The organism is Imperialibacter sp. (assembly GCF_040222385.1).
Lineage (GTDB): Bacteria > Bacteroidota > Bacteroidia > Cytophagales > Cyclobacteriaceae > Imperialibacter.
In genome coordinates this window covers 1-57,671 of the sequence record NZ_JAVKDF010000010.1, presented here as the reverse complement: position 1 = coordinate 57,671, position 57,671 = coordinate 1, and the positions used below count along the sequence as shown (strand labels likewise).

Genomic DNA, 57,671 nt, shown 5'->3' with positions numbered 1-57,671 from the left:
TTGCGTTGATTGACGAAGAAATGCCGGTCGTATTTATTGCCACCAGGGATTCTTCTTATGAGAAAGTTGTTTCCAACATACAAGAGGTCAAGGCAAGAAAAGGGAAAGTAATTGCCATAGTTACCGAAGGAGAGGAAACCATCAAAGAGATAGCAGATTTTGTCATTGAAGTGCCTCACACTTCTGAAGCGCTGATGCCATTGGTATCTGTTATTCCACTGCAGTTGCTTTCGTACCACATTGCTGTGATGAGGGGATGCAATGTCGACCAGCCACGAAACCTTGCCAAGTCAGTAACTGTTGAATAAGCATGAAGAAAATAGTCTATACTAAAAACGCCCCGGCCCCTATCGGGCCTTACAGCCAGGCGGTAAGATATGGCAACCTTGTGCTGGTATCAGGTCAGGTGGCTATCAACCCTGCTACGGGTCAGTTTGAGTCAGGTGATATCAAATCACAAACCAAATTGGTCATGGAAAATCTTAAGGCCATCCTTTTAGAGGAAGGCCTTTCATTTGCAGAGGTGCTAAAGTGTTCCATCTTTATCAAAGATATGAACGACTTCCCGGTGATAAATGAGATTTACGGAGGATACTTCAAGAGTGAGCCCCCGGCACGAGAAACCGTTGAGGTGGCCAGGCTGCCCAAAGACGCCCTGGTTGAAATTTCCCTGATTGCCGGCATTGATGCATGAGGTTAGTACCTTTTGAAAGAGAGACGATTGTTTCATCGGCCAAGGCCGCCAGCATCATCGCTCTTTTAAAAACGGAGACTAAATCAGAAGCAAGCGCAGGAAAAGACTTTTCATTTACTGGCCTTGTCTACGAAAAATCGTTCCGGGTTTCAGTGAACGTAGCCAAGCCTCAAAATTTCATTCCACTGGCGGAGGGTGTTGTCGATCAGACTTCGACAGGCTCACTGATTCAGGTAAAGTACCGCCTTTTTCCCAGCACCCGTTTCTTTCTGGTTTTCTGGTGCCTATTGACTTTTCTGCTCACGCTTATTTTCTTGGGGCCAGGCAAAAATTACCTCTACGGTTGTCTTTCTTTGGCAGGCTGCATTGCCAATTATCTGATAGCATTGGCTAACTTTGACGTCCATTTGAAACAAACACAAAAAGCACTTTACCAGGTACTTGATAAGTTAACATGAACAATTCAGAAGTTAGGGTTCGTTTCGCTCCAAGCCCCACCGGAGCCCTCCACATCGGAGGCGTTAGAACCGCTCTTTATAACTACCTCTTCGCCAGAAAAAACAACGGCACGATGCTTTTGCGCATAGAAGACACCGACCAGTCGAGGTTTGTGCCAGGCGCCGAAGCATATATTTTAGAATCGCTAAAGTGGGTGGGTATAGAGATAGACGAAGGCCCACTAACCGGAGGCCCCCACGCCCCCTACAGGCAATCTGAAAGGAAAGATATCTATGCGCAATATGCCCAGCAGCTGATCGACGAGGGAAAGGCTTACTATGCCTTCGACACCTCGGAGGAACTCGACGCTATGCGTGAAAAGCTGAAAGCTGCCAAGGTAGCTAATCAGCAGTACAATGCTGTGACCCGCAACACCATGCAGAACTCCCTCACCCTGCCAGAGGCTGAGGTAAAAGCAAGGCTTGCAAACGGTGATCCGTATGTAGTTCGTTTGATGGTGCCTCGCAAAGAAGACATAAGGTTTCATGACCTCATAAGAGGTTGGGTGGTTGTGCATTCATCTGTGCTGGATGATAAAATATTGCTGAAGTCGGACGGCATGCCCACTTACCACCTGGCCAATATCGTCGACGATCATCTCATGAAGATTACTCATGTCATCAGAGGAGAAGAATGGCTGCCGTCGGCACCACTGCATGTGCTGATGTACAGGTACTTTGGCTGGGAGGACACCATGCCTCAGTTTGCTCACCTGCCTTTGCTGCTGAAACCAGACGGCAACGGCAAACTAAGCAAGAGAGATGCCGACAAAGCCGGCTTCCCGATTTTTCCACTCAACTGGGTAGACCCCGTTTCAGGAGAGCTGTCGCAAGGGTTCAGGGAAAAAGGCTATCTGCCTGAAACAATGATCAACTTTTTGGCTTTGCTAGGCTGGAGCCCCGGCACCGAAAAGGAAATATTCAGTATGGAGGAGCTTATCAGTGAGTTTTCCATAGAGCGGATCAGTAAGGCTGGAGCCAAATTCGACATCGACAAGGCCAACTGGTTCAACCAGCATTATATAAAAAGCAAATCAGCAGAGGAGTTGGCTGTTTATCTTCAAAAAGATCTCGACAAAGAAGGTGTGAAGGCTTCACCGGCGAAGGTCATAAAGGTTGCAGAGGTTTTAAGAGAGCGTATTTCATTTCCACACGAGCTCTGGGAGCAAAATAAATTCTTCTTTGAAGTACCAATTGCCTATGACCAGCAGGTTGTTGAAAAGAAGTGGAACTCAGATGTGGCAGCTGTACTTCAGGATTTATCAAAGGGCATTTCCCAACTTGAAGACACCGTTAGCGCCACAACCGCTCATGACACGATAGAAAATTTCTTTGCTACCAAAGAGTTGAAAATGGGCAAATATATGCAGCCTCTAAGGCTGTCAATTACCGGACAAGGCGGCGGACCCGATCTCATGGCCATCATAGAAATACTTGGCGCCAAAGAAACTGCTAAACGAATTGACTCGGCTATCGTTATATTAGGAGGACAAAGCACACAAGCATGAGCAAGAAAGAAACCGAAAAAAAGAAACCGAAAGTAGCCAAAGACCTGAGCGGCTTTGAAATAAGCATAGATACGTTTGGCGAAATCTCCTCCAACCTTCAGATTGATAAGATTAACGAGTTTCTTAACAAAAACGTAGATGACAAGAAGCTGCGTGACAGAGAAGACATCGAAGAAATAAAAAAGAAAACAAGCAAAGACGAAGAGTAACTATGGCGATACGGTCACACGAAATTGATTATAAGATTTTTGGTGAAAGCATTCAAACAGTTGAAGTAGAGCTTGATCCACGAGAAACTGTCATAGCCGAAGCTGGGGCGATGCTGTACATGGAAGATGGCATCATCTTCGAAACCAAAATGGGAGATGGTTCCGAGCCCGATCAGGGTTTCCTGGGCAAGCTACTTTCAGCCGGCGCCCGGGCGTTAACGGGTGAGTCTGTTTTTATGACGCATTTCACCAATCACGGCGTTGGCAAAAAGAAAGTAGCCTTTTCTGCGCCATATCCCGGCACCATCATCCCTATTGACCTGGCTACGCAGCAGGGCAACCAATTAATTGTACAGAAAGATGGGTTTCTATGTGCGGCACTTGGCACCAAAGTATCCATCACTTTCAATAAGAAAATTGGTTCCGGACTTGTCGGTGGAGAGGGCTTCATTCTTCAAAAGCTCCAGGGAGATGGAAAAGCATTTGTTCACGCTGGTGGCACGGTGATTGAAAAGCAACTGAACAACGAAACGCTAAGGATTGATACTGGCTGCGTGGTAGCCTTCGAGCACACACTTGACTTTGATGTGCAGAGCTCAGGAGGACTAAAGTCGATGCTTTTTGGCGGAGAAGGCCTTTTTCTTGCCACATTGCGAGGCACCGGAAAGGTATGGCTACAATCGATGCCAATCAGAAAACTAATCCAGGTATTGGCGCCCTACGGCAAAAACAGCGGCAAGGAGAGCAGCTCCATTCTTGGAAGCATCCTTGAATCATAAGTCTAGAATAGGGCACCCTTGAAAATGATAATCTATTGATTATCAATGGCTAATATTAAGGGGGTGAAGAAATAAAACCCCGAAATAGGCTGTTTGCAGCTTTTTTCGGGGTTTTTGATTTGTTATTTTGTAGTGTCTAAATACAAATAACGAATCAATTTACGATGCAGTCTCAGCTTTTCCAACCCGATGTTTACGTCACCCCCAAATGGTACATTTTTAAGGAAACCGAGCTAGGCAAAGTCCATAGCAGCCTTCCCTGGGATGAGTTAGCCAAATGCCTACCGAAAGAGAATATAGGCCCGGGAGCACCTCGTTGGTTTGATGCCAGAGGAATGTTCGCTCTGATGTTTTTGAAGTCTTATCTCAATATCAGCGATGAGAAGCTGATTGAGCGGTTCAATACAGACTGGGCTCTCCAGCTATTCTGTGGTAAGCTACTGGCCGATAATGAAAAGGTAAAAGATAAGAGCATCCTTACCAGAATACGGACTTATATGGCGGAGAATACTGACCTGGAAGCTGTGCAGGGAGTGTTAATTGATCACTGGAAAAGAGATATGAGCAATACCCATGTGCTGCAAATGGATGCTACCTGTTATGAGTCCTATATTCGCTTCCCTACCGATGTGAAGTTACTCTGGGAGAGCTGTGAATGGGTCTTCGAAAAGCAACTCTACAGATGGTGTAGGATATTGGGCTTCAAAAGGCCCCGCTCCAAGTATATCCATCAGAAGCGCAGACAGATGGATTACGAGCGTAAAAGGAAAAAGACTCACAAAGAGGGCACTCGTCGCAAGAAAGCCCTTCTGTACCTTTTAGACAAAGGGATTAAGCAGCTACAGCAAGTGTTAGATGCATCTTCTTCACCACTTCTCACAGAACAAGAGCGAGTCTACCTGAAAACGGTCAGAAAAGTGCTTAAGCAGCAGAAGTTTCTGATGACACATCCGGCCAATGAGCTAAAGAACAGGATTGTTTCCCTGCCAAAGCCCTATGTACGTCCAATTGTCAGAGGCAAGGAGAACAAAAGGGTAGAGTTCGGCATGAAGGTACACATGCTTCAGGTAGATGGTATTTGCCTGATCGATAAAATGAGTTTCAATGCCTTCAATGAATCTACCAGATTGAAAACCAGTGTGTTAAAGCACAAAAATAGATTCAATCAGTTACATCAGCTCGGAGCTGATCGCATTTATGCTACTAATGCCAACCGCACGTTTTGTACTTCTAAAAAGATATTCACCTGCTTCCCCAAGAAAGGCCCCAAACCACACAGCAAACAAGAACACCAACTAAGCAGCTTGATTGCTAACCAAAGAGCCACAGTGATGGAAGGTAGCTTTGGTACACACAAAACTGCTTATGGGTTGACCAAAGTCAAGGTGAAGGGAGAGAAAAGGGAAAAGCTCTATGTTTTCTTTGCCGTGATGACTGCTAATGCAGTGAAGATTAGCAAGCGAAGGCAGCAAGATGAAGCCCCTCCTTTACTAGTAGCAGCTTAAAACTACTTCGTTAGTCAAAATCAGTTAAAGCCCAGGGGAAAGCTATGTCCTTTCCAATACCCCAATAGCTTTTCATCTCAGATTTATAGCCCAATTGTACTCTTCCAAGGCCAAAGATGATACGATACACTACAAAATCGAAATAGGAAGGCTCAAATAGATCTTCCCATTTCCACTTTTTGCCCTCATTTAATCAATTTTCAAGGGAGCCCGAGGTAAATACCCCATCTCCCTCAAATGCTCCACCCAAATTTCATAGCCCTTGCGGTTGAGGTGCAGCCCGTCTTTTGTGAGATTGGCATCCAGCCGCTGGCGGTCGTCGAGAAACAGCGGAAACAGGTTCACGAACGTCACTTTGGTGTCGAGCGCTACTTTATGCAATAACTGATTGGTCATCAACACATGGTACTGCTTGTCGTAGTGCTGAGGAAACCTGGGGTACTCAGGATTGACGGGCAGAATGCTTTGGATGTAAATCTCCGTAGCGGGGCTTTCAGCTTTTAGCCTGGTAACGATCTTCCTGACATTGTCAGCAATGACGGCATCCGGGATGTCGTTACCGATATCATTCACGCCGATCAAAAGAAAGAGCTTCGATGGCTTGCGTTGAATGATCTCGTCTAACCGGTTGAGAATACCGTAGCTAAAGTCGCCGCCAATACCCCGGTTAACTACAGTCGGGTCGCCGAGCAGTTCGGCCCAGGGGCCGCCTTCGGTGATGCTATTGCCAAGGAAAAGAATCTTGCCTGTGCTCATGGGTTCTTTTGAAAACTTCTCCAGCCTCCGCTTGTGGTGATCCATGATAAACGGGATGGTATCGAACACATTCTGGTGGGTGACACTCTGCTGAGCCGTGGCGGGCAAGTATAGCGTGAGTATCGATAAAAGGACTATGGACAGGAGTAGGTGTTTTTTCATAGAGGTTTTCTAAAATAGTAGCTACAGTCGTTTGAGATAAAACTAGTTAAGAGGACTTCAAAAGTAAAGGACAAATATGTCGTGCCACCAGCTAAGGCTGTGGGCACCACCGTCGTGCCCACAGCCTTAGCTGGTGGCATCACCTCACCTGATCCCAAAAGTATTCCGAGCAAAAAAAGGCACAATACTTGCTGCATTATTTCAAAATCCTGCGCCATGAAGACTTATACTACTCTCCTATTGCTGCTGGTTGGCTCAAAGGCCTTTGGTCAGCGCCTTGTACCCATCAATTTTTCAAAAGCTTATCAGGATCCATACTATATGGTGCTGGAAGCAGATAGCATCACAGCGGTGCTTGAGCATGTGGAGACAGAAAACAGGTTGGTGATCTTTGACCTGGAGATAGTGAACAAGAGTGGCCTGCCGCTCAAGGTTGACCCCAAGCTATTTCATTACTACGCAGGGAGCAGCCCCTTTCCTGAGCTTTCTGATATGGCAGACAATATCCATCAGGTATCATTTCCATATAGTCAAGTGCCTGGTTATCTTAGAAAGTCTCTGACCAAAAACGTGGTGGAAGACCACTACGAAACGCAAATTAAGCAGCAGCAAACACTGGCCATTATCTTCGGCGTGCTCTCGGTAGGCATGGTGGTAGCTGACGTAGCCAGCGACGTACGAGATTCAAAGAAAGAGTTTTATACCCAAAAGGACTGGAACAAGTCCCAAACCAGGGACGTGCTAACAGCCACCACCCTGATGACAACAGATGCAGTCATCCGCTCCTCGCAGGAAAGAAACTACTATACCAGAGAAGACCTCCATTACCTCGACCAGGAAATCATGCAGCCGATGGACTTACCCGACACTTCAGCCCTTAGAGGGAAGGTCTACTTCCCGAAAAATGGTTATTACAGGTATTACCGTGTGGTGGTGCCAGTGGATGGTTACAACTTCGTGTTTGATTTTAGAAAGGCAAGGGTTAGTGACTATTAGGCATCATTTTTTTCAGTACTGGTGGTGGCTGATATAGTCACGAACCATATACAGGCCTGAAAATTGGCTCGTGAGGGCACGAGCCAGGGCGATAGGTTTATCTATGACAGCTTCTCTCCTACCTTCTCCAGCAATGCCTTGGTTAGCTTAATGCCTTCCTCCTCAGCTGGATAGTTGCCTTCCATACCCATCATTTTCACGAAGGCCCCCTCGGCTTCGATGCCCACAAACCCCTTAAAGCCAGATTCTTTCACCATGGTGAACACTTTGAGAAAGTCGGTGGCTGTGTCGTCGCCGTTTGCGTCGAAAATATAGGTTTTGGCACTTACACCCTTGGCGTATGGCATCATCAACTTCACGCCTTCGTATTTGTCATATTCCTTGATGACTTTGGCGTTTTTGAAAGCTTCAATGGTCATTTCTTCTACCCGCTCCCGGCGTGTGAAATTACCAAAGTCCGGCAATAGTCCGGCATAAGGGTTGTTGACCTGCTTGATTACATCTACCAGCCATTTGGGGTCGGTCGATGGCCCGAAGTGGTTTTCCACAATGATGTTGATACCGGCTTGCTGTCCGTATTCCAGCAGTGTGCCATACCCGTCGACACATGCGTCCGCTACCTCCTCATCGGTGCCCGGCCCGTCCAGGTTGACCCTGATGCCATGGCAGCCAAGCTCCTTTGCAGCGTCCACCCACTTGTAGTGGTTTTCGGCAGCCTGCTTCCGGGTGGCAGCATCGGGATGGCCCAGCTCACCTTCACCGTCTACCATGATGAGCACATTGCGGACACCCAAATCGCCGGTGCGGTCTTTCAATTCCTTGATATAGGCCTTGTCGCCACCCTTGCCATTCCAGAAAGTCGACACGTACTCCACATTGGAAACCCCATAGGTGTTTTTCGCCAGGGCCGGAAACTCGATATTGGTCAGCTTCTGGGAAAAAAAGGAGCCTGCCAGAGAAAACTGAGCAAGGGAAATATCGAAGAACAGTTTTTTGGCTGGAGCTTCTGCGAAAAGGTCAAATGGTAAGGTGGCAGCAAGGCCTAAACCTGCGGCTCCTGCCCCTGTCATTTTTAGGAAATCTCTTCTGTTGTTCATGGTGTCTAGAGAAAATTGGAAATTGTGTCTAATCCATCAGCATCACTTTCGGGGGATACCATGGAATCCGGAGATGACTAGGTAGACACCCACGGGAGTCAAGCTAAGCTAAAGAATGTCTTGTCTTTGTCAAAGCGTTTTAGTGTCTTTTAAACACAATGAATTGACAAGAACCTTACTTCAATCTACCAGTCTTCATCTCCTCTATAGCGTGATTGGCTGCCCTTGCTGCCAACGCCATGAAAGTAAGTGAAGGATTTTGGGAACCGGTTGAAGTCATGGCTGCCCCGTCTGTCACGTACACATTCCTAACTGAATGAAGCTGATTGTGTTTATTCAGCAGGGAGGTTTCAGGGTCATGGCCCATCCGTACTCCCCCCATCTCATGGATATCCAAACCGGGTGCCTGTTTGGTATCATAGGCGTTGATATTAACGCATCCCGCAACTTCCAGCATTTCCTTACCTTGCTCCAGAAAGTCCTGCAGCATCTTCTCGTCATTCGCATCGTAACCGATAGAGGTGACTAGCTGAGGGATTCCCCAGGCGTCTTTTTGCGTATCGCTTAGCCTCACATGGTTGCCGTACTTCGGAATAGTCTCGCCCTGTAGCATCATAAAAACATTCCAGATACCGGGCTTTTGCAGTCTCTCCTTCAACTCTGCTCCAACAGCTTCTTCTCCTCTGTCCCAACCCGACCGTCCGGCGCTGAAGGCTGTCACATAGCGGCCTTTGAAGGCGGGGAATCGCTCCAGCGTGTTTCGAAACGAGGGCATAAAAATACTTGTGGGTCGCCGACCATAGTAATAACCATCCTCAAATCCATCATACTGTGCGGAAATGTTGCCTCTGTAATTGTGGAACGCCACGTACCGTCCCAGCAGGCCGTTGTCATTGCCCAGCCCATTCGGGAACCGGTTAGACTTGGAGTTGAGTAAAATAAGGTTGGAATTGAGGCAAGCTGCATTGACAAAAACCACTTTGGCGAAATACTCTGTTACTTCCTGGCTGTTGGCATCGATCACCCTCACACCTGTCACTTTGTTTTGTTGGTCATCGTAAATGATGGACTCTACCACCGCATGTGTACGTAGCGTGAGGTTTCCTGTTTTATCTGCCCACGGCAAGGTAGCAGAATTGGAACTGAAGTAGCCCCCGAAAGGGCAGCCACGGTAGCAGAGATGACGGGCCTGGCACTGGCCTCTGCCCTGCTCGTTATGGATGTCTTGTGGCTCGGTGAGGTGGGCACACCGCCCCATGATCACGGGCCTGTCAGCGTACTTCTCGGTGATTTTTTTCTTTATCTCCTCTTCTACGCAGTTAAATTCAAATGCTTTCTGCACTTCACTGTCGGGAAAATGCGGAATGCCGTCTCTGTTGCCGCTGATGCCTGTAAACTTTTCGACATGAGAATACCAGGGGGCCAGGTCTTTGTAGCGGATGGGCCAATCTACTGCATATCCTTCCTTCAAGGGACCCTCAAATTCAAAATCGCTCCACCGCTGTACTTGCCGTGCCCATATCAGCGATTTTCCGCCTTCCTGGTAGCCCCGGATCCAATCGAACGGTTTTTCCTGCACATAGGGGTGTTCTTCATCCTTTACAAAAAATTGCTTTGTGGCATCTTCATAGGCATAGCACCTATTAACCACAGGATTTTTCTCCTCGTCTTCCACCGGGAGTCTACCCCGGTAATCGAAGTCCCAGGGGTCTTTCATGGCTGTGGGGTAGTCTTCAATGTGTTTGACCGGCCGCCCTCTTTCCAGCACCAGGGTCTTAGCTCCTTTCTCACAAAGCTCTTTGGCAGCCCATCCCCCGCTGATGCCTGAGCCGATCACGATGGCATCAAATTCATTTTGTTTCCTGCTCATAGTAGCAATTTATTAAATGTTCTAAGACCAAAGCCCCCCATCTATCGAATCGCATTGGCAGCGGAGAGCGCTCAACCTCATTTGATCAGCTTCTTTTCCCCAATCTCAAAAACATGATACCTGCTTTTAAGCTCATCGTCAATCCATATTTTCACTTCTTCGGGGTAGCCTTTTGCCCAGAAGCGATTACCCTCATTCACTTTTACTGTGCTATGGTGTTGGGGAAAGATGTAATCAGGCTGCAGTGTATTAATGAGAATGGTTGAGCGATCGATATACATATTGTGCTCAGTCGGCGAAAAGAAAAGGACGTCAATGTCTCTGGGAAACAAATGGTCTTCGAGGAGGTAGCTGTCGCCCGGCTGAAGGAATCGCTTTCCCCCAATACTGAGCACGTACCCACAGTCCTGAAGATTGGCGTCGAAGTAAATGGCAAAATTTGCATTGCCATGAATAGCCCGGATAGGTTCAATCTTTATTCCTTTTACTTCAAAAGGCTCCCTCGGCTTGGCTATGACTATCCGCTGATCAGGAATACCCAGCTTTTTGGCGACGGCCAGACAGCTTTCAGGCATCACAAAAATACAAGTCGATTTCTCCAGGAGTATCTTTGACGTATACTCGTTAAAATGATCACCATGGGCATGGGTGACGAAGGAAACATCAATTACTGCTGCCATCTCCTCAGGTGTAATCGGAGCATCGGCGATGCGGCTACCATTTTCCAACCAAAGATCGGTTGTCACGACGAGGTCTCCCGTTTTGATGATCCAGCTATTGTGGCCTGCCCACCAAACAGCCATACCATCGTGGTGGGATCGAATCTCGTCAATCATTCTGCTATTTTGGGCAAAACCAAATGACGCAGGTAAGAGGCATGCCAAGAATAATAAGATGCGTTTTTTCATAGGCTACTGGTGGTGTTTGAGCAAAATAATCATATCAATTGAAACAAGCGTCGAAATATGGAGGAACGGGAATAGCTGTTTATCAAAAGTCGGTTCTGTTATTTCAGATTTCTATTTATCTTCCATTTTGTACCTAGCCCATGACTAACACCCATTGCTTTATCGGCAACTACATATTTGGTGAGCCCCGTCTGATTTTCGTCAGCCTCTTGCTATTGGCCTGGGTAATGTGCGCCTGTAGCAATGGGGATCTGGAAAGAGAGACCTGGCAGGTGTACAAGGGAGATGCCGCCAGCAGCAGCTATTCCAGTCTCACTCAAATCACCAAAGACAACGTAAGTGAGCTGGAAGTGAGCTGGGTTTTCGAGCCCACCGACGCTCCCGAAGGTGCCAGAGCGGTCAAGTATGAGTGTAATCCAATCATTGTTGACAGTGTCATGTACCTCACCTCGGCGAGACATGTAGTATATGCACTTGATGCAGCCACGGGCGAAGTCATCTGGTCGTTCGATCCATTTGATGGAAAAGGGGGCGCTATTAAAAGAGGGGTGTCCCACTGGGAAGGTAATGGTGAAAAGCAAATTCTGTTTACCGCTGGGAATCATCTCTTTGCACTGAATGCCACAAATGGAAAGCAAATCCAGGATTTTGGCGACAATGGAAAAGTAAACCTGAATATCGAAAATTTTTCAGGTGAAGAAGCCTGGGTGGTGCCCACTTCACCCGGTATCATTCACAACGATCTGATTATCCTTGGCTCGGAGGTTTCAGAGTCGTACGGAGCAGCCCCTGGCTATATCAGGGCTTACAATGTGCTGACAGGCAAGCTGGAGTGGACTTTCCACACCATTCCCCAACCCGGTGAGGTCGGTTACGATACCTGGCCTGCGGATGCATGGAAAACGGTGGGCGGTGCCAACAACTGGGGAGGCATGAGCCTCGATGAAAAGCGGGGTATTGTGTATATACCACTAGGCTCACCTACTTACGATTATTACGGGTCGGATCGGAAGGGCATGAACTTGTTTGGCAACAGCCTGGTGGCGCTGGATGCAGCTACCGGCAAACTGGTATGGTACTTTCAAACTACCCACCACGACCTGTGGGACTACGACCTGCCTGCTCCTCCCAACCTGGTCACGGTATCGAAAGATGGACGAGCGGTCGATGCAGTGGCGCAAACCACCAAGACAGGATTCTTGTTTATATTAGACAGAGAAACCGGCGAGCCAATTTTCCCCGTAGAAGAAAGGCCTGTCCCAGCCAGCCATATCCCCGGTGAGGAAGCCTGGCCCATGCAGCCATTCCCTACCAAGCCTTTGCCTTATTCAAAACAATATATTTCCGAAGGTGACCTATCGGACTTTTCTCCAGAAGTAAAAAAAGAGGTGCTTGATGCCTTCAGAAGCTTCCGATATGAAGGGATTTATACCCCACCCGACACGAGTGGCACACTGCTGACACCCGGCAGCCGTGGCGGCTCAGAATGGGGTGGTGCCGCCTGGGATCAGGAAACAGGCTTGCTTTACCTCAACGCCAACGAGTCGCCCGAAATTGCCAAAGTAAGCCGGGGTGTGGCGTGGAAGAGCCCGAGAGACCAAAGCATGTTCAATGTGGGCCGGTCTTTCTACAACACTTACTGTGCTTCATGCCATGGCAAAAACAAACAGTCCGAAGACCCATCCATTCCATCGCTTACGACAGTAGGCAGCAAGCTGAGCAAATCCGACATCCTTGACCGGATAAAATATGGCAAAGGGAAAATGCCTGCCTTTGGTCAGGTGGCGGCTGGAAATGAAGACGAGATCATCTCCTATTTACTAGAAATTAATAAAGACAAGATTGCCGAAAAGCCAACGGAAGAATCGGATACGGGCATGGTGTATCTTAATCTCACAGCCTATGGTTATTTCAGAGACAACGAAGGACGACCAGCCATCAAGCCACCCTGGGGTACATTGAACGCCATCAACCTGAATACAGGAGAGTATTCCTGGCGGGTGCCGCTGGGCAATATTCCCGAACTTCAGCAGCCTGGCGACCCTCCGACGGGTATTGAGAACTATGGTGGGCCGGTGGTAACAGCTGGTGGATTGGTGTTTATAGCAGCTACCGGTGACCAAAAGATTCGGGCGTTTGACAAAGAGACAGGTGATGAGATATGGACGGCAGACTTGCCAGGAAACGGGTATGCCAGTCCGGCGGTATACGAAGCAAATGGCAAGCAGCATCTAGCAATTGCCGTCACCGGTAACAGAGAGAAGCCGGGCGGTTGGATGGTGGTCTTTTCCCTGCCCTGATCGAACCCAAAGCCGTCAATATTTTTGAAACACCACCGACAAACACCGGTAAGACGCTGTTCCTACTATTTGGTTTTCTATTCACCCTTTATCGTTGTAACTTCTTTGCCATGAAAACCATCGTCCTGATTACACTCCTCACCTCTTTCCTTTTTATTAATTGGCAGCCTGCTTCGGTAGCTGACAAGACCATGGCTGATGAGTTTGTTATTGAGCCTCCCACATTGTTGTGCGCTGGCTTTGAATGGAAAATTTTTGGCGATGACAACAGGAATGCCACCGTGGCGGTCGACTATCGAAAGAAGGGAGATACACAATGGAAACACGGACATCCGCTGCTGAGAATTGGCGATGAAAAGGTGTATGGTCACGATCAGCGCTGGGTTTACACCGTGCCCGACATGTTTGCTGGCAGCATTTTTAACCTGGAACCAGGCACCAGCTACGAGGGGCGTTTCATCCTGACAGATCCAGATGGAGTTTCGGGTATCGCAGAGAAAATAGTAACATTTCAAACCAGGCCTGAGCCGAAGCCCTATGTCGGCGGGCAAACCTACCATGTGTATCCCATGGGCTACGACGGCCCAAAGGAAAGCCCGGCTTTTACTGGTTTGAATGCTGCCTACTATGGAGAAGGTAACCAGGGCGATTGGTGGATGGTACCCGAGCCCCGTGTGCAGCCAGGAGACGTAATTCTCGTACACGCCGGCCTTTATAAAGGGGACAGAAGAAAGTACGCCCATGAGCTGGCGCTTGATTTTCATGGTGCTTACGTGCTCACGCAAAAAGGAACGCCGGAAAAGCCCATCACTATTAAATCGGCCGGCGATGGTGAGGTGATCTTTGATGGTGACGGTGCCTACCGTTTGTTCGATGTAATGGCTGCCGACTATCATTACTTCGAAGGGCTCACCATCAGGAATACCGACGTGGCTTTCTATGCCGGTCTCAAACGAGTGATGGGTGCCAGTGGGCTGACTGTGAAACACTGCAAAATGGAAGACATTGGCATGGCCGTGATGACACACAGCGCCGACTCCAAAGACTTTTATATTGCCGACAACACCCTCATTGGTCGGCATGAACCCGATACACTTATTGGTTGGTATGGTTTTGAAGAGCCTGCTCCGCTTACCTCCTATGTCGCTATAAAGGTTTACGGCCAGGGCCACGTGGTGTGCCACAATACTATTTCCTTTTTTCATGACGGCATCAGCGTCGATACCCATGGTCTGCCGGAAGAAGGCAAACCAAAATGTGTTTCCATCGATTTTTACAGAAACGATATTTTTAACATGGCTGACGACTTTATTGAAGCCGATGGTGGTGTGCACAATATTCGAGTGTTTGAAAACAGAGGCTTTAATTCCTATCATGCCTCTCTAAGTGCTCAGCCTATGTTTGGTGGACCTGTCTACTTTATTCGGAATATCTGTTACAATACACCGGGCACTGCGCTGAAGTACATGATCAGACCAGCAGGGATTTATACCTACAACAACACGTTCATTACCGAGGCGGCCATCAGCGTGTTTTCCAATGGCCACTTTCGTAACAACCTCTTTATGGGGCCCTCCGACAGTCGGTCGGCATTGAGTGCAACCACCCTTACAGCTTATTCGACCATGGACTACAATGGGTACCGGAAAAAGTCAGGAGCTGAGAAAAGCTACCGGCTACGCTACCCAACGACTGACGCTCAAAATCATGCCGATGAAAAAGAACTAACATGGGTGGAAGCATCGTCAATCAAAGAGCTAAGCAAGCTGACTAGTTTTGAAACACACAGCATTGAAGTTGATTTCGACGTTTTCGAAAACGTGCCCATTCCCGACAAAAGGGGGCACGTTTACCCAGTTGAGGGTGTCAATTTTAGCCTAAAGAAAGGCAGCAAAGCAATCGACGCCGGGGTATCAATTCCAAACATCACCGATGGATTCACGGGGAAAGCACCTGATTTGGGAGCATTGGAGGCTGGAGCGGCGTTGCCGGTTTATGGGCCGAGGAATTGAGAGGCCTGTGCGTTGCTCAGAGCAAGGCTATTTTAAGGACATTTTGTAAGAACTCCTCCAAGGGTTCACAATCATATAGTCGCACTATGACCTTCTATTGCGCTCACTACAACAAACTCTTGGAGGGTAAGTGAAAGCGATTACCTCAGGGTTATGTAAACTAGATAGTCCTGAAACCCAACAATTGACTAATTTGGAGGCTTGGTATTCCTCGCACCCAACCAATGGCACCAAACGATTTATTTTCCAGCAAGCAATTCGCTCCCTACAACACCCTGGTGTTGTCAGGGCTTTTTGGCTTTGTATGGGCCAGAGAGGCATGGACTGATGGGTTAATCGTCGACAATATCCTTTTTTGGCCTGGCGGCTACTTCCTTTCCCTTTGGATACTAAGCCCCTTAGCACTGTATTTCTTCAAATCGCTGGAAACAACTGGGCGGCGGGCTTTCATCAAACAACATTTGACAATAAGCGCAGGCTTTGGGATGCTGCATTTTATCTTAACCGGTCTATTAATTATCTTATTAGAACGGTTTTTCCGTCTCCCCGAACATTACAATTTCTATCAATCTGGCAGCTACTTCAGGCAGTCCTGGCCCTATGCGGTTGATGGCATGCTCTGGTATTGGAGCTATATTTTTATTTTTTTGTACCTACAGACAAGAGAAAGACTGGCCTTTGAAAAACAGCGATCAGAAGTCATCCAAAAAGAGCTTGCAGCGTCCGACCTCAGTGTACTGCGAACCGAACTCAATCCACATTTTCTGTTCAATGCCATGAACAGCATTGCCATGAAAGTCAGGCTCAAGGAGAACAAACTTGCTGTAGCAATGATCGCCTCCCTTAATGACCTACTGAGGTCTGTGTTGTCGAGGCAGCGGGAGAAAACGGTTCCCCTATCTGAAGAAATTGACCTCCTGAACAAATACCTAATGATTGAAAGTGTGAGGTTTGGCGAGCAGGTAGAAGTAACACAGGACTTCAGCGAAGACTTGCTCCCAGCCGAGGTGCCACAAATGATATTACAACCACTTGTTGAAAACGCCTTCAAACATGGGGTGAAAGATAGCCTGCGGCAGCAAAAGATCAACATCACAGGAGCAAAAGAGAACGACGCTCTGGTACTCACCGTCTTCAACACTACAGAACAAATGCGACGGTTCGATACGGTCAACGGATCAGAAGGCGTGGGTTTGCCCAATGTCATTCATCGGCTCAGGCGTCACTATGGCACTGACTTTCGCTTCCAAAGCATGAGCACTGGCGCTGGCATTGCGTTCAGAATTACTTTACCTTTTAGGTTGATATGAAGATTAAGTGCCTTGTGATAGACGATGAGGAAACCGCCCGTAGAGGACTGGCAGTGCTGCTGGAGGATTATGAAGAGGTGCAGCTTATCGGACTCTGTGTCAATGGTGTGGAAGCCATCGACCAGATCAGGGCATTGAAACCCGACCTGATTTTTCTGGATGTACAGATGCCCGGCGTGAATGGGTTTGAAGTACTGGCGAGCCTTCCGAAGCCCTGGCCGCAAGTAGTTTTTATTACTGCTCACGATCAGTTTGCATTGAAGGCATTTGAGGTCAATGCAGTGGATTACCTGCTTAAACCCTTCAGCGACGAAAGGTTTGATCAGGCGCTTCAGCGAGCGAAAACAAAACTAAAGGCCCAGGAAGTAGAAAATGGGGCAGTCAAAACCCTGATAGATCAAACTAAAGCCAGTTTGAAAGGGACGACGTCACTTGTTCGAAATGATGGCGATCAGGGGAGACTGGTGATCAAAGTAGACGGCAGCATTCATTTGCTGGAACTTCCCGACATCCGGTATGTGGAAGCATTCGACTACTATGTAAAAATTCACGTGGCAGATCGTTTCTTCCTGCTAAGGGAAACCATGAAAAAAATGGAGGAGCGCTTGCCCGACAGCGGCTTTACAAGAATACACAAGTCATACATTGTTAATCATGCGTTTGTCAAGGCCCTCCACAAACAGGAAAACAATGAATACGAAATTGAATTGGTCGATAGCTCCCAGCTAAAGGTCAGCCGAAACTTTCGGGTGAAATTACTGGAAAGACTAGGTATTTAACCTGTTCCTGCACTCAGTCTACCTCTTGCTGCAAGCTTCAGTGGTGGAAGGCCTCCATTCGTTATTTTTGATGTAACATTCAAAATACAACCTCATGCTTCGCAACCACCTCATCTTTGCCCTCAGGTTATTTCTAAAAGACAGCGTTTACTCTGTGCTCAACATCCTCGGGCTGGCACTGGGTATCACCGTGGGCATCATACTCCTGCTATTCCTGCAGGGAGAGCTCACCTACGACCAACACTTTGCCAAACACAAGCAAATTTATCGCTTCACGAACCACCTGAAAGCTGACGGTGCCGATTTCAACACGGCAAATACTGCCAGAGAGTTGGCTCCGATACTCAAAGCTGACCTCCCCGAAGTGCTGGAGTATGTGCGCTTTCTGGGATATAATGAGTCGATGGTAGAGTACAAGGAGCAAGATGGGGTGCATAAGCAATTTTACGAGGATAAGATTTGGAGGGCTGATAGCAATATGTTCTCCTTGTTTGATCATACTTTTTTGGAAGGCGACCCAAAATCATGCCTGGAAGGACCCGGAAAGGTCGTTATCACAAAGAGCATTGCTCAAAAGTATTTTGGAGACGAAGAGGCTGTTGGCAAACTGCTGATTTTCCCGGAAGGAGACACACGTAAAGTTACTGCTGTTATTTCTGACCTTCCCGACAATTCGCACCTGAAATACGAGATTCTCTTATCACATATTGCTCCACGAAATTGGATAGAAGAAGGTGATGCTACCCGCAAATCGGAAGGGTTTTGGAACCCCAATGGGTACACCTACCTTCTGATGCCCCTTGACTATGACCCCAACACATTCTACGACAAATTCCCGGCTATATTTGAGAAAACCTTTGGCCTTTTTGCCAAGCGAATCAACGGAACGGTTACTCCCAAATTACAGCCTATTGCCGATATCCACTTCAATTCTGACCTTTCCGGCGATGAGCCGGTAGGCAACATCAACTATGTTTACACCTTCGCCATAGTGGGCATTTTTATTATCCTTTTGGCCTGCATTAACTATATGAACATGGCCACTGCCCGCTCGGTGGTAAGAACAGGCGAAATGGGCATCCGAAAAGTGCTTGGGTTTTCAAAAGCTGAGCTTTTCCGCAATGTCATGCTGGAGGCAATTCTGATAGCTTTCATTGCTATGTTGATAGCTATAGCGCTTTCGTATGTGGTGTTGGAACTCACACCTTTCAACTCCTGGATTGACAAAAACCTGTCGCTCAACTTCTTTTCCAACCCATTCCTCACCTTCGGAATGCTTATTATCACCCTGTTGGTAGGTGTTCTTTCCGGGGTCTACCCCGCTCTATACATCCCCTCCGTACCAGTCGTGCAGGCACTCAAAGGAACCTTCACTGGCGACAAGTCCGGCACTCTGCTAAGAAAAGGGCTCATTGTCTTTCAGTTTGTGGTATCGCTGTTTGTTATCATTTGCACTGTGCTTATGGACAAGCAAATTGAGTATATGCAAAACAAGGAGCTCGGTTTTGCAAAGGACAACGTGCTGGTGATAGAAGTAAAAGACACCGTTACAGCCAACCACATGGATGCCATTAGAACTGAGCTCAGGAAAAACCCCAATATTATCAGCGCCGCTACTTCCTATGGCACGCCAGGCATGGGGTTTGGAGGTCAGGTGGTATGGGTGGAAAAGGACACGGCCATGGCACAGCAAAGCATGACGATGATTTGGTCGGGGCCCGACTACCTGGAAACCATGGGCATAGAAGTAGTCGACGGTCGTGATTTTAATCCAGATTCTGAGGCAGAGTACGTAATGAAGTTCATCGTGAACGAAACAGGCGCCAGAGAATTGGGTTGGGGAGACAATGCAGTGGGCAAAAAGGTGAAGTACTTTCACGGCGAGGACCTCGGGCAGGTGATTGGCGTGGTTAAGGACTTTAATTTCGAATCGCTGCACAACAAAATTGAGCCTCTGTTCATTGTGTTGGACGAGAGCAATGGTGGTCGCATTCACATACGCATGAAGGGCGAAGACATGAAGGCAACAATTGCCGATATTGAGGAGATTTGGACTGGCTTTGATCCCAACCATCCTTTTGAGTACACTTTTCTGGATCAGGAGTTTGCCAAGCAATACCGGGCCGATCAAATTCAACTAAAACTCATTTCAACGTTGTCCTACATCTGCATTATTGTGTCAATCCTGGGCCTTATCGGTTTGTCGGCCTTCACCGCCAGTCGCAAAGCCAAAGAGATCAGCATAAGAAAAGTGCTGGGGGCGAGCTCAGCCACCATAGTGTTGTTGTTTTCAAAGGACTATGTTAAGCTGATACTTATCGCCTTTGTCATCTCGGTACCCCTTGCTAACTACATCATTGTGGAATGGACGTCCAAGTTTGCCTACCAGATGTCCATCCATTGGTTCTATTTTGTGCTACCAGGCGTGCTGGTGCTTGCACTTGGTCTTTTGACTGTGGGAGCCCAATCATTGCGGTCGGCCAGGGCTAACCCTGTTGAGGGGCTAAGGCGAGAGTAGGGTTCTCGGTATTTGTGCAGGCTGAAAGCCACCTTTGCGTTGTTCTGTGCCTTCACATATTACTGCTGGAAAGGCAGGCATGGTACTCCAGGGCGTTAGGCGCAGAAATCCCCACATCTAAACTATTTTCGACTGCTAGCCGTTGTCAATAGTATAATTTAAACCACAAAATCATGGATATAGCAACGAAAGCGAAGGAAGAAATTGAGAGCAGGCTCAAAAGCATTGAGCATTTTATTGAAGAAAAGGGGCTTGGATCTTCCTATCTAACGAAAGCAAGACGCACCCAGCGCAACGTTAATCTCGCCATTGCTGTGGGTAGCCTTATCACCGTGGCGGGCATCAGTATCTGGCTATTCAGTAGCTCTCGTAAAGATTAAATCTTCTGCTTGTGTCGGTTAAGATCGTTGTGTTAGTCGGCTAGCTTTACGATTGTGGCTGTCTTTACCAAGCTGTTCCAGCGAATCCACTTATCGGATGGTGAAGTCCAAGTAATAGGTGGAATGTGATCCCAAGTAATTTTTACCGTACCTGACACCGTTGTGAAGTGAGGTTTTTTTAGGCAGCACATAATGTCACTTGTCTTACAGTAAACGTACAAGATCAGTGGCTAGTATCATCTTTTCTGGATTACATCTCGCAGATTTTTCTTTCTTTGCATCATGAAGAAAGTATATCACCTCTCCACCTGTTCCACCTGCCAGCGCATTATCAAAGAGCTGGGTATTGGCAAAGAGTTTATTTATCAGGATATCAAAAAGGAGGCTATTACTCCCCAACAAATCGATGAGATGAAAGCGATGGCGGGTTCATACGAGGCGCTATTCTCAAGAGTGGCCATGAAATACAAAGCCCTTGGCCTGAAAGACAAAAACCTTGGTGAGCAGGACTACAGAAATTACATTCTTGAAGAGTATACTTTTCTAAAACGACCCGTCTTTGTCATTGACGGAAAAATCTTCATTGGCAATTCGCCAAAAAATGTGGCTGCGGTAAAAGAAGCCATTTCCTAAGGATTATTACTGGCAGGGTCATAATCGTTCGGCAGCATCATGGCGATCCATCCCTGACTCATGGCGCCCGACACAAGTAGCTGATCGGGCTGCTGGTTAAGCCCTGTTTTGGTCACATCTACATAGCCTTCCTTCACCTCCAGCCACGACACCTCCACCAATGTGTCATTGTAAATCGTGTTTTTGGGCACCCCCAGCTCCCTATTGTAATGCACCTCCACTTTGCCATTGAGCAATATTCGGTAAAGCCCTGTCCGATATGAAGCTCCCACCAAGTTCTCCTTGGGGTAGTCAATCAGGATTTCCTTTTTTGTTTTTGCAAGATCGGGATGCCGCACAATAGGCCCCTCCCTTGGAAACTTCTCCTGAAACAAAGCAAATCCTTCCTGTTGCAATTGTCCCTGTTGAATATACTCATAAAGTATGGCCAAAAAGAGATGCCTGGTCGACCCTTTAAAGGCGATGACTCTATTTTTGATCCACTGGCTCTTTTGCTGCTCATCTGCGGGGATCATTTCTTCGAACCTGGTTTCCCCTGTAAAAAAGAAATAGGCCGAGTTGGCATTGAAAAGCCGTAAATGATAGAACACTTTGTAGCCCAGTGCGTGGTTCTCGATTTCCACCGGAGTGTTTGCTGTAGCTACAAGTCCCTTGTCTTTGTCTTCGGCAAACTCAAGCACCCAGGGGTTCAGAATTTTGCAGCGCCTTGAAAATTCCGTATCACCGAGAAACACTTTGGTAAACTTCGATAGATTTCTTTCCCATTTTTTGTCCTTCTTCGAAGCAACCTCAATGGCGGATAGCTTTTCTAAAGCTGGCTCGAGTGCTATGGCAGTGCTCAGGTTGGAGCTTTCTGTAAAATCAAAATTGAATTTTTGGTGCTTATAGCCCACGTATGAAACAACCAGTTGCACCGATCCGAAAGGAACTCTCTCAATCAGGAACGAGCCATCCAGCGCTGTGGTGGAGCCCAAAGTCGTGCTACTGATAAAAACATTGGCAAACGGCAACGGCTCTTCGGTACTCGCATCGACCACCCTCCCAGACAACGATCCTGTTTGAGCCTTAACTGTTAATGAGCACGCCAGAAAAAAAACGGCAAAAAGAAATCGTTTTGATAATAATGCAGGGATCAGTTGCATACAAATACTACTTTTGTGTGTTTTGCAGGCCGAAATAGGTATAACAACCAACAGGCTGTCTTCGCTTAATTTACACTAAAATATCAACTAACATCATGCAAATAGCCGAAATACACACCAAGAAAGGCGTTATGAAGATCAAGTTCTTCGAAAAAGACGCTCCAAAAGCAGTAGCCAACTTTAAAGAACTGGCCAATCATAACTTCTACGACGGGCTTACCTTCCACAGAGTAATTCCTGATTTCGTTATTCAAGGCGGCTGTCCTAAAGGCACTGGCGCTGGTGGACCTGGCTACACCATCCCTTGCGAGCTGGACGGCGAAAACCAATACCACGACCGTGGTGTACTCAGCATGGCGCACGCTGGCAGAAACACTGGCGGGTCACAATTCTTCATTTGCCATAGCCGCAAAAACACTGCCCACCTCGACAGAAACCACACCGTTTTCGGCAAAGTATACGAAGGCCTTGATGTGATTGATGCGATCAGAGAGGGTGAAGTGATGGAGAAGGTGGTGATTGTGGAGCAAGAGTAGGGAGAAATAAGACGGAAGTTGGAAGACGGGAGACCGAAGCAGCGTCGGTACGATAGCGCTGGCATTAGTGTTGGCAATCGTCAGACGCCGGAAAGGTTGGAAGGCAGTCGGAGGTAGACAAGTTCTCAAATCTCATTTCTTTCTGTGACAGGTGGTCAATGTTTTTTTGTGACTGAATTGTAAATTTGGTCTGAACGAAGAATCACTGACCACCAGTTTCATTTTTAGCCTACCAAGCACTATGAAATTCAAGATTTTCCTCCTTTTTGTATTAACAGCCGCTCCTTCCCTATTATTCAGCCAAAAAGGCAAAGCGCCTAAGCCTTACTTCCCTCCGGCAGGTAGCTGGGAGGAACGTACTCCGGCGGCGATGGGTGTGGATGCAGCGCTGCTACAAGAAGCGGTTGACTTTGCCATTGCCAGTGAGTCAAAAGCTTCAAAAAATCTAAAAGAAGCCCACTACCTCAGCTTTGGGAAGGAACCCTTTGGCGACGCCATTGGCCCACTGAAAGAAAGAGGCCCGGCTACTGGCATGGTGATCAAAAATGGCTACATCATCGCTAAATGGGGCGATCCTGATCGGGTGGACCAAACGTTTAGCGTGGCCAAGAGCTTTTTGTCGACGACCGTAGGTCTCGCTTACGACAAAGGCATGATCAGAGACGTGAACGACAAGGTTTATCCCTACATCGGGCCTGTGATTCCTTATGAACCTGCCCGGATGTCGCTCAACAAAGCGGAGTCGTTTGAAGAGCCGGACGTGCTGGAGCTGTTTGCCTCTGAGCACAACCGCAAAATCACCTGGGACCACATGCTGCGCCAAACCAGCGACTGGGAAGGCACCCTCTGGGGCAAACCCGACTGGGCCGACAGGCCACCCCGTGACACTGAGGGATGGATTGGCAGAGAAAGAAACGAGCCAGGGAGCTTTTACAAATACAACGACACAAGAGTGAACCTACTGGCATTGTGCATCCTCAATGTTTGGAGAAAGCCGCTACCAGAAGTACTCAGAGAAAACATCATGGATCCCATTGGGGCCTCTCCTACCTGGCGCTGGCTGGGCTACGAAAACTCGTGGATTGTGCTTGATGGCAAGCCCGTGCAGTCCGTCAGCGGTGGCTCGCACTGGGGTGGTGGTATGTTCATCAACGCCTATGACCAGGCCCGCTTTGGCTACCTCACTTTGCGCAATGGAAACTGGAATGACCAGCAATTGATCTCCGAAAAATGGTTACGAATGGCCAGAACGCCTACGCCCGTGCAGACCACGTACGGCTTTATGAATTTCTTCCTGAATACCGAGCAAAAGCCTTTGCCAAGTGCTCCAGCCACTGCCTTTTATCACTTAGGCGCTGGTGCCAACATGGTGTATGTAGATCAGGAAAACGACCTCGTTATCGTTGCCCGCTGGATAAACAGCAGTAGCATGGATGGGATTGTGGCGAGGGTGTTGAAGAGTATGGGGAAGTGAGTAGCCAAAATCAGAGATGGGCGATCTACAGATCAAGCCCTTCACTCACACCTAAGCGCTTCCACCGGATTTACCCTTGTGGCCTTCATCGGCTGGATGCTGATAACCGCTGCACAAATTCCCGCAAGCGCAACCAACGGTAACGTCAGCATCCACCAGCCTACCTCAATGCGATAGGCGAAGCTGCCAAGCCACTCGGTCAGGAGGTAGTTCGCAACAGGAATCGACAGCAACGCCCAGGCTATAAGCGCTATGTAAGACGGTGAGAAAAAGACGAGAATACCTGAAGCGGTGGCTCCGAGTATCTTTCTGATGCAGATTTCCCTGTTTCTCCGTCTTACCTTGCAGGGTGTATCACTCAGCACTAATTTCCAGAACACCGACGAGCAACTGTTCCAGTAATGCAGGGCCCGGTTAAAACCTTCTTTTCTGTCATAAAAACAATAAAAGTGCTAGCTTGTAGTTCAGGTCGTTCCTGAAATTAATTTGCTTTGGTCAAGTGATGAACAGTCGATTAAAGAAAGAAAGAGCCCAGGGAATTACCGGAATGTGGCTTATATTTCTTTAGCAAGCCAGACGAACACGCCACAATAAAACAGATCTTAAACAAACACTTAACATGAAACACATTTTCTCCATTCTCGCTGTGTCACTTATTTTCTGCGCTGGCAGCTTTGCCCAGTCCGCTCAGAAGTTGCCACCCCTGTCGTTCGATCATTATGCCCTTTACGTCAAAGACATGAACGTTAGTGCTGAATTTTATATGAAGGCCCTTGGTCTGAAAGAAATGGATTGTCCTATCAAGGATGGCAGACACCGTTGGTTCTACCTGGGCAATAGGCAAGAGCTTCACATCATTCAAGGCGATAACAGCAAAATACAGATGGAAAAAAACATGCACATCTGTCTGCATACAACAGATATAAAGCCCTATATGAAGCATTTGAACGAAGTGGGCATCCCATTTGAGAGCTGGCAGGGAAAGCCTGGCGAGTCTAATGTTCGCATTGATGGCGCCAGTCAAATATACATCGTAGACCCCGATGGGTATTGGGTAGAGATTAACGATGCGAATACGAAATAGTTAATAATTGGCGACTCCTGACCCCAACTGGCAAGCTATTTGTCCGAGTTGTTGCTTGGACTGATCATCAAACCAGGCATGAAAATTTTACTTTTATGGGTAGAATGACGCAACAACAAGTTAAACATCTTTATTGGAGAGCTGGCTTTGGTATTTCCAACAGGGAACTAAAAAGAGCTACTAAACGGGGAAGAGCCCGCCTCGTCAAGCAACTGCTAAAACCAAGAGAGGTGACTCAATTGCAGCTGCGCAGTGAGGAATTCGTTAAGGATGAAATACCTCCGAAAAAAATCAGCCCCTCCAGAATTAAGCAACAACAGAAACAGTACCTAAACTTTGACTGGCTCACTGAGATCATCTCTTCAGACTATGTTCTGAATGAGAAAATGTCACTCTTTTGGCACGGACATTTTGCTTGCAATATTGGAAACACACATTACCTGAAAGACCTGGTTAATACCATACGAAAGAATGCAGTTGGGAACTTTGACACCCTTCTGAGGGAGGTTTCCAAGTCGCCGGCGATGATGCAGTTTCTTAATACTAATCGAAACAAAAAGGAAAATCCCAATGAAAATTTTGCCAGAGAACTCTTAGAGTTGTTTACTCTTGGTATAGGCAATTACACGGAGGAGGACATCAAAGAAGTAGCAAAGGCTTTTACTGGCTGGAAGACCAATAAAGATGGTGACTTTTTTATCAACACAAAACAACATGACAATTCTCAAAAAACCTTCAAGGGGGTTACCGGCAACCTTGATGGAGATGGCATAATTGATATAATCCTTGAACAAAAGGAAACGAGTATCTTCATTTGCCAAAAGATTTATAAGTCATTTGTTAATGAGCAAGTGGACGATAAGCTTGTGGAACTAATGGCCGATGTATTCCGGCGGGACTACAATATTTCGGAGCTTATGGAGTTCGTTTTTATGTCAGATTGGTTTTACTCCCAAAATAACATCGGCTGCAATATCAAATCACCTATCGACTTAATAGTAGGGCTAAGCAGATCCTTTAAAGTTAGCTACACCAGGAAAGACGGCCTTCTAAGGGCTCAAAAAGCTTTAAATCAAACACTATTCTATCCACCAAATGTAGCAGGATGGCCTGGAGGGAGAACCTGGATTGACAACTCCACTCTTGCTCACCGACTTAGACTCCCATCATTGATATTGAACGATGGCAGTCTGGATTGGGAAGATACTGATGGCGACGAAGACACTTTCTTAGAAAGCGACCCTTCCAAACGAAACCTCTTTTCCTCTGTAGATTGGGATTTCTTTAAAAAAGATGTGAAAAAGCTTCCTCATGTTGAAATTCTAAGCCTTTTATTGCAAAGCAACCCTTTGACACTTCAGAACTATGAATACTCCTTTAACGAGACCGACTCAATTGAGGAATTTACGCTGGCTGTTCTAAGTCTACCCGAATACCAAACTTATTAGAAAGCATGAAAAGAAGACAGTTTATAAAGAGGACATCATTTGCGACATCAGCTGCATTCGTCCCGCTTTTCCTTAAACCCTTCGAAAGTAGTGGGTCAATTACGTTCGAAGGCCGAAACCTTGTTATTATTCAGCTATCAGGAGGAAATGACGGCCTCAACACCCTCGTGCCGTTCAATAATGACTTGTACTATCAAAACCGGGCAAAGATAGGCTTGCCAAAAAGTGACCTTATTCTTCTAAATGATGAAATTGGATTAAATCGTGGCCTCATGCCATTTAAGCGACTTTATGACCAGGGCCATCTGGCGATAATCAACTCTGTTGGCTACCCCAATCCAAACAGGTCACACTTTCGGTCGATGGACATCTGGCATTCCGCCTCTGACTCGGATCAATATCTGTCGTCAGGATGGATAGGCAGGTATCTTGACGCTCAGTGCTACCCTCCCCACGGTGCCGTAGAGGCAACCTCAAGCCTTTCATTTGCATTAAAAGGAGAGAAGGTAAATGGATTTGCCACCGGGAGTTCACTCGGATCAATGAATAGTCAAATCTATAATTCATTGTCAAAGAATTTTGCAGGAGATGGTAAAGAAATGTTGTCTGAAGGCAACCTTGGCTACCTGTATAAGACAATTGCAGACACCCACTCTTCTATAGCTTACCTCAAAGGAAAGATGGATCAATCTCCAAGCGGCAGGGAGTATCCCGGCACTAGTTTGGGACGAGATCTAAAACTGATTGCCGATTTAATTATTGGGGGATCCGAAACGTCGATCTATTATGCTTCATTGGGTGGTTTCGATTCTCACCAAAATCAGAGCAAAACTCAAGAGACTCGTCTAAGTATTTACGCCGATGCCGTCGAATCATTCGTAAATGATTTAACTAAAAACGGCAAATTCAAGGAGACCGTGATTTTCACGTTTTCTGAGTTTGGCAGGCGAGTGCAAGAAAATGCCAGTGAGGGGACGGATCATGGCACTGCAAATGTGGCCTTTGTCATTGGAGACAATCTTAAACGACAAGGCCTGGTCAATACCATGCCCGACCTTTCAAATCTCGACGAGAATGGGGATTTAATTTATGAGATTGATTTCAGAGCTATCTACTCTACCCTGCTGAGCAAGCATTTGAATGTGAAACATGAATCAATTATTGGTAGCTCATTTGATCCTTTGTATTTTTTGTGATTACTGTCCAAGTGACGGCATGATAATGTAGAATTTGAACGGCAACGGAAACTTTGGCTACCAGGGTAAATATTGCTAAAGATATGCAACCAGCCTGTGTCATACGTTGTCACAACATTTATTGATAAAAAAAGGTACTTTATCGAACGATTCAAATTTCTCACCAAGCACACAGGTTTGTAAAGGTTACTTTGCTTCGTCTCACAAGATTCAATATACTATGTTCAAACGCACACGCTGGCTACTGGTTTTCTTGCTTCCGTTGCTCAGCTGTAGCAAGGAAGACACTATCATTACACCTCATGAACTACTTTCCGCTCACACCTGGGTGTCAAACAAATACGTGTTTGAGGGAGAGGAGACTACCATTTTCAATTGGGATTGTTTATTCAATCAGGATATACCGGAGTTCAACTACAGCGCAGGTGACTCCGGCCGGCTGGAGGTAAACTTTGAGCTGACCTTTTCGAAAGACAGCTTATACGAAAGAACCATTCTTGTATCCCGCTATTTGAAATGCAGGGGTTGCAGCAAGTATGAGTTTCAGGAACAAACTACAGATGTATTGCAAGCCATTTTTACAGCAGAGTCAGACAGGCTGTGGTTTGGAAGTAGGAATAACAGACTTCAATACTTCTTCCCTATTGAATACAGAAGCAAAAAGGAAATTGTTATTGAAGGGTTCTTTGAGGTCTCCAATGTGAGTGGCAACTCACAGTGCACCTTCAATGGTTTTGTGCTTAGAAGCGACCGGAATTATGAGGTTGACTTTATTTTTCGCCCGAAATAACAGCAAAAACAGGGTCAAAAAAATAATTAGGTAAATAACACTACGCCAGGGGTACATCCAGTATCCGCTTATTCTTCGTAGATAGTCTAAAACGGGGTATACCGAATTTCAGAGCCATTTTTCAAAATCCCTAAATAGTCCAAGTATGTTATAATTTATAACATTGGAAAGGGGTTATTTTGTATGAAATTATGTGCATCTCGTAATTTTATCAGACCAGCTCTATTAAAATATCACAATTTCGGTTACATTGAAATAGTTTTCTGTACCAACCTTTGAGCTTATGTACCGTTTTAGTCACTATTTGGGCCTCGCCGGGCTCATTGTTATAGCCCTGTCTACCGACGCATTTTCCCAGGGCAATTCTGTTGGCATCAATACGGCCACTCCCAATCCAAACGCAGTCCTTCAGCTCGTTTCACCCGACAATAACCAGGGCCTTCTCATCCCCCGCCTTACCACCTCCCAGCGACTAGCTATGCAATTGCAAGCCTCGGAAAAAGGGCTAATGGTGTTTGACGACACCGAAGGGTTGTTCTACTACTGGAACGGATCGGCATGGAATAAATTGCTCGTATCGCAAAATCTTCAGACACTTTCTCTTGATGGAAGCTTACTTAAAGTGTCGGGTGCCAATGAAGTTGACCTGGTGGGTATTGACACTGATAAACAGAACCTTACCTTTGAGGGCACCAACCTGTCCATCGACCGTGGCAACACAGTTGATTTAAGCACCCTTATCAACACCAACGACGCCGACCCTGAAAATGAACTTCAATCGCTGGAATTCAGCGGCGGGGAGCTCAAACTAACAAACGACCCCACATCAGCCGTGGTTGACTTATCTAACTATGATACTGATGTGACAGACGATTTTGATGGCGATTACAAAAGCCTAACGAACCTTCCAACGCTTTTTAGTGGTGATTTTGGTGATCTTGGGAATGTGCCGGTGAATCTGGACACCGACGCCACCGACGATTTTGATGGCGACTACAACAGCCTGACGAACCTACCTGCACTTTTTAGCGGTGATTTTGGTGATCTTGGGAATGTGCCTGGAGATTTGGCAGACGGAGATGATGTGGACGATGCTGATAATAGTATCACCAATGAGTTGCAAACGTTGTCACTCTCTGGAAGCGACATCACACTATCTAACAGCGGTGGTACTGTGTCGATCAATGATGCAGACTTCAGCACAACCAATGAAATCCAGGATGTATCCATTTCAGGCAATGCTGTGGCTATTAGTGGAGGTGGTACCGGGTTCAATCTGGCAGCAGCAGCGCCTTCCTCCGGACAGGTGTTAAAGTACAATGGAACAAACTGGACGTCGGCTGCAGACAATGTAGATGATGCCGATAATAGCACTTCCAATGAACTGCAAACACTATCGCTGTCTGGAAGCGACATCACACTATCTAACAGCGGTGGTACTGTGTCGATCAATGATGCAGACTTTAGCACAACCAATGAAATTCAGGACCTAAATCTAACTTCAAATACACTAACAATCACCAACAACGGATCGGCCACAAACATTGACTTAAGCCCTTACCAGCAAACTATTTCCAAAAGCGGAAATACAGTTAGTCTTACAAGTGGTGGCTCGTTTGCTCTGGGATCGACTGCTCCATCCAGTGTTGGACAGGTGTTAAAATGGAATGGTTCAGATTGGGGAGCTGGCACTGATAATGTAAACGATGCAGATGCCGATGCTACCAATGAATTCCAAACGCTCGGACTATCAGGAACTGTGCTGTCATTGACCGGATCAGGCACCACTGTAGATCTTGCACCTCTAGGCGTATTACCAGCCCAGTCAGCTCCTCTGGCAGGCTATTATCTTACAACAAATGGAGCAAACGCCAGTTGGATGCCACTTGGCGCCCTTGCGTCAGCGGACGACGTGGGTAGTGCCCAGATTCAGGATGGAGCAGTGAATATTCTGGATTTGAATACAGCAGTTGCTGGAAACGGGCTGGTGGGTGGTGGTGGTGCTGCGTTAGACGTCAACCTTGCCGGCGCCTCTGGCCTTCAAATAGTGTCAGATCAGCTACAAATGCAAAATGTCATAACTGCAGGCACTTACAGTACTTTGATCACGGCTCAGATACAAGTAGATGCAAAAGGCCGGGTACTCTCCTTCAGTGCGAGTGACGTTAGATTGAAAAAAGACGTCAGCAGAATCGCAGGGGTTCTGGACAGGCTTGTTGAGGTAAATGGATATACCTATCATTATATAGACCAACAGGACAGTGTTCTTCACCACGGCCTCATAGCACAAGAGCTCCTGGAGTTATTTCCAGACTTGGCTGTAATGGGAGCCAACGGATATTATAGTGTCAATTACCAGGGCCTCATCCCCATCCTCATAGAAGCTCTAAAAGAAGAACACGCCAGGGTTTCTGACCTGAAGACAGAAGTTGAGGAAATGAAGGCCCAACTATCCTCCAACGACGAGCGGTTCAAAACCCTCGAAGCAAAACTGGATCTTCTCATCCAATCCACCACTACCGCAAAAGCTGCTACTCCCAGTCAGGAATAGAGATGCGTATTCTTTTCTTCATATCGATCCTTTTTGCAGGCGTGCAATGCCTGGCTCAGCCGTTTACGCTACAGCCCAATGCCTCTATGTATATAGAAGGCAATGCGAAGGTGTTTTTCAGCAACGAAGCGAATTTTGAAGGTTCCCTTGATAACAGAGGCACGTTGGTTTTAAACAAAGATGTCGACTTCAACGCAAATACCTCAGTTGGCTCCATGGAGTTTGCCGGAGTCATCGACCAAAAGCTGACTGGCACTGCACTGTTCGCCAATAACCTCACCCTGTTGAAGCAGGGTAGCTTGTTTTTGATCGCCAATACGCTAGAAGTATCCGGTATACTGGATATGAGCAAAGGCTACCTTTACCCACAAGCCACAAAGGTGCATGTGAGCAGTGGGCAGATCGCTGGCGGTTCGGCGGAAAGCTATATTGAGGGGGAAATAAGTCAAACATCGACCGGAAATGTGCTCTACTATCCAATGGGGCTTAATGGTTATTTCAACAGTGTCTCTCTCCTTCAAACATCGCAGGGAGATAAAATCGCTGTTGAAATCACTATTCCTGACGCTTCCCTTTTGGTACCCGGTGATTCATTGATCGGCCTGGCGGATGAAGCGCAGTGGATAGTTACCAAAGAGAGCGAAGAAAATCTGGCCACCACTGTGGAGGTTAACTTTGACGGCTTCGAACTAAATTCGCTGGTGAACCCCCAAACTATACGGGCTCACAGGTATGGGCCGGTAATAGCTCATTTAGATGCTGAAGAGGGGAAGTATTTACAGCTGGGCATCGGTTCACTCACAGATACCGATTCGCTGACTTACGGCATGCTAACCTCTGCCAAAACCCTGGTGCTGCGAAACGAGCCTAAGTACGTCAGCCTTGGCAGAATGCCCTTGAGCTCAGGGCCTGCTTTTTTCGTACCTAACATCTTTGCCCCTCGTGCTGTTCTGGAAGAAAACAGGCTTTTCAGGCCATTTCTTGCAGGGATCCCTGTTGAAAAATTCACAATGGCGATCTGGGACGGGTACAATGTAGAAATGTACAACGTCAATCAAACCGAAGCAGAGCTTGATGAGTTGGGTTGGGACGGGACTACAAACGGTGGTGCCGCAGCCTCAGAAGGCGTTTACTATTATTCCGTTCAGGTGGTTACGACGCAGGGAACATTCAGCAAAAAAGGATCATTCATTTTACTGCGATGAAAAAAAGCATCCTCACCGGCCTTATTCTGCTCCTCTGCATTGGGTACACTAGTGCTCAGGGCGGACAGTTTTCGCAGTTTTACTCAAGCGCTATTTTTGTTAACCCAGCGTTTGCCGGAACCAATCCTTACCTTTCAGCCAGAGTCAACTTCAATAAAAGCAAACTAGCAGGAGACGGTTCCCTTCATGACCTCAGTCAGGCCACTGTCTCCTACCCTGTTTTTCAAAATACAAGCAGGAAATTTCAGGTTGGTGGTGCGGGTCTTACTTTCTTTAAGGAAACCCAGGGCATTCAGGGTGCCTTCTCTACACAAAAAATATTACTTACGGGCGCCTATGCACTCAAGCTAAAGCGATTACGGAACAACACCTTAATATTTGGCCTACAGGGTGGCGTTACGCAAACACGAATCAGCCTGAATGGACTTCAATGGGGCTCACAGTATAATCCCTATATCGGCTTCGATAATTCACAAAATCCAGAGGACATTGGCAAGCTCTCCTCCTACCACCCTGTCTTCAACTTTGGCGTGCTGTACTCTGCCATCGACAACCCTAATGCGATGTTCAGAGACAGGTCGTTTACGGTAGGGCTCTCCGCCGACAACCTTAACACGCCAAAAAGCCGCTTTGGAGGGCTTTATCTTACCGACAATCCTATCATGTTCAAGCTGGTATCGAACGCAAAGTTCATCCTGGCACCGAAAACTTTTATTCACCCTTCCTTGCTGACGGTTTTTTCGTCTCAAAGTTATCAGGTAAACCTCGGCACTTATCTCTCGCATCAGATCAATAGCACCATGTCAGATGTTGCGCTCACACTTCAGGTGGGCACGTGGTACCGGCTTCTCGATTCCTTTATTGTGTTGGGAGGCATGAAAATCAACGATTTTACTGTAGGTGCTAGTTATGATCTCAACACCAATACTTATGGCAGTAATGAGATTTATGGACAAATTGCTCCATCATTTGAAATATCTTTGGGGTATGATTTTAACTTCCGCAACAATCCTTTCAAGGTTAATAGCCCTATCTTCTAACATATGAAAGTTGTCTGGGTTTTGTTGCTGATGGCATTTTCTTTACACGCCTCAGGCCAGTCGGTTGAGAAACTCAGAAAGGTGGCCGACGAATACTACGGTGCAGAAAGATATCTGGAAGCTGCTGAGTTTTACGAGAAAGTGATCTCACTTTCTCCCAGCGACCTTGAGTCGAGATACAGGCAGGCGTTTAGTTACTTAAAGAGCACCAACTACAACACGGCGGAAGAGAAATTCAGTGCGCTGAGTTTGATATCCGGCCCACATCAACCGTCCTCCATTTACTACCATGGGTTCCTGACAAAGATAAAAGGGGACTTTAAGGCTGCAGACTCCATTTTTAGCACTTTCCTCCAACTTGAACCAGCCAGCCAGCAAAAACTTTTGTCGCTGGTTAAGTTCCAGAAGGCTGGTTGTGAACTGGGTATGAGATTACAGCGAGCGAAACCCAAGTATAAACTCACTTCTCTAACGGACGTTAATTCAGATCAAAACGATCTTGGGGTTATCGAGTGGCCTATTAATGGCAACCTGATGATGTCCACGACCAGAAAAGTACACGCTCTCCAATACTACGACCCTAAGTTTGGTGATTACCTGCCAAGCCTTATGTCGTACGGCAAAACCAACAATAACAAATGGAAAGAGACCTCATTTTTCAAAAAGCTCAACACCCGATGGTCGCAGGGCACGGGCTCGTTTACAGCCGACGGACGTACGTTTTACTATAGTGATTGCAACAAAGAAAGCACCTGCAAAGTGCTTGTCACCACCTGGGACGGGAAAAACTGGGCGGAGCCTGCCCAGCTTGACACTACTATCAACATGCCTGGCACTGATGTAAAGCATCCGTTTGTAACGGCGAGTGCCGACACCATCTTTTTTTCTTCCAACAGACCCGGAGGACAGGGCGGGCTCGACATTTGGATGAGTCTTCGCATTGACAGCGTCAGATGGACAACGGCTATCAACCTCGGAGAAAGAATCAACACGCAGGGCGACGAAATAACGCCCTTCTACTCCCCTGCCTACAGCTGCCTGACGTTCGCCTCCAACGGCCTGGCGGGTTACGGTGGTTTTGATCTGTACCTGGCTAAGCAGCTGTCATTTTTCGAACCCAAAGTATTTAACCTGGGGGTTCCCTTTAATAGCACCCTGGACGACACCTATCTATTCCTGGGAAAAAACGGCTATCTCTCATCAAACAGAGATGGCAACGAACTTGACGTCATGACCTTTCCTTACGGCAACCTCAAGGAGTTTTTTGAGTATATCATGACCAACGATGCCATTATCGACTTTCAGTACTACACGGCGTCTTCACTGGATCTCTACACTTTCCGAATGGACGACTACCAGGGATACGATATCTTTTTTCCAACAGGGAGAGACTCCGACCCGCCAACTTTCAATACAACAACGGAGCTTATCAATATACATGGTGCCGATGTACTGCCCGGGGAACTTGTCAGGTTGACGATTGACTCCCGGACTGATATTCTGACACTTGCCAACCAGTCTGGTCGTTTTGCATACTTACTATCTCCCGACAGTATCTCAAACAAATACACCATTACTACGACAAGCAAGCAGCGGGCAGTAGGGAATGAAGTAGATACTGCGGGGAGCTTTTATGAGTATGCTTACGAAAAAGTCTATTTTAACTATGGGAGCTCGTATTTAAGAAGCGAGACTTTTGTGGCACTCGATGACCTGGTGAGGCAGTTTGAAGAAAGCAATATTGCGCTGATTGACATTCAAACACATGCCGATAGCCGAGGCGACAAGGATTATAATAGGACATTGAGCGAAAAAAGGGGCGTTTCCATCATGAAATACCTGCTATCGAAAGGGATATCCGAAGCCAAAATGAGGGTATTCGCTTTCGGGGAAGAGGAGCCGATTTCAGAAAATGACTCCTGGTATGCACGGTTCTTTAACCGGCGGGCTCAAATTATCATCCATACAGAAGCTCAGGTCGCCTATAATAAGCCCGAAACGTTTCTGGTAATGAGGGCGCTGGACCTTAAGTCGGCGGCGCAAAATTTGGGCATTGCACCAAACAAGCTCAAAGAATGGAATGGTATCGACAATCGTGACCTGGCTGAAGGCCATACGCTGAGAGTTTTTGACGCCGAGCACAGAACACCAAGCATGCGCAACCTGATCAATCAAAAAGATATAGATGATAATTTCTTTCTGTACACAGTAAAACCTGGGGAGTCGCTTGAATCGATCGCCAGGAAATTCAAAACCATTGAAGAGCTCATATACGAAATAAATCAGCTCGAAGAAGACTTGAAACCAGGCGACGAAATAATAGTGATGTTGTAGTTACTTCTTCGCTACGAGAATAAAAGCACCCCAGGTAAATGGGTCAGGGTATTGTTCCTTAAAACGCTGTCTTGCTGTGAAAAAAGAGTCCTCGATGGAATGTTCTTTCACAAATTCTGAATAAAACATGTTCATGAAGTTTTTCGTGGCCGTGTCGTTCACCTTTACCAGAGAAATAATAAGATTGCTTGCCCCCGCCACTAAAAAAGCCCGCTGTAAGCCGTAAACACCCTCCCCATTCTTAACCGCTCCGAGTGCCGTTTCGCAAGCCGACAGGACGACAAGCCTGGTTTGATCAAGCTTAAGGTTCATTGCTTCATAGGCAGTCAATATACCATCGTCCTCGGTACTCTTATCTTTGGCCAGATACACACCAGAGTTAAGCAGTGCACTTTGCCGCTTGCTGCCTTCCTCAAAATAGCCATGAGTCGCCAGGTGAAGTATGCCAGGATCCTGATTAAGCTTGAGGTTACTTTCTGTGGCACTCAGGTAATAGAAGTCCGAAACTTTCCACTTTCCTGTCTGTAGAATCTCGGTTACATCATCAGCCTCCCTTTCCGCTTCTGGCAGTGGGTTGAGTGGTGAAGTCAAATTCAGTGTTGTGAAGTCAGGATTGCCAAAGATTGCGGCTGTGTTCATTTTATTGGCGGCCACCTTGCCTTCCTGAATAAAATCCTTGCCGCTGGTAATATGCACTAGCTTATACTTGTCCGACACGTATTGCTGTGTAGCTGAATCGTACAAAATGGCAGGATTCAATTTGTGATAGATGCCATCCGGAGCATAATAAACCTTCTTGTCTGTTCTAAGTTCAGTGTCAATTTTTTTCCAGAATACATTATAGGAAGATGCATCTTCAAGGCCATATCTGAGGGAATTTTTATAGAAACTATACTGATCCACCAGCTGCTCACTGCCATCAAGCTTGATCCTTTTCAGTTGGTTAGAGCCTCCCTGGAGAATGAACACCACGTAGCTGCTTTGGTCGTCAAAACCCTGTTCCGCACCAAATTTACCCAGCTTGAGTGAGTAGTTCCTGAATTCAATCACCTCTACTAAAACAGCGCTATCTGCAATATTCTTCTCTACATCTTGCCAGCTGTAGAAAGAGAGCTCACTCTGAGAGGAGAACGTTGACGAAAGAAGCGCCATTTTTTTCTCCAGGTTGTTGCACTGTTCTTCAAGGCTTGCAATGTTGATTCCTCTCAGTGCCAGTTCATGTTCAGAGAGAAGATAGCTTTGAGCCAGCATGTACTTTGCTTCTCTCCACTTGATAAAGCTGTTTTTCACGACCGGATCAGGGTTCTCCAACATCGTAGTCCGCATCTTGTCGGCCGCATAAAACAACACTGATTTTGTATTCAAATAGTAGTTGTATACCTTTTCCGTCCACTCTGTTTCAAAATATCTTTTCCCGAAAGAAATACTCGCAAAACGTTCCAGGTTAAACTTGGTGTCCTCAAAAAATAGCTGCCTTTGTTGATCAGTGAGTACAGGAAACACCGATTGCATATGGTGAATTTCTGTTTTTAGCGCTTCGTCGAAATGCCCGAGAGCCTGAAGTGTGTCGCCTTTATTCAAAAAGTGAACCCCGAGGTCGTTGAGGCTCTTTGCATACATCGGGTGTTTCTCCCCCAGCTTTTCCTTCCTGATATTCAACGCTTGCAGCAAAAGCTTCTCAGACAATTCTACATACCCAAACGCCTGATAAATCAGAGCTATATTGTTAAGTGTTGTGGCATACCTGGGGTTTTCCGGTCCATAAATAGTCTTGTCCAGGTCAAGCACCCTCATATACATATTGAGGGCACTGTTAATGTCTCCCAGGCTCTTTTGGCAATTAGCCAAATTGCTCAGCACGTTAGCATAATCGGGGTGAACGCCGCCATAGAGCTCCCGCATCGCTACAGCACTCTCCTGAAACATGGTAAAAGCCTGTTTGTAGTCTTTCCTCTTCGAATAAATAGCCCCAATGTTATTGGTAATGTAGGGCGAAATTTCAGTCCGGCTACCTGCATAGTTCAATAAGTCTTCAAAATATGCCTCTGAGGTAATAAGGTCATTGACTTTAAAGTACAATACTGCCAGGCTATTGAGTGTTTCGATTCTAATCAGTGAGTCTGAGGGATAGCGTTCCTTCTTTAGCTGCAGGTTGCTCAATAGTTGACTTTCCGAGGCAGAAAACTCACCCCTATCAAGCTTTATCGCCGCCAGCCTGTCCAAAGCCCTTAGGTGCATGACCTCATTTTTTCCCTTCAGCGCTTCTATAGCCTGGTTCAATGCTATTTCGCCCTCCTCAAAGTCGCCCATGTCTCTCAGCAGCGTGCCATACTCAGTCAGCAGAGCTCCCTTGATGGAGTCATTTTCAGAAAAATACTGTGATGTCAACTTAAGTGCCCGCTCAAACTGAAGCCGGCTCTTTTCATATTGGCCAACCTCCATATAAAAGAGTCCGTTTTTATAGGTGGCGTCGAGGTAAACAGGGCTTTGTTCGGAATAGTTTCTCCGCACAAGCGAATCTGCCCAAAGCAGATACGATTCAGCTGCCAGGTAGTCGCTGTTGTTCTGATAAGCCGTTGATAGGTTCAAACAAATTTTGATAAGCCCCGGGCTCAGGCTGTCGTATTGCGCTACTTCTTCCTTCAAGCTATTTTGAATAGCTCTGATGGCTCTGTTGTGCTCTGCAAAGCCCAGGTAAACAAGGCCAATATTATTGTATGCCTCTGCGTACCCCACCTCCCTCCGACAAAGTCCGGAGTCGAGCTTTGCGATGAGTTGATCAGCAAAGTACAAGGCCCTTACCCTATCTACTTTTGAGTAGTAATTAGCACTATCCAACTGTTCCAGGCAATCTTGAGAAATAGCCAGCGCTGGAGTTAAAAAAAATGCAAACCAGAAAAGATGGAAAAGTAGTTTACTCATAATAGGATTCAATCCTATATACGCACGAAACTAGTAGTTGCGGATTGGTAAAACGTAAAATTTCCTTCAAATATTTATATAAAAAGGATGGGCGGTCTGCCTACGGTTGATCCAAAAGAGAAATACTTCAAAAAATAACTTTAAGGTAGTTTAGTGATTATTTTGCCAGGTGCCTGGAGATTGTGAAGTAGAAACTACTCCCACGGCCGGCTGACGATTCTACCCAGATTTTTCCGCCGTGGAGTTCCACTATCTTTTTGCAGAATGCCAATCCAATTCCGGTACCCTGATAAGAAGTATCACTATGCGCTCTTTTAAAAATGATAAATATCTTGTCGAGGCTATCCTTGTCTATGCCAATGCCGTTGTCTCTCACTAAAAATTCAAAAAAATCACCCCGTTCTTTGACTGACACTTCTATGACTGGTTTTACGTTTATGCTTCTAAATTTGATAGCATTGCTGATCAGATTTTGAAACAACTGATTGAAGTCCAGCGGAAAAACTGCTACAGAATCCATCCGCCTTATTGATTCATCAATCTCAACCTTGGCGCCACTTTCCGAAATCGCCGAGTGTAGGTCACCAGCAACATTTTTTATGACCTCTTCGCACCTCACTTCTTCCACTGACAATAGCCTTCCTATGCGGGAATAGTCCAAAAGCCCTTTGATTAATGTCTTCAATCGTTCGACAGAAAAAGAAATGTAATCCAGGCTTTTTTCAAAGTCTCTGTCTCCTTTCTTCGAACTCGGCAACTTGAGTATTTCGGTGATTCCCAGTATGGTATTGAGAGGCTCCTGAAGGTCGTGTGAAGCAATGTAGGTAAACTGCTCCATTTCCTCATTTTTGATTTTCAGTTCTTTGACAAGCCTTTCTGACTCAACCACCTCATTTTTGATATTTTCCTTAAGCGAGCTCTCCTTCTCCAGTGTTTGGCTAAACCCTGAAGTTAATATCTGAATGGAGGCTGCAAACAAGATACTCAGCAATACCTGATTTGACGCCACTGCCAACCAGGCCTCTGGCGTGTAAATATTAACCATAGCGGAGTCCATCACCTCCAGATGCATAGCAAGAGCAAACAGCAAGCAGACAGTGGTGTTGACTACAATGCACCAATATGCCAATTTGCTGGAATATATTAGACTTACAAAAATCACTGTAGACAGCAGATACAAAAGACCAGGCCCGTATACACCCATATAGAACAACAGGGCAATTGACAATAGGTACATTGTGCCCACAAACAAGAGCTTTCTCCAACGCAGACTTAGTTTCTTGGAAAATGTAACGAGCACAACTAACACTACAGCCAGGCTGTCATAAAATGCTATATAGGGCTGATCAAGGTAGTAGCATAGAATCATTGCTGGTATATAGGCAATCATGCACACAGGCAATGTGTAAACCACTATAACGTGAAACAGCTTATCACGCCAGTAGTCAACTCCCTTTACATCAGGAACAGACCCATTTGATAGCCTTGACGCTACCAACTCCTTATACTTTGACCAAATACTCATGCAACGTTTTTACTTTCTAAAAGCGAATTTTTGAATATAAAAAAACCTCACTCAGATTGATGGAAGGAGTTAATTGTACAACGAAATTAACGAATGGCAAGACCGGAAGATGCCTAAGCGTATCCCAAATTCGACAAATGAAAACTCCGATAGTCTCCCAACACTGCTTAGAGGCCTTATTACGAATTGTGTTTCGACAAACAATACAACCAGCAAGGCCAATAATAACCTAAGTTTTTTCTAAATTCACCTAACTAAACCCCTGGCGGCTAGTGAATGAGCAGGCATACTCCTCCTACGCCAGGGTTGTGCATCCTCTAAAAATCAAAATTATGAAGACGATTACACTTGTTGGTCTTTTACTTCTTACTTACGTCAGTGGCTTTGGTCAGGACGTTCCCTCATCAGATATTCAAATGAAAACAGCCTTGCTTGCCGCACCAACGGAGCTTAAGGACGGAGCCAAAATTTACGGGTACGATAGTGCAGGAGAGTTCATCACCCTGCGTGAGGGAACAAATGGGCTAATTTGCCTCGCCGACGACCCCAATTCAAAAGGCTTCAATGTGGCGTGTTATCAAAAGGACCTCGATCCGTTTATGGCGAGAGGCAGAGAATTAAAAAAGGAAGGCAAAACCTCGCAGGAAATATTCGACATCAGAGAAACTGAAACAAAAGCTGGGAAAATAAATATTCCCAGGGGCAGTACACTCTATGTTTACAATGCTGAGGATGGCGATGTTACCTGGGCTTCCGGTGAGGTGGTTAATGGCTACTTAAGATATGTGGTGTATGTTCCTTTTGAAACTTCTGAGTCAACCGGCCTTCCAACAAAACCCGAATTTGCAGGGCAGCCATGGATCATGAACCCTGGCACTCACAGAGCACATATTATGCTTAGTCCTCCTAGAGAATAACAAACAGTATGGTTCTTACATAGGGTGATGTTGACATAAATGGCTATACTTCATCAAAAGCCTTCATCCATGAACTCATCGCCCTGAGGACGTTTCTTAGGCTTTCGCTGATATACCCTAACAAAATCAACTTCCATTCGTTGAGGCCAGTTAGTAGACTTTAGCCCCTGCCCCTGGCTTACAGACAAATTGAGAATAAGGTAAAATGGGTTAAAAAATGGCCAGCCATCTTTTCCTGTACCGTCATCCACCACTTTGTGGTACTTCTTCCCATCAACAAACCATTCGATTTTGGTGGGAGTCCACTCTATAGAGAAAGTATGAAATCTCTTATCGACCGAGCTTAGCTGTATGTGCCCCATTCTTTCGGTACCAAGAGACAAATTATAAGCCGAAGTGTGAACCATCCCGTGTATCACGTCCAGCTCAGCACCTGTATGTACCATGATGTCCAACTGCCCGTCCTCAGGTAACTTCACAGGTCTGTCGTCGAAGTAAGGGAGCATCCATATGGCAGGACTAGTGCCAGAGCCACCCGGGAGCCGTGCCCTCACCTCAATTTTTCCATAGAGCCACTCGTTCTTTCCACGGGTAACTACCCTGGCCGACGTGTAGTCAGCGTCTCCAAATTTTTCCTGATGTGCTTCAATTACGAGATAGCCTGACTCAACTCTCGCATTGTTGGTTCGCTTGTAGGTGTAATATTGTTCTTCAGAGCCTCCCCATCCGCAGAACACAGGGCACCCATCCCCAACATCGTAGGTCCATTTAGTGCTGTCCGGCAACCCCTTATAATCGAATTCATCGGACCACGCAAGCCTGTAACGCTGCGCATCGGCACAATACCCAACCAAACTGACGGCGGCTGCCACCGCACCAACTATGAACCTCCATTTACTCTTCATCCGAAAAAAATGCTTTGATGATTTTCCACAAACATTAAATGTAATTGAAAGTTAACTAAAACGAACAACTATCATTTTCAATGTCAGATATTACAGCTATCTTTTCCGTGATTCAACTGAAGTTTGATATAATGAAGGAAGGCCTTTTGCAAACAAATTTTTCATTTTATCCAGAATGATCTTTTATGACCACTCAAATTATTTGAAGCAAACAGAATTTTATTGTAATAAAACGTGTATTGATATATAGTTGCCTACCTTTCGGTAAAATTCATCAAGCATAACATTTAAAGAGTATCACAAACCATGGAAAATCGTCGTTTTGTCCCCGTCATCGTTGTCTTACTTATCGCAGTCATTCTTCTCATCTATCTTTCATCAAGTATTTTTTATACAATACGCCCAGGAGAAAGAGCAGTTCTTTTTTACAAATTTGGAAAAGGAATGGACAAGGAAAATATTCAAATGCCAGGCTTCCATGTGAAAGCACCCTACAATGAGTTGTTCGTATATGACGTAACCGAAAATCAAGTGGAAGAAACACTCGATGTGCTTGACAGAAACGGTTTGTCTATCAGCGTCGATATCTCGGTGAGATTTCACCCAATGTTCGACAAAATCGGGTATATACAAGAGACTTTCCAGCAAGACTATGTCAACAGACTGGTTGTGCCAGAGGTGCGGTCTACCGTTCGTCAGGTAATGGGCAGGTTCTCGGCTGAAGAGATTTACTCAACCAAAAGGCCAGAGGTAGAAGGCGCTATCAAAACTGAAACAGAAGCGGTATTAGGTGCTGAAGGAAACTATATTCAAATGAGAGCACTACTTATCCGGTCGATCAAACTGCCGGAGCAAATAGGGCTTGCTATCGAAAATAAGCTGAAGCAAGAACAGGAAGCACTGGCCTATCAGTTCAGACTCGACAGAGAAAAAAGTGAGGCAGAACGTAAACGAATTGGTGCAGAAGGCGAAGCTGCCGCTAACAAAATTATTAACAGCAGTTTGACGGACGAGTTGCTTAAGATGAGAGGCATTGAAGCCACTCAACAATTAGCCAACTCGCCAAACGCAAAAATTGTAGTTATTGGCAGTGCAAAGGACGGACTCCCTCTTATTTTGGGAAATAATTGATCTTTCCTGATCCAATAATTTTACATATTTTAGGGCAGCATTATTTATCGTTAGTATCATATAAATTTATTCGAATCAATGTCTAAAGTTGCTGAAATACATTACGACGGCCAGGTTTACGAAATGCCTGTGATTGAGGGTTCAGAAAATGAAAAAGCAATCGACATTAGTAGCCTCAGAGCAAAAAGCGGGCTGATCACCATTGATCAAGGCTTCAAAAACACGGGCTCCACTACGTCAGCCATCACCTTTCTCGATGGAGAGTTGGGCATTCTCAGGTACCGGGGCTACCCAATAGAGGATCTCGCTGAAAAATCGACTTTCCTTGAGGTGGCGTACCTGCTCATTTACGGCGAGCTGCCAAAAAAAGAAACCTTCGACAGTTTCAAAAAAGACATCACGCACCATACACTAGTGCATGAGGACATCAAGAAAATACTGGAAGGGTTTCCAAGCAATGCCCACCCAATGGGCGTACTTTCTTCATTGGTTTGTTCGCTTACCGCTTTTTACCCTGAATCTCTCGACCCAAACAGGTCGTGGGACAAAGTGAACCTTGGTATTATCAGACTGATTGCCAAAATGCCCACTTTTGCTGCCTGGGCATACAAGAACGAAATGGGGCATCCTGTCATCTACCCTGACAATAACCTCGACTACTGCGGCAACTTTCTGAAGATGATGTTTGCTCTTCCGGCGGATCAGTATGAAGCTGACCCCGTAGTTGCCAGCGCTTTGGACAAACTGCTCATCCTCCATGCGGATCATGAACAAAACTGTTCAACGTCAACTGTACGAATTGTAGGCTCATCTCAGGCAAGCCTTTACTCTTCAGTATCTGCAGGTATCAATGCGCTGTGGGGCCCGCTTCATGGTGGTGCCAATCAGGCGGTTATCGAAATGCTGGAAGCTATTAAAGAAGATGGTGGCAACAGTAAAAAGTGGCTTGAAAAAGCGAAGGACAAAGATGATCCTTTCCGTTTGATGGGATTTGGCCACAGAGTATACAAGAACTTTGACCCAAGGGCCAAGATAATCAAGAAAGCTGCTGACGATGTTCTGGCGAAAATGGGTGTGAATGACCCGGTGCTCGATATAGCCAAAGAGTTGGAAGAGGCGGCATTGAAAGACCCTTATTTCGTAGAAAGAAAGCTATATCCGAACGTAGACTTCTATAGTGGCATTATTTACAGAGCCATTGGCATACCTACAGAAATGTTCACTGTGATGTTTGCACTGGGAAGGCTTCCGGGTTGGATTGCTCAGTGGAAGGAAATGAGAGCCAATAGTGAGCCTATCGGCAGACCAAGGCAAGTATATGTGGGAGAGGTGGAAAGAAACTACGTCCCAATTAGTAAGAGATAAGATCGTTTTTATTGAAAATAACTTAGCCCTATCTTGCGATAGGGCTTTTTTTTAGCCAATTTGATCAGGACACTGAGCCTGTAATAATCGACCGGGGATGGCAGCTAAGAAATTTCATGTTTTCATTGTAGACGATGATCCATCTTTTCGTTTCATAACAAAAAAATTGTGTGAGAAGGAACCTTCGATTGGTCGGATAGAGGACTTTGAAGATATTTATGATGCCCTAAGGCAAATCATGCTCCACAAGAAAAGTGCTGAGAATCTGCCGGATGTAATCCTTCTTGATTTGAATTTTCCGACATTAAACGGCTGGGAGTTTCTGGAAGGCTTCGTAGATCTTCAGGTATCTCTTGCCAAAAAAATACCTGTGTTTGTCATCAGCTCGTCACTACTGAACTCCGACAGGGCAAGAGCAAAGGAAATTGATATTGTAAAGGGCTTTTTTTCTAAGCCAATCACCCTTGAGCAGGTCACGTCGATCATGCAGTCGCTTACCCCACTCTAGGACGAGGAAACTGATCTTACTTTCGACAACGTAAACGCCGTTGTCACACCTACAATGGCACCCATCAAGTGTGACTCCCAACTCACCCCCGGCCGCGAAGGGAAAATCCCATAGATGATGCTGCCATACAGCACCACCACTACAATAGAAATGAACAATGATTGGAAATCCTTCCGAAAAATACCAAACGAAATGAGGAAAAAAGCCAACCCGTATATCAATCCACTGGCACCAACATGGTAGAAAGGCCTGCCAAACAACCATACAAATATCCCCGTGAAAAGATAACACTGGAGAAATACCCTTGTGGCTATCTTGTCATAGAAATAGTAAAGGGCTCCACCTAAAAAAAGTAAAGGGAGTGTATTGGATGTGATGTGCATCCAGCTACCGTGGATCATAGGGCCGGTAAGTATGCCGATCAATCCGTGGAGCGTCCTTGGATAAATGCCAAGAAAGCCAAGATCAATAGACACGTAGTTTTCCACAGCAAAGAAAGCCCACATTAAGAAGACAAGCCTGAGGGGGGGAAGAATGTACTTTCCGTTAAGCATAAAAAAACCCAGGGACTGCCTGGGCTGTTTATTGTCAAATAGGTTTTTACTTCTTTGCCGGGTCGTTGATCATTGTCAACTCCATCAATTTGGCCTCCTCATAACTAACCGACAAATATCCCAGAATGCCGCCAGAGGATTCAGCAATCTTCTTGGCAATATCCTTCAGACTGGCATAAAATTCAGTAGAAAAGGTTTTGTTTAACTTTGGCAAAATGAGGTTCAACTTTTTCAGTTCTCTGTTGATGGCCGGCCCTCTCTCGGATGCGTTGTGAGGCAGCTCCTCTATCATGGTCATAAAATCGTTTTCAAACCTCTCCCCTACTACCTTATAGTAGCCTAGCAGCGACTCCCTTGCTTTCTGCTGTTTCACCTTAGCCAGCTGAATTGCCTTTTGAATCTCTGACTTATCAATATTATCGTCTGCGCCCGCAATCAGCACCGATACATAGGCAGGTGCCTTTAGCAAAATTTCTACTTCGTCGTCACGAAGTTTCTCAAATTCAGGTATCATTAGATATCGTTTGTTGAAATGAATGTCTTATGCGAAAATATCAAAATTTGCGTTACTGAAAACGATGAGTCATCACTTTTACGAACAAACATTTAAACCTCACTGTATTTCTAATGTTTTACTTAAATTTAAAGACTTGGAAAGCTAAAAAGAAAATATGGCCAACATAATAGATTTATCTTATTTGGAAAAAGTTTGTGAAGGAGATACTGAATTCATGAAAGAAATGATCGAGGCATTTATCGAGACTATTCCAGAGAATTTGACTGAAATGCAAAGCGCTCACGATGCCTCAGACTGGCCTCTGCTGGCACGAATAGTCCATAAAATGAAGCCATCCATCGCATTTATGGGCATAGAGGAGCTAAAAGCTAATGTACTTGAGCTGGAAACGCTTGCCAAAGAGGGGAAAAAGCCTGACGAAATAAAGGTACTTGTTGGCAAAGTAGACGGCACTACCACTCAAGCCATTGCTGAATTGGGTGAACTGCTAAAGACCTTCTAGCCAAGCAAATTGCAAAGCATAAAAAAGGCGGCACTTCTGAGAAGCGTCGCCTTTTTTATGCTCTGATCACCAATTGATCAATGAATAATCAACAGCTTCTTAGGTTCGAACCTGGCATTTTCATTGCTGATGATCACAAAGTACATGCCACTTGGTACAGACCTTGTGTCGAATGTTGCCGCTTCACTCCCCTTCTGGACTCTTCCGTTCGAAATGGTAGCTCCTGCCTGATCAATCAGTCTCCATTCAAAGTCGTTGTTCAGCTGGCTATCAAACCTTACGCCCACTTCCGTATTGGCCGGGTTCGGGTAAAGAGCGTAAGATGAAGCTATTTCGCCGGGGAGATCGACGCCGGTGGCATTCGCTTCTTTGCCCACGATGTCGAGTATCGCAGATTGATAGATAAGCTTGCTGTTGTTACTTTGTATAAAAGCAACAACAGCCAACTCTTCAGGGTCTTTTACCAATTTCCCGCTTATTTCCCATGGCACTACATTTACTGTTTGAACTCCATCAAGGGCTCGCAGATTTTCAACCCTAATTCCGTTTCCATCTGGCAGAATCTTTCTTACAATATTAGAATAAGGATTGCCTTGATATTCTTCATATCGTTCTATCACCACCACATAAAGTCTGTGCTCTGCGTCCTCTGGTAGCCTAAGACCGGTCTTGTTATATGAAACAGCCAAGGAAAGCACTTTAGATTCTGATGGCAATTGTTCTATCGAAATATTGACCTCAGGATCTATCAAGGAAGATTTGGACAATGTAAACTCTGAATAAGGAACGTTGGAGGTTGTGCTTGCGTTAAACGTACCCTCTGATAGATCGCCGGCTATTATTGACAAAGGCACCTTGTTGATTCCGTAGAAAAGAACTCTTGCCCCCGGGTCAGCTTTGTTCACCTGATTAAAAGGATCAATATCGCTGGCAGTCTTTTTAAATTCTGTGTGATAATCAAGAACTATCACATCATCGTTATTAATAGTTGAATCCTCCAAAAGCTCTTTAATGGTCACGTCGACTGTGCGGCTTGTTTCGCTTGTCGTCGAGGTAAATTTCTCCAACAGAACGAGTTTACTTCTTTCTCCGATCCAAAAATTATCAAATGCAAACCCTTCTTCATCAGTCAACGGGTTGTCGCTATCGACTGAGTTGTCTGAACCAAGGGCAAACCTAAATCTCACGCTTGATCTATTACCAGCAATTTCATCCAATTTATGTCTGGCCTCTGAATAATTTATGCCTTGCTCATCGGTTGAGCCACCCCAACCAACCCTGTCGGTACCCCCCTGATCATCTTGGCCCCCTGGGTCGGACACTATTCCCTCTAGTGTATACCAATTAATGCCTGTTGCTTCATCTATACCTCCATCATACAGCCCCAAAGTTGGCCAGTTTGCGCCATTATCTGTAGAATACTGAAGAACAACACCATCTTTTCTACCATCAAAGTCATACATCAAATTGAATTTGACCATTGGGCGAAGAAGGGCTGATATATCAAAAGCGGGGCTGTAAACCCATGATTTTTCTTCAGTGTTGTAATTTCCGTCAGCGTTCGTTACCCAGCCTCTTGACAGACCTTCATCGTTTAGGATGCTACCGCCCGGCACGGCATTCTCCCATGAATTTGGACGTGATGTCAACTCAAATTTTGACACCCCAGGAAGCAAAGGATCATCATTGAAAGTGACATCAGCGAACCAGCCTTCTGGCCCCGAATCGAAGGTAGCCAAATAGGGTTGATCTGCCGTAACTGTTTTCACATTCAGTATCTGAACATCTCTTTCTAAAGAAATGAAACACTGGTTAACAGAACGCAAACTCAGAACCCCTCTGTAAGTGCCCCCGGTTGGTAGAGTTGTGGTGACACTACCTTGCAAATAAGCTCGCTGAGCTGCGGCATCAGTCAAAGCAGGATTCCTATCTCTACTCTCAACAAACAGCAATTCGTCGCCGCTATAAAGTTGGAAAGTAACATTTGCGAGACTCTGAATATTTATTCCCGGATCGTCAATTTCAAAAACTGTAGGTTGGTTCTCAATAATACCTGACCAGGCAAACCTTGGAGTTGGACTTGAGCCTATCGATACACTTTTGGAGAAAGTACTCGAGCAGCCATCAACACTTACTACCGTTAAGCTCACCTGAAAATCCTGCTGAGTTGCGTTGGGGAGGGTGATATTAAAATGGTGTGTAACTGTCCTGTCAGTTGACGAAGCAGATTCATATTTATCCGATTCGTCTCCAAAGTCCCATATTAGTTTTGAAACCCCTGACAAATCAACTTCATTACTAATTAGTGCACCAAAGTTCACAGGTTCTCCTGAACAACCACCATTAATGCTAAAGTCGATTTGGGGCTGCGGCAAGACAATAATTTGCTTCTCTACGCTGTTTGAACACAATGTTGCTGGATTAGTATATTCATACTTGATAGTGTATGTTGTGGCGGGGCCATATAATCCGGCTCCGTCTTCAGTCCGGGCACTAAGAGGGTCAAACCTTGCTCCAGAAGTAGTTGCCGTAATGCCGGGCCCTGTGAAAGTACCTCCGGAAGGATCTCCAATTAGTGAAATAGCACCGGCATTAACGCAAATAGTAAAGCTGTTGTCTTCAAATTCAAAATTACCATCAGAAAAAAAGTTCACCTCAGGAAGGGGATTGATTGTGACAAGTCTGAAAACAGAATTGTAACAGCCTTCTCCTGAAACAAATTGCAAGGTACTAGTATGCTCCAACCAAATGGTATCTACCACACTCTCCGTAAGGAGCTGCGGATCGATTATGCCAAGTGAATCTATTGCTCCAAGAGGATTAAATGTAGCGGTACCGTCCCCATTGTCGATCACACCATTTCCAAAGAAAGTACCAATACCATCTTGGGCGCTGAGCGCTACAGGTGCTGCGTTAACACAAATTGCTATGTTTCCTGCTATATTGTTTTGAGTAAAGCTTAGTGATGGTAAAGCTCTAACAATCACTCGCACCTCGGTGTCATCTGAAATACATCCATTATCAGAGCTAGACTTCAGTACGTAATAAGTCCTGTCAAAATCTTTGGTGTTATTTACTCCAGGCGGGGCTAAAATTGGTTTGTCTCCAACCAGAGTTGTGCGGGATTCATCGCTGTACCACCGATAAGTGATCGAAGGATCTGGGTCAACAATTTCCATATCAAGAATGTCATCACCAACGCAATATTCATATATGTACTGGCCATTTACCAGAAGCCCAGTCGCTTCGGGGGCAGCGCCGATGTCAAATACCTGATATGTTATTTCTGCCGCCTCGGATTCACATCCTGGAAAAATTGAGCCATCAGTACCTATTCGGTTGGTCGTCTGGGTTACTCTATACGTATAGTTTCCTGCCGGAAGATTAATATCTGGGCTATATGTGTCTGTGTTAGCGAGCAACGTGCCTTCGCCATCATACCAGTTTAACCTGGCTCCAGGTAACTTACCTGTAACATCTAAAACAAACGGATCTTCAAACTGACCTAAACATACACTTGGATTGGCGTTAGACGGAGTTGGCGTAATTGGTAGGGCGAAGATATTTATTCGAATGGTTGAGGCTGATGTTATAGCGCTCTCGCAACCAGCATCCGTCTGTGTAACAGTAAAATCATATACGCCGTCGACTGTTGGGTCAATTACCGGCACACCTGGTGATAATTCAAAGTCAGAAATTGGATTTACCGTACTGGCAGCAGCGGCACTGGCATCTTCATCGACTTCCTGAAAAACAATGTCACCTTCGTAATACCACTTAAAAGTTACCCCATCGGTAGTGCTAGTAGCAGTTAAAGTAGCAATGGTAGTGTCATCAACATCGTCTTCACAGTAGTAGTACGTCCGTGCCGCAACTGGGATATCTATAGCTGCCGGTGTCTTAAAAAAATCAAACTGGATAACCACACCAGCACTTTCACCCCCAGCAAACTGGGCTCCGTTGACACCTATAATGTCGGTAACATTCGTGGCCATGTAATACCTTGTGTGGGTGCTGCTTAGCCCGGTAATCCCAAGCTGTTGGGCGGTAGGGGCGGCACCAATGAAAACCGGATTGAGGTTGATCTTATTTCCCGATGCATCAGATCGATACCACCTGTACTCCTGGGCTCCCTGTGACCCCAAGTAGCCAGGAGGAACGTCAACGATAATAGTATATGTATCATTTGAGTAGTCATCGGCAGTGCAATAACTATAAGATGTTTGAGTTGAAGCCGTAAGGGCAGGTGTCGTAGGTGCATCAAAAACAGTAATGGCGACTCTAACTGCATCACTCTCACACCCTTGAAAGGATGACACAAAGTTCTTACTGGTGGCCTGACTCACCCAGAAATAGTAAGTGCCTGCCGTTGCCAAATCCAGCCCGTTCAGCGATGCATCGCTGACAGTAAGAATTGGGCTCTCGCTGATGAAAGCGCTTGGCGCACTTCCCGTGCCGTCGTCCTGGTACCATCTGTATACTGCAGAAGTACCAGAGGGAGTGTTAAGAAAACTGATTCCAGTCACTCCGTCGGCGGTAAGCGACGTAGAGTTCTTAACAGCATAATATTGCATTCTAAAGCCATTACCTGCCGTCGCTACTGGGTTAGTTGGCGTCGTAAAAACACTAATGGTTACCTTGGTCGGAGCGCTAGCGCAACCTACAAAGCCAGGCGAATTATCCCTGTCATTGTACTGGACAACATGAAATGTCTGACTGGAAGCTACCGGATTTCCACCCGTTGCATTTAATCCTATGTCTCCAGGTGTCAGAATATTACCAACTAACAGTGGACTACCATAATCAGTATTACCAAACCCATCATCTTCATACCATTGGAAGTACGACGTCTTGCCTACTGGTAAGCCTGTTTGAAGAAACGTAGCATCCAAAACTATGTCAGCAATATCCTCTGAATCACAATACTCAATCAGATAGGAGCCTCCTCCCTGGTTAAAAATATGATCCCCACCAGATTCAATTACTATTGGTGTGCCCGGAACATCATACACATTAATTGTAAACTTCCTTGGTAATGACGCACACCCATTGCTGCTCGTTTCTCTCAAGTAAAAAGTCCTTGTAGTCGTATTTGGTGTATTTGTTCCTCCAAAAATGGCCGTAGCAGCAAGAGTGTTCGTATTTCCCAATACGTTGTTACCTGCAAGATCGGACGACCAAGTATAGAACCCAGTTCCCAATGGCGGCGCCACTACGTCGTCTACAACCTCCCCTTTACAATACTCAAACAAGTAATCTCCACTAACCAACCCACCATGATTAAGAATGGAGGCGCCAGCTTGCACACTGGGGAGTACTGGAATAGGATAGATGAAAAATTCCTGCGCTACACTTTTCCCTATGCAACCTGTTCCAGCCTGCTCACTCCCATCAGATACATACACCAAATTGTATCTGCCTGCCCCCAGGACTCCAAAGTTGAGGGTAGTCCCACCCCCATCGAGCAATTGTTCCGCCCCAAACCCAATGCCGTCGTGCACTTGATAGTAAAAATTACCTGATGGATTTGTATACGAAATGCCATCAACAACAACATCCAAGTCTATGGGCGAATCACTTTCGCAGTTATCGGTGCTCAGATTAGAAATCGATACTGATGGCGCCGCATTCAAATAAATTTGCTCCTGCCCAAAGATAAAGGACGGATTCACCAATGTTTCCTCGGGGTCAACATCACCGCTAGTTGTAACATACCGCCTTATGTAATAGTAACCAGAGGTCAGTCCAGTTTTGTCTAGCACCCAATTTGTAATATAGCCATACGTGGGAGAATAAGCACCGTTGGTTGGGTCATAATAGTCAGTTGTACTAAGGGCGTTAACAAAAATATCAGCCGCAGGAATATATATATCGCCACCACCATTATTAACAACCGCATACACATTAGCAGATGTCAGATTACCTCCAAGATTGCTACTGTAAACCTCAATCTTGTGGAAAATATAGTTTGCAGAGCTTAAATCTGATAGGTTTATTTGATAAAGGTTCTTTTCATTCACCACACTACCGCCATAAGTAATGGGAACACATGGCTGAGTTTCCCCAGAGCTTAAAATAGATGTCGAAGGCAATACGGTTACCTGAAAGTTTCTTGTGTAAGATTCCCCGGTAATAACATTTTTTAGGGTAGCTGTAAGGTTATGAACACCCAATCCGGCGGTCGTCGGCCTAAATTTTATCCATTTGTAGCCCCCGTAGCCAAAATAGCCAGTGGGCGATTCAAGGCCAGGCCCAGACCATGTCACAGTATGATTGGCAGGTGTATCATAAATATAGTAGGTGTACTGGTCCTCATCCAACTGAGTTGAAGCAGTCGGGCCGTATCCAAAAATTTCCCAGCTGACAACCCTTACTTTAACAGGATCACTTTCACAGCCATTTGCATTTGTATTGGTTACCCACCAGGTGTGGATACCAAACGGATCATGCGCCACACTTGTTCCCCACCAATACTCGGAATCGAAACGATTGTTGGGAGAGTACCCGTTGCCGCTATCTCCATCGTCGTCTAAACCGAGGTCTCCCATAGACGGGGCAACGTTTTGGTAAAGCGATGTTACTTCGGTCGCCAAATCTTCAGTGGAATACCACCGAACGTCAGAGTTAGCGCCGTTCAGGGTCACTACCGGGTCAACCGCATTAAATGTATAGCCGTCATAAACGTTTACGTTAACAATATTGTATATTTCACCATTTGTAAAGTTTTCTCCATAATAGTCTGTGTAAGTCGCATAAGACAGGCTTGGACTGGCAACCACCACTCCCTGAAGGTCAATATTACTCTGCAAGTCAGCTGCTGCATTCCCGACCTGAGTCGCTGTCCCGGCTGATCGATAAGCGGAAGTAGTGATGTCGGCAACGCCGGTAAACTTAGCAAAAAGGCCATCGATGCTAATAACATCAGGAGCCGCCGATGTTGATGCAGAATAACTAAACGTAAAAGCGCTCTTGGTCAAGCTAACAACGGCGGGAGTTGAAATATCAGTGTAAGTTCCCCCGGAGAAATCTGGTGTCGAGGTAACATCAAACTCAAAATTAACCGGTAGCGATATCGTGTACGTTCCTCCCCCTGAAAAACCTCCATTAGATCCTTCAGAAATAGTAATGGTACCAATACTTGTATAATCTCCATTTGAACAAAGGAGCACAGAAGCTGGCGTTACAACCGTCGAATTTGCCACAGAAAAATTCCAATTGGTTGTATTGCTATTGGCTGCAACAGAATTACCCAGCAGGTCTTCGAAAGTACCAGATGGCCATTGAATGTAGTAGCTGGCACCATAGGCAAGGGAAGCGATATTTAATTGAAATGTCGCCGTAGACCCACTGATATTAACGTCTGTAAGAACATCCCAGGAATCCGTGAGAACGTCACCCGCAGCATTGAAAAGTGAAATCATTCCAACACCTTCCGTTATCGCTTCATTGAAGTTGATTGAGAACGAAGGTGTATTTGTGATTATGTTGCCGCCATCTGCCGGCGTGGCACTACCAAAATTGGCCACGGGAGGAGTGACATCACCGGTAGCGGTAGTCTTAAAGTTCCACACTGTCTTACTAGATATTCCAGCAAAATTATTGGCTGGCGTACTGTAATCGAAAAAGGCTCCGTTATCTATCTTAAGATAAAAATCAGTAAACCCTGGAAATGCAGATCCAGCGGAAAAAGTTGCTTGATTAGCATCAATTGTCACACTATTCGCATCGACTTGTGCGAACAAATTGTCGTTGGCTCCATAATAAATCCTTAAATACTTGGTGCCAGGCGTGGCAAACTTCTTGATCGGCTCACTAAAAGTAACGGTCAAAGTTGGGCTCAAGCCAACCTCCGCAGTATTGTCAAGTGGGTTCAGGGTGCTGACTACCGGCGCCACCCCGTCGTTTGCCGTGGTGAAATTCCAAGTCGTGCTATTGGAAATACCCGCAAAGGAGTTATTAAACAAATCTTTAATCGCACCATTATCAATATTTATATAGTAAGTAATGCCTCCAGACAGGGTAACTCCAAGGGAAGCAAGGTTAATCGCCAACTGCTGGCCACTCACTGTAAAAGCACCGTTACTAATCGCTACGTCCGAAATAAGCAAATCTGAGGGGCTAAGGTCTGCATAGATTTTAACGTTACCGGTCCCCTTTGCTACCGGCTCATTGAACGTTGCGTAAATTGTGGACGTGGCAACTGCGACAGCTGTAGCGCCATCAACTGGTTGGAATGGTTCGGTCGGTGAAGCTCCTGCGTTTACCGCAGCTAGTGTTGGCGGTGTGCCATCAGCTACTGTTTTGAAATAAAACTTCGGAATAGCAGGCGAATTATCATCTTGAATATCTTCAAAGGCATCATTGTCCACCTGAATACTATAAAAAGAATTTTCGTCAAAAGTAAATGGCAGTGTGCCATTTACTCCGCTAGTCAATACTACCGGACTCTGGTCAAGGTTGATAACCACTCTATTGCTCCCCGTGGTCGCATTATCAATTAGCCCAAAATCAGAATCATCATTAGCCCGAGGGTTTATTCTAATTACATCATTACTTATGACTGGGCCACTCAAAGATGTTTCCTTGTCTACAAAAACATAGCTACTTGCACCAGCATTCTTACGCATGACCTCGTCAAACACTAATATTATATCCTGCGTCACTCCTACATCAAGCGTCCCATTCGCCGGAATTGTGTACAGCAGGTTTGGAGCTGAACTGTTTGCAGCTGACATAGTGAAAGTCCATCCAGTTGGACTCGTCAGGGCAAATGAGTTGGAGCTATTAACGTCTAAAAATGCACCATTTTCAATAATTACATAGTAGGTTTTGCCATTCTTGAGCATGTAATTATCAAAAGTTACATCGACCGTATTGCCGCCAGTCAACTGAACTTTGGTCGCATCAGTGACCGAAACGCTTGTAAGCAGATTGGTATTGGAGTTGTCTCTGATTTCGATGTCCCCTGTGCCCACAGTAACCTGCTCATTAAATACAAATTGAATAGTATTTCTGGCAGCCTGACCAGAGGCCCCGTTCGATGGCGTCCGGCTGGTAATGGCGGGCGGTTGATTATCAGTCACAGTGATGGTAAACTGGTAAAGTTGCGAGGTATTAACGTTTCCGCTGCCAGTTGGCCCATCATCAACTATGTACACGTTGATTGTGGCTACTCCCTGTTTCTGACTAACAACAGAATATGTCAATGTGCCTGAATTGTCGATATCCGCAGAAGCCGGCACCAGAACGCCATTAGGGTCGCTGAATATTGATACGGTAAAATCATCTAACGTTTGCGTATTTTCGTCAGCAGGCCCAACTACAATTTGCGTTGCTGGGTCAATAAATAGCGGCAGAGAAACTGCTCCTGCATCAGAGTTTACATTTTGGTTCCCTAGCACAACATTAAATGTTGGGGCGTCGTTGAGAGCATTCACCGTAATACTCGCCGTAGCAGCAACACCAGCGCTAAATGCCGTTGTGCCTCCATTAACACTTACATTGGTTGGGCTACCATCTGAGCCAGAAGTCTGATCCCATCCCCTTACACTAATCGTGTTTCCAGTTGAACCATTGTAGTCAGCCGAAGGGACAAATCGGATAGCATTGTTTCCGTCCGACGCCAGCAAGACCGCATCTGTGTCACCTGTTGGGGCTAGGGCAGTCCACCCAATACCGTCAAGTGTAAACTCCCAAGTGCCATTAGTAGTGCTTACTCCTGTTACTGCTAAACCTGCCAAAGCACCTGCATCTGAATCGGTATAGTTTCCCGCAAAACTGGTTATCAATGACAAAATTGATGTGCCGGAATTGGTAACATCATCTTCATCAATGGCCGTAAATGCCACAGTACCTGTTAAAGTTGGGGCATCGTTGATCGGGTTGATAGTTATAGTGGCAACATCATCCAACGTCGAAAAGGCTGTTGTCCCACCTCCAGTCGTTGCATCAATCGTGCCTCCCGCCACACCTGCACCTGTCCTATCCCAAGCCTTGAAAGTAAAAGTCGCATCACCATTGTAGTCGGCATCTGGAACAAACCTTACCTTGTGAGTTCCGACCCCTACTAAAGTACCATCCAGTAGTCTTGCCGCTGTGGTAATATCTGCACTCGAACCGGTGGTTCCGCTGAATAGATTCCATGATGATCCATTATCTAAAGAATACTGCCACACTCCATTCGTATTATCTACTACGGTCACAGCTATCGCTTCCACCGCTCCCTCAGGATCGGTGATAGAGGCGTCAACAACTATTTCAGCTATCGTATTGCCAGCACTTGTCAGATTATCTTCGTCAATATTTGAAAGCGTCGGTGATTGACCCGCATCCAGCAAGGGAGCAGAATTTAAAACATTATTTGTAACACTTTCGGCCACTCCAAATGTACCAAGGGCATTGCCTCCGGCATCCCCGGCATCCCCGGCTGCGTCATTATAGTCAAGGGTTAATACTTCAACAGCATTAATATCACGATCCAAAGAAAACGTTAGAACAAGTGTTCCACTTCCGCTTACTCCGGTTATCGAAACAGGCGATCCATCGGAGTTCAGAGAAAACCCAGACTGATCGCTAAGAACTATGGGTTCATCGAAGGTCACTACGAGATCGTCTCGGTCAGCATCTTCTACTACAGCATTGTCAAACATCGGCGCTGTTCCGTCCACGTTGTTTGTCACAGCCTGACCAGAAAAGTCCTGAACAAGATTGCCAATACCATCCGCTGCATCTGGAGAACCAGAAAGTCCATCAAAAGTAACTGTAACAGTCTCTCCCTCTTCAATTGGAATATCAAGTGTAAATGTGATCTCTGTGGTACCACTACCTCCACCCACTCCAGTGATAACTGCCCCTGATGAAGAGGTACTTATAGAAAATCCGTCTGCCACTGTCAAATTAACTGCCTCATCAAAGCTTACCTTCAGCTCGTCTGCTGCTGCATTCTCTACCACAGCGCTCGCAAAAGAAGGGCCTGTTCCGTCCACGTTGTTTGTCACAGCCTGACCAGAAAAGTCCTGAACAAGATTGCCAATACCATCCGCTGCATCTGGAGAACCAGAAAGTCCATCAAAAGTAACTGTAACAGTCTCTCCCTCTTCAATTGGAATATCA

At 45.9% G+C, this 57,671-nt stretch carries 42 protein-coding genes (1 of these 42 running past the window's edge); 30 read left to right on the top strand and 12 right to left on the bottom strand.

Features of this window, described 5'->3' with window-relative positions; translation table 11 throughout:
• The 7 genes from glmS to RIG68_RS01625 form a co-directional block, all read left to right on the top strand.
• On the top strand, window positions 1-308 hold the 3' end of the coding sequence (glmS, locus tag RIG68_RS01655; protein ID WP_151996253.1) for a glutamine--fructose-6-phosphate transaminase (isomerizing). It extends 1,543 nt beyond the left edge of the window; only the last 308 of its 1,851 coding nucleotides appear in the window; its start codon lies off the left edge, out of view; its stop codon occupies window positions 306-308.
• Between the two features lie 2 nt (window positions 309-310).
• Window positions 311-694 carry a RidA family protein gene (locus RIG68_RS01650; protein WP_151996252.1) on the top strand — a complete coding sequence of 128 codons (384 nt, stop codon included), beginning with the start codon at window positions 311-313 and terminating at the stop codon, window positions 692-694.
• Window positions 691-1,152 carry a hypothetical protein gene (locus RIG68_RS01645; protein ID WP_350118040.1) on the top strand — a complete coding sequence of 154 codons (462 nt, stop codon included), beginning with the start codon at window positions 691-693 and terminating at the stop codon, window positions 1,150-1,152. The genes RIG68_RS01650 and RIG68_RS01645 overlap by 4 nt, the downstream gene beginning before the upstream one ends.
• Window positions 1,149-2,699: a glutamate--tRNA ligase gene (gene gltX, locus RIG68_RS01640; protein ID WP_350118038.1), complete on the top strand. Its 1,551-nt coding sequence runs from the start codon at window positions 1,149-1,151 to the stop codon at window positions 2,697-2,699. The genes RIG68_RS01645 and gltX overlap by 4 nt, the downstream gene beginning before the upstream one ends.
• Window positions 2,696-2,908 carry a hypothetical protein gene (locus RIG68_RS01635; protein WP_151996249.1) on the top strand — a complete coding sequence of 71 codons (213 nt, stop codon included), beginning with the start codon at window positions 2,696-2,698 and terminating at the stop codon, window positions 2,906-2,908. Before gltX ends, RIG68_RS01635 begins: the two co-directional genes overlap by 4 nt.
• An 8-nt stretch (window positions 2,909-2,916) precedes the next feature.
• Complete coding sequence (locus RIG68_RS01630) at window positions 2,917-3,687, top strand: TIGR00266 family protein (protein ID WP_350118386.1); 771 nt, start codon at window positions 2,917-2,919, stop codon at window positions 3,685-3,687.
• Between the two features lie 164 nt (window positions 3,688-3,851).
• Window positions 3,852-5,192, top strand: coding sequence for a transposase (locus tag RIG68_RS01625; protein WP_350118036.1), 1,341 nt, complete (start codon window positions 3,852-3,854; stop codon window positions 5,190-5,192).
• A 189-nt stretch (window positions 5,193-5,381) separates the two neighbouring features.
• Here the strand turns inward: RIG68_RS01625 and RIG68_RS01620 are convergent, their stop codons facing one another.
• Window positions 5,382-6,110: a GDSL-type esterase/lipase family protein gene (locus RIG68_RS01620; RefSeq protein ID WP_350118034.1), complete on the bottom strand. Its 729-nt coding sequence runs from the start codon at window positions 6,108-6,110 to the stop codon at window positions 5,382-5,384.
• Window positions 6,111-6,326: 216 nt separating this feature from the next.
• Here RIG68_RS01620 and RIG68_RS01615 point away from each other — a divergent pair, with 216 nt between their 5' ends.
• Window positions 6,327-7,106 carry a hypothetical protein gene (locus RIG68_RS01615; RefSeq protein WP_350118031.1) on the top strand — a complete coding sequence of 260 codons (780 nt, stop codon included), beginning with the start codon at window positions 6,327-6,329 and terminating at the stop codon, window positions 7,104-7,106.
• A gap of 101 nt (window positions 7,107-7,207) precedes the next feature.
• Here RIG68_RS01615 and RIG68_RS01610 read toward each other — a convergent pair whose 3' ends face one another.
• The 3 genes from RIG68_RS01610 to RIG68_RS01600 all read right to left on the bottom strand — a co-directional run bounded on the left by RIG68_RS01610 (window position 7,208) and on the right by RIG68_RS01600 (window position 10,909).
• Window positions 7,208-8,203, bottom strand: a complete 996-nt coding sequence (locus tag RIG68_RS01610; RefSeq protein ID WP_350118029.1) for a sugar phosphate isomerase/epimerase family protein — start codon at window positions 8,201-8,203, stop codon at window positions 7,208-7,210.
• Window positions 8,204-8,378: 175 nt separating this feature from the next.
• Window positions 8,379-10,073, bottom strand: coding sequence for a GMC oxidoreductase (locus tag RIG68_RS01605; protein ID WP_350118027.1), 1,695 nt, complete (start codon window positions 10,071-10,073; stop codon window positions 8,379-8,381).
• Between the two features lie 77 nt (window positions 10,074-10,150).
• Complete coding sequence (locus RIG68_RS01600) at window positions 10,151-10,909, bottom strand: MBL fold metallo-hydrolase (protein WP_350118025.1); 759 nt, start codon at window positions 10,907-10,909, stop codon at window positions 10,151-10,153.
• A 212-nt stretch (window positions 10,910-11,121) separates the two neighbouring features.
• Here RIG68_RS01600 and RIG68_RS01595 point away from each other — a divergent pair, with 212 nt between their 5' ends.
• The 7 genes from RIG68_RS01595 to RIG68_RS01565 all read left to right on the top strand — a co-directional run bounded on the left by RIG68_RS01595 (window position 11,122) and on the right by RIG68_RS01565 (window position 20,913).
• Window positions 11,122-13,281: an outer membrane protein assembly factor BamB family protein gene (locus RIG68_RS01595; RefSeq protein ID WP_350118023.1), complete on the top strand. Its 2,160-nt coding sequence runs from the start codon at window positions 11,122-11,124 to the stop codon at window positions 13,279-13,281.
• Window positions 13,282-13,391: 110 nt separating this feature from the next.
• The gene (locus RIG68_RS01590) at window positions 13,392-15,293 is read left to right on the top strand and encodes a right-handed parallel beta-helix repeat-containing protein (protein ID WP_350118021.1); all 1,902 of its coding nucleotides are present in this window, start codon (window positions 13,392-13,394) and stop codon (window positions 15,291-15,293) included.
• 224 nt (window positions 15,294-15,517) lie between these two features.
• Window positions 15,518-16,603: a sensor histidine kinase gene (locus RIG68_RS01585; RefSeq protein WP_350118019.1), complete on the top strand. Its 1,086-nt coding sequence runs from the start codon at window positions 15,518-15,520 to the stop codon at window positions 16,601-16,603.
• Window positions 16,600-17,382 carry a LytR/AlgR family response regulator transcription factor gene (locus RIG68_RS01580; protein ID WP_350118017.1) on the top strand — a complete coding sequence of 261 codons (783 nt, stop codon included), beginning with the start codon at window positions 16,600-16,602 and terminating at the stop codon, window positions 17,380-17,382. The genes RIG68_RS01585 and RIG68_RS01580 overlap by 4 nt, the downstream gene beginning before the upstream one ends.
• A gap of 94 nt (window positions 17,383-17,476) precedes the next feature.
• Window positions 17,477-19,900 (top strand): ABC transporter permease, encoded by a 2,424-nt coding sequence (locus RIG68_RS01575; RefSeq protein WP_350118015.1) that lies wholly within the window; start codon window positions 17,477-17,479, stop codon window positions 19,898-19,900.
• Window positions 19,901-20,073: 173 nt separating this feature from the next.
• Window positions 20,074-20,280 (top strand): hypothetical protein, encoded by a 207-nt coding sequence (locus RIG68_RS01570; RefSeq protein ID WP_350118013.1) that lies wholly within the window; start codon window positions 20,074-20,076, stop codon window positions 20,278-20,280.
• Between the two features lie 282 nt (window positions 20,281-20,562).
• Window positions 20,563-20,913 carry an arsenate reductase family protein gene (locus RIG68_RS01565; protein WP_350118011.1) on the top strand — a complete coding sequence of 117 codons (351 nt, stop codon included), beginning with the start codon at window positions 20,563-20,565 and terminating at the stop codon, window positions 20,911-20,913.
• On the opposite strand, the gene RIG68_RS01560 is transcribed toward RIG68_RS01565, so the two are convergent.
• Complete coding sequence (locus tag RIG68_RS01560) at window positions 20,910-22,055, bottom strand: carboxypeptidase-like regulatory domain-containing protein (protein WP_350118009.1); 1,146 nt, start codon at window positions 22,053-22,055, stop codon at window positions 20,910-20,912. The two genes, RIG68_RS01565 and RIG68_RS01560, sit on opposite strands and share 4 nt — an antisense overlap.
• 95 nt (window positions 22,056-22,150) lie before the next feature.
• Here RIG68_RS01560 and RIG68_RS01555 point away from each other — a divergent pair, with 95 nt between their 5' ends.
• Window positions 22,151-22,591: a peptidylprolyl isomerase gene (locus RIG68_RS01555; protein ID WP_350118008.1), complete on the top strand. Its 441-nt coding sequence runs from the start codon at window positions 22,151-22,153 to the stop codon at window positions 22,589-22,591.
• Between the two features lie 241 nt (window positions 22,592-22,832).
• Window positions 22,833-24,065: a serine hydrolase domain-containing protein gene (locus tag RIG68_RS01550; protein ID WP_350118006.1), complete on the top strand. Its 1,233-nt coding sequence runs from the start codon at window positions 22,833-22,835 to the stop codon at window positions 24,063-24,065.
• 41 nt (window positions 24,066-24,106) lie between these two features.
• Here the strand turns inward: RIG68_RS01550 and RIG68_RS01545 are convergent, their stop codons facing one another.
• A complete protein-coding gene (locus RIG68_RS01545) occupies window positions 24,107-24,445 on the bottom strand; it encodes an ABC transporter permease (protein WP_350118005.1) in 339 nt (112 codons plus the stop codon).
• 239 nt (window positions 24,446-24,684) lie between these two features.
• On the opposite strand from RIG68_RS01545, the gene RIG68_RS01540 reads away from it, so the two are divergent.
• From RIG68_RS01540 to RIG68_RS01505, 8 genes are all read left to right on the top strand, one after another.
• A complete protein-coding gene (locus RIG68_RS01540; RefSeq protein ID WP_350118003.1) occupies window positions 24,685-25,149 on the top strand; it encodes a VOC family protein in 465 nt (154 codons plus the stop codon).
• Between the two features lie 95 nt (window positions 25,150-25,244).
• Window positions 25,245-26,597, top strand: a complete 1,353-nt coding sequence (locus tag RIG68_RS01535; RefSeq protein WP_350118001.1) for a DUF1800 domain-containing protein — start codon at window positions 25,245-25,247, stop codon at window positions 26,595-26,597.
• Window positions 26,598-26,602: 5 nt separating this feature from the next.
• On the top strand, window positions 26,603-27,793 hold the full coding sequence (locus RIG68_RS01530; RefSeq protein ID WP_350117999.1) for a DUF1501 domain-containing protein: 1,191 nt from the start codon (window positions 26,603-26,605) through the stop codon (window positions 27,791-27,793).
• Between the two features lie 220 nt (window positions 27,794-28,013).
• Window positions 28,014-28,583, top strand: coding sequence for a hypothetical protein (locus tag RIG68_RS01525; RefSeq protein ID WP_350117997.1), 570 nt, complete (start codon window positions 28,014-28,016; stop codon window positions 28,581-28,583).
• Window positions 28,584-28,866: 283 nt separating this feature from the next.
• Entirely contained in the window at window positions 28,867-31,134 is a 2,268-nt protein-coding gene (locus tag RIG68_RS01520) for a phage tail-like protein (RefSeq protein ID WP_350117995.1), read from the top strand.
• Window positions 31,135-31,136: 2 nt separating this feature from the next.
• The gene (locus tag RIG68_RS01515) at window positions 31,137-32,339 is read left to right on the top strand and encodes a hypothetical protein (protein WP_350117993.1); all 1,203 of its coding nucleotides are present in this window, start codon (window positions 31,137-31,139) and stop codon (window positions 32,337-32,339) included.
• Complete coding sequence (locus RIG68_RS01510) at window positions 32,336-33,379, top strand: PorP/SprF family type IX secretion system membrane protein (protein ID WP_350117991.1); 1,044 nt, start codon at window positions 32,336-32,338, stop codon at window positions 33,377-33,379. The genes RIG68_RS01515 and RIG68_RS01510 overlap by 4 nt, the downstream gene beginning before the upstream one ends.
• Before the next feature lie 3 nt (window positions 33,380-33,382).
• Window positions 33,383-35,713 carry an OmpA family protein gene (locus tag RIG68_RS01505; RefSeq protein WP_350117989.1) on the top strand — a complete coding sequence of 777 codons (2,331 nt, stop codon included), beginning with the start codon at window positions 33,383-33,385 and terminating at the stop codon, window positions 35,711-35,713.
• Here the strand turns inward: RIG68_RS01505 and RIG68_RS01500 are convergent, their stop codons facing one another.
• Both RIG68_RS01500 and RIG68_RS01495 read right to left on the bottom strand, forming a co-directional pair.
• The gene (locus tag RIG68_RS01500; protein WP_350117987.1) at window positions 35,714-38,635 is read right to left on the bottom strand and encodes a CHAT domain-containing protein; all 2,922 of its coding nucleotides are present in this window, start codon (window positions 38,633-38,635) and stop codon (window positions 35,714-35,716) included.
• Window positions 38,636-38,792: 157 nt separating this feature from the next.
• Window positions 38,793-40,160: a sensor histidine kinase gene (locus tag RIG68_RS01495; protein ID WP_350117985.1), complete on the bottom strand. Its 1,368-nt coding sequence runs from the start codon at window positions 40,158-40,160 to the stop codon at window positions 38,793-38,795.
• Window positions 40,161-40,492: 332 nt separating this feature from the next.
• On the opposite strand from RIG68_RS01495, the gene RIG68_RS01490 reads away from it, so the two are divergent.
• On the top strand, window positions 40,493-41,077 hold the full coding sequence (locus RIG68_RS01490) for a hypothetical protein (RefSeq protein ID WP_350117983.1): 585 nt from the start codon (window positions 40,493-40,495) through the stop codon (window positions 41,075-41,077).
• Window positions 41,078-41,130: 53 nt separating this feature from the next.
• On the opposite strand, the gene RIG68_RS01485 is transcribed toward RIG68_RS01490, so the two are convergent.
• Complete coding sequence (locus RIG68_RS01485; RefSeq protein WP_350117981.1) at window positions 41,131-41,982, bottom strand: glycoside hydrolase family 16 protein; 852 nt, start codon at window positions 41,980-41,982, stop codon at window positions 41,131-41,133.
• Between the two features lie 306 nt (window positions 41,983-42,288).
• On the opposite strand from RIG68_RS01485, the gene RIG68_RS01480 reads away from it, so the two are divergent.
• The 3 genes from RIG68_RS01480 to RIG68_RS01470 all read left to right on the top strand — a co-directional run bounded on the left by RIG68_RS01480 (window position 42,289) and on the right by RIG68_RS01470 (window position 44,986).
• A complete protein-coding gene (locus RIG68_RS01480) occupies window positions 42,289-43,113 on the top strand; it encodes a prohibitin family protein (protein WP_151998666.1) in 825 nt (274 codons plus the stop codon).
• 78 nt (window positions 43,114-43,191) lie between these two features.
• The gene (locus tag RIG68_RS01475; protein ID WP_151998667.1) at window positions 43,192-44,478 is read left to right on the top strand and encodes a citrate synthase; all 1,287 of its coding nucleotides are present in this window, start codon (window positions 43,192-43,194) and stop codon (window positions 44,476-44,478) included.
• Between the two features lie 97 nt (window positions 44,479-44,575).
• Window positions 44,576-44,986 carry a response regulator gene (locus RIG68_RS01470; RefSeq protein ID WP_350074229.1) on the top strand — a complete coding sequence of 137 codons (411 nt, stop codon included), beginning with the start codon at window positions 44,576-44,578 and terminating at the stop codon, window positions 44,984-44,986.
• Here RIG68_RS01470 and RIG68_RS01465 read toward each other — a convergent pair.
• Entirely contained in the window at window positions 44,983-45,492 is a 510-nt protein-coding gene (locus tag RIG68_RS01465) for a rhomboid family intramembrane serine protease (RefSeq protein WP_350117979.1), read from the bottom strand. The genes RIG68_RS01470 and RIG68_RS01465 overlap by 4 nt on opposite strands.
• Before the next feature lie 94 nt (window positions 45,493-45,586).
• Entirely contained in the window at window positions 45,587-46,054 is a 468-nt protein-coding gene (locus tag RIG68_RS01460) for a hypothetical protein (protein ID WP_350117977.1), read from the bottom strand.
• A 157-nt stretch (window positions 46,055-46,211) separates the two neighbouring features.
• Here RIG68_RS01460 and RIG68_RS01455 point away from each other — a divergent pair, with 157 nt between their 5' ends.
• On the top strand, window positions 46,212-46,559 hold the full coding sequence (locus RIG68_RS01455) for an Hpt domain-containing protein (protein ID WP_350117975.1): 348 nt from the start codon (window positions 46,212-46,214) through the stop codon (window positions 46,557-46,559).
• 77 nt (window positions 46,560-46,636) lie between these two features.
• Here the strand turns inward: RIG68_RS01455 and RIG68_RS01450 are convergent, their stop codons facing one another.
• Window positions 46,637-57,556, bottom strand: coding sequence for an Ig-like domain-containing protein (locus RIG68_RS01450; RefSeq protein ID WP_350117974.1), 10,920 nt, complete (start codon window positions 57,554-57,556; stop codon window positions 46,637-46,639).
• Window positions 57,557-57,671: the final 115 nt, after the last annotated feature.

Coding starts and splice junctions, on each gene's coding strand:
- RIG68_RS01510 (WP_350117991.1), top strand. CDS start 32,336: ATGAAAAAAAGCATCCTCACCGGCCTTATTCTGCTCCTCTGCATTGGG.
- RIG68_RS01585 (WP_350118019.1), top strand. CDS start 15,518: ATGGCACCAAACGATTTATTTTCCAGCAAGCAATTCGCTCCCTACAAC.
- RIG68_RS01535 (WP_350118001.1), top strand. CDS start 25,245: ATGGGTAGAATGACGCAACAACAAGTTAAACATCTTTATTGGAGAGCT.
- RIG68_RS01480 (WP_151998666.1), top strand. CDS start 42,289: ATGGAAAATCGTCGTTTTGTCCCCGTCATCGTTGTCTTACTTATCGCA.
- RIG68_RS01600 (WP_350118025.1), bottom strand. CDS start 10,909: ATGATTGACGAGATTCGATCCCACCACGATGGTATGGCTGTTTGGTGG.
- RIG68_RS01595 (WP_350118023.1), top strand. CDS start 11,122: ATGACTAACACCCATTGCTTTATCGGCAACTACATATTTGGTGAGCCC.
- RIG68_RS01575 (WP_350118015.1), top strand. CDS start 17,477: ATGCTTCGCAACCACCTCATCTTTGCCCTCAGGTTATTTCTAAAAGAC.
- RIG68_RS01460 (WP_350117977.1), bottom strand. CDS start 46,054: ATGATACCTGAATTTGAGAAACTTCGTGACGACGAAGTAGAAATTTTG.
- RIG68_RS01520 (WP_350117995.1), top strand. CDS start 28,867: ATGTACCGTTTTAGTCACTATTTGGGCCTCGCCGGGCTCATTGTTATA.
- RIG68_RS01530 (WP_350117999.1), top strand. CDS start 26,603: ATGAAAAGAAGACAGTTTATAAAGAGGACATCATTTGCGACATCAGCT.
- RIG68_RS01465 (WP_350117979.1), bottom strand. CDS start 45,492: ATGTGGGCTTTCTTTGCTGTGGAAAACTACGTGTCTATTGATCTTGGC.
- RIG68_RS01550 (WP_350118006.1), top strand. CDS start 22,833: ATGAAATTCAAGATTTTCCTCCTTTTTGTATTAACAGCCGCTCCTTCC.
- RIG68_RS01560 (WP_350118009.1), bottom strand. CDS start 22,055: ATGCAACTGATCCCTGCATTATTATCAAAACGATTTCTTTTTGCCGTT.
- RIG68_RS01500 (WP_350117987.1), bottom strand. CDS start 38,635: ATGAGTAAACTACTTTTCCATCTTTTCTGGTTTGCATTTTTTTTAACT.
- RIG68_RS01495 (WP_350117985.1), bottom strand. CDS start 40,160: ATGAGTATTTGGTCAAAGTATAAGGAGTTGGTAGCGTCAAGGCTATCA.
- RIG68_RS01540 (WP_350118003.1), top strand. CDS start 24,685: ATGAAACACATTTTCTCCATTCTCGCTGTGTCACTTATTTTCTGCGCT.
- RIG68_RS01555 (WP_350118008.1), top strand. CDS start 22,151: ATGCAAATAGCCGAAATACACACCAAGAAAGGCGTTATGAAGATCAAG.
- RIG68_RS01515 (WP_350117993.1), top strand. CDS start 31,137: ATGCGTATTCTTTTCTTCATATCGATCCTTTTTGCAGGCGTGCAATGC.
- RIG68_RS01615 (WP_350118031.1), top strand. CDS start 6,327: ATGAAGACTTATACTACTCTCCTATTGCTGCTGGTTGGCTCAAAGGCC.
- RIG68_RS01605 (WP_350118027.1), bottom strand. CDS start 10,073: ATGAGCAGGAAACAAAATGAATTTGATGCCATCGTGATCGGCTCAGGC.
- RIG68_RS01610 (WP_350118029.1), bottom strand. CDS start 8,203: ATGAACAACAGAAGAGATTTCCTAAAAATGACAGGGGCAGGAGCCGCA.
- RIG68_RS01525 (WP_350117997.1), top strand. CDS start 28,014: ATGTTCAAACGCACACGCTGGCTACTGGTTTTCTTGCTTCCGTTGCTC.
- RIG68_RS01570 (WP_350118013.1), top strand. CDS start 20,074: ATGGATATAGCAACGAAAGCGAAGGAAGAAATTGAGAGCAGGCTCAAA.
- RIG68_RS01565 (WP_350118011.1), top strand. CDS start 20,563: ATGAAGAAAGTATATCACCTCTCCACCTGTTCCACCTGCCAGCGCATT.
- RIG68_RS01590 (WP_350118021.1), top strand. CDS start 13,392: ATGAAAACCATCGTCCTGATTACACTCCTCACCTCTTTCCTTTTTATT.
- gltX (WP_350118038.1), top strand. CDS start 1,149: ATGAACAATTCAGAAGTTAGGGTTCGTTTCGCTCCAAGCCCCACCGGA.
- RIG68_RS01620 (WP_350118034.1), bottom strand. CDS start 6,110: ATGAAAAAACACCTACTCCTGTCCATAGTCCTTTTATCGATACTCACG.
- RIG68_RS01475 (WP_151998667.1), top strand. CDS start 43,192: ATGTCTAAAGTTGCTGAAATACATTACGACGGCCAGGTTTACGAAATG.
- RIG68_RS01635 (WP_151996249.1), top strand. CDS start 2,696: ATGAGCAAGAAAGAAACCGAAAAAAAGAAACCGAAAGTAGCCAAAGAC.
- RIG68_RS01650 (WP_151996252.1), top strand. CDS start 311: ATGAAGAAAATAGTCTATACTAAAAACGCCCCGGCCCCTATCGGGCCT.
- RIG68_RS01580 (WP_350118017.1), top strand. CDS start 16,600: ATGAAGATTAAGTGCCTTGTGATAGACGATGAGGAAACCGCCCGTAGA.
- RIG68_RS01470 (WP_350074229.1), top strand. CDS start 44,576: ATGGCAGCTAAGAAATTTCATGTTTTCATTGTAGACGATGATCCATCT.
- RIG68_RS01505 (WP_350117989.1), top strand. CDS start 33,383: ATGAAAGTTGTCTGGGTTTTGTTGCTGATGGCATTTTCTTTACACGCC.
- RIG68_RS01455 (WP_350117975.1), top strand. CDS start 46,212: ATGGCCAACATAATAGATTTATCTTATTTGGAAAAAGTTTGTGAAGGA.
- RIG68_RS01625 (WP_350118036.1), top strand. CDS start 3,852: ATGCAGTCTCAGCTTTTCCAACCCGATGTTTACGTCACCCCCAAATGG.
- RIG68_RS01645 (WP_350118040.1), top strand. CDS start 691: ATGAGGTTAGTACCTTTTGAAAGAGAGACGATTGTTTCATCGGCCAAG.
- RIG68_RS01490 (WP_350117983.1), top strand. CDS start 40,493: ATGAAGACGATTACACTTGTTGGTCTTTTACTTCTTACTTACGTCAGT.
- RIG68_RS01485 (WP_350117981.1), bottom strand. CDS start 41,982: ATGAAGAGTAAATGGAGGTTCATAGTTGGTGCGGTGGCAGCCGCCGTC.